The sequence below is a fragment of the Bacillus sp. EE-W1 genome (assembly GCF_009760835.1).
GTDB lineage: Bacteria > Bacillota > Bacilli > Bacillales > Bacillaceae_G > Bacillus_A > Bacillus_A wiedmannii.
The window spans coordinates 71,817-121,770 of the sequence record NZ_WIPE01000069.1 but is presented as its reverse complement, the minus strand read 5'-3'; the positions used below and the strand labels follow the sequence as shown (position 1 = coordinate 121,770).

Sequence of the window (49,954 nt, the reverse complement as noted above, 5' to 3'; positions counted from 1 at the left end):
AATTGTTATAGGAATACTTACTGTTCTAGCAAGTATTAAGTCATTATTCTAATTCTCTATTGTTCGTTCGGATGCAAAAATAGTAGGATATGAAAAGAGAATAAAAGACTTTTAGCGGAACTGAATTATATATTGTTAAACCATAGAGTTTATGGTTTTGGACAAACTATTCACCTTGGATAGTTTGTCCTTTTTTGATTATATGTATAACTTCTATTGCAGCATTTTTTTTAAGCTGTTTGTAATGATTTTAATCCAAGCATTTGAGGGCGCCTAACCATGTGCATCAAGCTAATATTTTAAAGTATCTCACATCTGTTTTCTTAGGTTAATGGGAATGGGCCGGTACCCCATGTATGGCGAACAACTAAACTGGCTTCCTTATATCCTATGTCCGAAGCCAGTTCATCTCTCACATACTCATTTCGCGTTCCTTGAGGAAGTACTCTTCTTGGCTAGATTTATAAACTTAACTTATTGAGCTTAGGGTGATACTCCCGTTACAATTTTGATAGTTCATTGACCACACTTTCTAAAAATTGCTCTACCTTTTCTTTTGTAGTATCTGGCGAATGATAACCAATTGTAAATGTAAGTCTCCCATTATAAGAGCTTGCCCCCATTGTAAAGAATGGTGCATACATAATTGGTGATGTTATATACCCGTCCTGAGCTTGAACTTCACCAAACTTAATAGGTTCATCAGCTATCGATCCGAAATTAGTAAGTAACGGTAAAGCCATTCCCATTTGTAAAGCCCATTCATATTGCTGTTTATACATTTCCTTAACTTCAGATAGCTTTTTACTTGCCAGTAACTCCATTCCTGCGGCTGAAGAAAGACCTGGATTTTGAGATTTTATTGTATCCATTGATTCTTTGACTCGAACTAGAGTTTGATTAAATGAGTCATCATTTTCCATTTTAATCACTGGCATTTCCATCCCGGATAAGTTGCAAATTGAACCAGTTGTATGATTAGGGAGATATCGGCGTAAATCAATTGTTAAACCAACCATTTTTTCTGCGGTACGAGGTTCTGCATACACAGCGAAATGTGATAAAGAGCGGAAGTATGCAGTCAGGATTGCATCATTTAAGGTAGCTTGTTGTGCCTTTGTCCATAGGGTTAAACGTAGAGTTTGCTCACGGCTTAACCGTCGCACGGCCATTTTTGGATAAGTATTTTTGTTAGGTTGAGATGGAAAAGACCATAATGCTGCTTGTTGTTCTTGGCTGGGACGATACGCACTTTTTATGTCTGTTATTCCAGTATATTTGAATACAGGTGATTGATCGCGAAAACCCTCATTTTTTGCATTAAATCTCTTTATAATTTCATCCTTAGACTGTCCCAGAGAAAGGTGAGTATAAATTGCTCCCAGCAAATTAATATATTCCTTGACTCCAGCACCATCTGAACAAAGATGAGATAATTTAACAACTAATATATTTGTTGAAGTGCCTCGTAATAATTTTGTCTGAACCATAGGCCCTTGAATAGGATCTCCAGATTCCTTTATAAAATCTATTGCCATCACTTCAAGATTTTGATCATCTCCTTCTGCAAAAAAACAAATTGGTGAGTTAGTACTAGATGAATGTTCCTCCCAGTAAGGCATATCACTTTCTACAAAACGGCTGTTTAAAACGGGCTGTAATTGTAACGTTATTCTTACTGATTGTTCAAGTACTTTTTTTGATATACCTATAGGAAAATAAAGAACGGCATTAATTTGTTGATTTGCGGAATAAAGACCAAGTATATAATTCATTCGATCTTGAGGTGTTACTGAATATTTCCTTTGTTCCATAATTTTCTCCCTCTTTTCAAGCTATTTTTGGTTACAATCTTGTTTTTCATAGGGTTGTAACTTTTTTAAAGGATCCATATTGTTTTATTTTCACTTTTTTAGTATTTCACTTATGAAAGTATGATTTCTGTATTGGTTCATGTTGTTATTGGTATTAATAATATTCATCAATTTTGTTTGGTTTTTGCATAAAAAGTAGATAAATCGTATTTTCGTTTGATTATATATAAACATTTTACATAAATGTTTGTGTATAATCTACAAAAAATAATCGAGTCATTTTTATCTTTTTTCGACAGTATCTCCCATCTATTTACTAACGCTATCCCAACATCAAACAAATTAAGGAGGGGGTCTTCTAACATAAAATATACACGTTGTAACTTCTAATCTTACAATATTGTAAGATTAGAAGTTAGATAGTTAGATAGAAGTCATTAACTTATGAAAAAATCACATCTATAATCCAGATATAAATCATTAATTAAAGGAGTATTCTAGTGAAAAAAATTATAAGTTATGTGGTGGTTATTGCTATTTTTATAGGAGTAGGATTAGGAGTAAAACGTTATGTGCAAGGTCCAGGACAACCAGTCGATGGGATTCTAGTTAGTGGTACTGCAGCTGATATAGAAAAAGTCAAACAAGAATTTAAAGATGATATTAAACAATCTAATGAAGTAAATATAAAAGTAATACAAACAAAAAGCGAATATAGATAAAAATTTATTTATATAAAAAATTAGATGTGGTTAGGTTATCAGAAAAAATCCAATAACTTCAATTTTAAAAAGATAAAAAAGGAGCGGAAATACGCTCCTTTTTTATTTATCTTACTATTTTTAGGAGGTTAGTATGAATAAGATATGGATAAAGGGTGAATAGCATTTTTATTGATGAAATTTCACTAAATATTCTTGTGGAATATATGTGAAACATTGTATAGAATAAGCAAGAATGCCAAAAATTATAGGGGGAAAGTTGTGAAGAAAAATAAGAGTTTAATAAGTTTTTTAGGAGTGTTTATTATGTTGTTTTCTTTTTGTTTTCAAGGAAATGTACAGGCTGATGTAAATACTGTTCAATCTGGAAAAATCAAATCAGGAAATGTAACGGTATGGGAAGTTGGAAATGTGGCGAAAGTGTTAGCTGATGTAGAGCGCTTAAATTTAAATACAGTAAATGTACCGATTCAGGTAGATATTCCGAATGTGACTTCTACGAACATGGTAATTAATCAAGCGCAAAAGCAACAGGCTATTCTTTTAATTCAAGAATTATTAAAGCGTAATATTCAAGTTATTGTGGAACCGTTCCCATATATTCAGCAAGGAAATGTTGGGGAAACGGAATGGAATCCGAGTAATATTAATGATTTCTTCTGGAATTGGAAAACGGTTATTCTACAAGATATTTTTAATTCGATTACAAGTAAATACAATGTGTACGGGCTCAAGATTGCCTCTAATTTCGTGAATATGGAATATGCAGAAGGATATTGGAGCGATACGATTGATTTCGTCCGTCAGCAATATAAAGGAAATGTTTTGTATCAAATGAATTGGTGGTTAACAGCAAGCTTTGATCCATCTTATGAAGCGAAGTTTATAGAAAAAATAAATCGTCCATATTTAAAAAAGGTGGATATTGTTAGTATTGATAGTTGGTTTGAAGTTTCAGGAAAAAGAAATCCATCATACGAAGAAGTGAAGCAAAGTTTATTTGCCACAACAGTATATAATCGTGGGCAAAATGTTGTGCAGCAGTTAGAACAATTACATAATGCAACAGGAAAACCGGTTTATTTTGGTGGATTTAACGTTCCAGCACGTGAACTTGGACTACAAAATCCGTGGAATCCAGATGTATCTAATGTGTTTTCAAAGGACGTACAATTAAACGGATGGCGTGCTTACCGAGATATATTAGAAACGAAACCGTATTTTAAAGGCTTTTCAATTTGGTTTATTGGCTCTCATAATAGTACGCATGCGTATCAAATACATAGTAAAGAAGCAGAGGCAGTTATTAACGGCTGGTACCGAAAATAATTTTTATTAAATAGGTAAGTTTTGAATTTTACCACATATATTTCTAGTGAAAGGCTTTTCACCATCTTATCACCTAGGGGGCAATCATAATGAAATTTTTGTCTTACCTTACAGTAATTTTGGTGATTCTTGGCGGTTTGAATTGGTTGTTTGTAGCGTTAGATTACAATGTAGTTGAGAAATGGTTTGGTTCTATGCCGGCGCTTGTGGACACTATTTATTGGCTCATTGGTCTTTCTGCTATTTATCAAATTTTTGATCGGTTCTTCACGGACAATTAGCAATTATACTTTATTACTAGAGTGTTAAGTACGATTATGTACTTAACACTTTTTTGTATGTTTATAAAAAGTAGTTTGCACATGCAAGCGATTCCATTGCGTCTTACGCCGTAATAATAGAAAACAAATTGACCACGTATTATATTTCAGGTTATAATTCAGAAAGTTTAAAAATTAATAAAAATAAGAAATAGGGAGGTTATCAGGGTGATGGAGAGAGTATATAATTTTTCAGCTGGACCATCAATACTCCCTTTGCCAGTTTTAGAGAAAGTGCAAAAGGAGCTTGTAAATTATAACGGGACAGGCATGTCTATTATGGAAATGAGTCATCGATCTTCTTATTTTCAAAGTATTATAGATGAAGCAAGTAGCCTAATTCGTGAATTAATGAACATTCCTGATGAGTATGAAGTACTGTTTTTACAAGGCGGTGCGTCATTACAATTCTCTATGATACCGTTAAATGTAATGAATACGTACAAAAAAGCAGGGTACGTATTAACTGGCTCATGGTCTAAAAAGGCGATGCAAGAAGCTGAAAAAATAGGGGAAGTACAAGTGCTTGCTTCTTCTGAAAAAGAGAAGTTTACTACAATTCCTAAACTGGATGGTTTACCAAATGATGAAAAACTAGATTATGTACATATTACAACGAACAATACAATTGAGGGTACGAAATATGTGGACATTCCACGTTTAGATAGAGTACCGCTCGTTGCAGATATGTCCTCAAATATTTTATCAGAACAATATGATGTTACGAAGTTCGGCCTTATATATGCGGGAGCGCAAAAGAATTTAGGACCAGCGGGCTTAACGATTGCAATTATAAAAAGAGATTTAATTGGGGGAGCAGATCGCTCTTGTCCTACAATGTTAAACTATGAAACTTACAGCAAAAATAACTCCTTATATAATACACCGCCATCCTTTAGTATTTACGTAACGAAACTTGTACTAGAGTGGTTGAAAGAGCAAGGCGGGGTATCTGCGATTGAAGAACAGAATAGAATGAAATCTTCACTTCTTTACAATTTCTTAGATGAATCAAAATTGTTTACTTCACCAGTTGATCCTACGTATCGATCACTTATGAACATTCCGTTTACAACACCGTCAGAAGAGCTGAACAATGAGTTTTTACAAAAAGCGAAAGAACGCGGCCTTGTTACGTTAAAAGGGCATCGCTCAGTCGGTGGTATGCGTGCAAGTATTTACAATGCGATGCCAGTACACGGTGTACAGCAATTAGTAAATTATATGAAGGAATTTGAGCTTGAGAATAGATAGGGAGATGGGGATATGTTTCGTGTTCAAACGTTAAATCAAATTGCGGAAAAGGGTTTGCAAGTACTTAGCGGAGAGCGTTATGAAGTAGGGGATAGAATGGACCACCCAGATGGTATTTTACTTCGCAGCTATTCTTTACACCAAGAAGAATTTTCAAAAGACTTAAAGGCGATTGCAAGAGCTGGTGCTGGTGTAAATAATATTCCTGTCGAGCGATGTACAGAAAAAGGGATTGTAGTATTTAATACACCAGGAGCGAATGCCAATGCAGTAAAGGAACTTATTATCGCCAGCCTTATTATGTCTTCACGTAACATTATTAACGGTGTAAGCTGGACGAAAAATTTAGAGGGTGAAGAAGTACCGCAGCTTGTTGAATCAGGAAAAAAACAATTCGTTGGATCAGAAATTGCAGGGAAACGTCTAGGTGTAATTGGCCTCGGCGCAATCGGTGCTTTAGTTGCGAACGATGCGTTAGCTTTAGGGATGGACGTTGTCGGATATGATCCTTACATTTCAGTTGAAACAGCATGGCGCCTTTCTACACATGTACAAAGAGCATTTAGTTTAGATGAAATTTTCGCAACATGTGATTATATTACACTTCATATTCCTCTTACGAATCAAACGAAGGGGATTATTGGTGAACACGCTGTAGAGAAGATGAAAAAAGGTATGCGTTTATTCAATTTCTCTAGAGGAGAACTTGTAGATGAAAATGTTCTTCAAAAAGCGTTAGAAGAAGATGTTATTACGCATTACGTAACAGACTTCCCGAATGAAAATGTGATAAAGATGAAAAATGTAACAGCGACGCCTCACCTTGGTGCATCTACATCTGAATCAGAAGAAAATTGTGCAATCATGGCAGCGCGCCAATTACGTGAATATTTAGAGACAGGAAATATTCGTAATTCAGTAAACTATCCAAACGTCGAACTCCCTTATATCGGAAAGAAACGTATTACAATCATGCATCAAAACGTCCCGAACATGGTAGGACAAATTACAGGATGTTTAGCAGAACATCATATTAATATTGCGGATATGATTAATCGTAGTAAACATTCTTGGGCGTATACAATGATTGATATTGATAACGGAATTGATGATATAATAAAAGAGAACATTGTGGAAAATATAAGCAAAATTACAGGTGTTGTAGCCGTTCGAATGATTGTGTAAAGGAGAGAGGAAAACTTGGCAAAAATCCGACCGTTTCGGGCCATTCGTCCAGTAGAAGAAAAAGCAGCGGAAGTTGCAGCTTTACCGTATGACGTATTAAATAGTAAAGAGGCAAGAGAGGTTGTAAAAGGGAATCCGTATTCTTTCTTACACGTTGATAAAGCAGAAATTGATTTAGACCCGGCACTTTCACCGTACGATGATCGTGTATATGAAAAAGCGGGTGAAAATTTAAATCGATTTATACGAGAAGAAGTATTCATACAAGATGAAGAGCCATCACTGTACATTTATGAACTGACGATGGAAGGAAGAACGCAGTCAGGTCTTGTCGTTTGTACATCTATTGATGAGTATGAAGATGATACAATTAAAAAACATGAAAGAACGCGTCACGAAAAAGAATTAGATCGTATTCGCCATGTAGATGTGTGTGATGCAAATACGGGGCCTATCTTTTTAACGTATCGTACGAAAGAAGATGTGAAACGTATCATTGCAAGCTGGAAAGAAGAGCATGCGCCAATCTATACATTTACAGCAGAAGATGGCGTGGAGCATGTTGCCTGGAAAATAGTTGATGAGGATGTAATTGCTACTTTAGTAAACTTATTTGAAGATATTTCTAATCTTTATATTGCAGATGGGCATCATCGCTCAGCATCAGCAGCAAAAGTAGGGCTCATGCGAAGAGAACAATATCCGAATTACACAGGAGAAGAAGAGTTTAATTTCTTCCTATCTGTATTATTCCCTCACGATGAATTATCCATTTGGGACTATAACCGAGTTGTGAAAGATTTAAACGGCTTATCAGAAGAACAGTTTTTAAAGCAAATTGCACAATACTTTTATGTAGAAGAAGCAGCTGTTTCTCCGTATAAACCAAATGAGCCAAAAACATTTGGTATGTATGTAAACGAGAAATGGTATAGACTCACAGTGAAAGAGGAAACGTTTGATGCGAATGATCTCGTTAAAGGTTTAGATGTATCTATTCTGCAAGATCATTTATTAAGCCAAGTACTTGAAATACACGACCCGCGATCTGATTCACGCATTGACTTTGTCGGAGGAATCCGCGGATTAGAAGAACTAGAACGCCTTGTAAATAGCGGTGAATATAAAGCAGCGTTTTCATTATATCCGACATCAATGGAAGCTTTACTATCAATCGCAGACGCTGGAGAAATTATGCCGCCGAAGTCAACGTGGTTTGAACCGAAACTGCGTAGTGGGTTGTTTGTACATTCTTTAAAGTAAATATAGACTTCTTTAGATTGAAAAACCGAAATGATTATAGTTTCGGTTTTTCTTATTTATAAAGTGTTTTTGAGGAGGGGTATAGATGAAATTGCAAGTAGGGGAAAAAATCACCTTTGAGCGAACTTTTACGAAAGAGGATGTTGTTTTATTTACGGAAGTATCGAAAGATGAAGGTGTTCATCATGTTACACCAGATGAGCAGGGGAGATTTGTTGTACAAGGACTGTTAACATCAACGTTGCCTACAAAAATTGGCGGTGATTATAACGTACTAGCTCGCAAGATGGATTTTGAATTTGTACGTCCTGTTTTTAGCGGTGATACGATTCGTTGTGACGTAACTATTGAACAATTTGAGCCCGATGAAAAAAATCGTACAAAAATTATTGCGATGTTTATATGTAGGAATCAACTTGAAAAAGAAGTTATGCAGGGGAGTTTTTCTGGGATTATTCTTTAGTTAGTAGGAAAAGTAATGAATAGGTGGGGGGCACATGCCTCTCGGGCTTAGATTTTTAATTCCCCCCATAACGAAAATTTTATGCATTGCTGGATACTGATAATAAGACGTTATGTAATATACTCTGTTCTTTTCTTAACTAATAGAAGAATAGTTGAATAAGCTTGTCAATAAAAAGGACATTCCTAGTATTACAAGAAATGTCCTTTCCACTAAATTATAGGATATTTTGCTGGAATTCAAACTCTAAAATTAGTTTACTGGTTTGACCTGTAAACTGATAATTATAGGACCCTCTTAGTTTTTCTAAGTTACCGGTAGCTTTAATAATTGTTCCTGGGGAATCTAGATTTCCTTTATCAAATATTCCTTGCTCTATAGCTGTAAATGTCCCTTGTTGCCCCTTATAAATTCCTTCGAAGTGTAAAAATCCAGAAATTTTAGCAGTAGCCAAGTGACCATCATTTATATTTGAGTCTAAATAATATAATAAGTATTCAACAAAAGCTTTTCCTTTTAATTCACCATCAATATCATATTCAACATGGGCAATATTAATAGGGAAATCTTTTCTAGTATCATCAATTAGTTTTTCATCCCATTTACTTACTGTAAATGTTGCTTCCATACACGTAAATCCCCCTTTATCATTAGATAAGTAATCTCCCTAAAATGAAAAAATACGCTATTCTTCCTGTAGGATCAGGAAAACATAATTATAAAACTTATGGCTATACTTATTTAAAGTTTTCCTTTATTCCACGCCACTCTCTAAAATAGAGAAAGACCCATTTTCACAATCAATTTCTGCCATCGCACCGTAAGGTAAAATAAACTTCGGCTCGGTATGACCAAAATTTAAATTATAAAGAATCGGCAAATCTTCTAAGTTATGTTCTTTCATAACTTGCAGTATTTCATGTTTATATTCTTCATAATACATTTCGTCTTTTGGTTTACCAAAGATGATACCCTTCGCTTTTTGGAGAATGCCTTGCGCTGCGTAATTTCGTAACCAATACTTTATATAGCTTGGTTCTGGATGGTCTTCAGAAGTTTCAAAGAAAAGGATACTATTTTCCCAATGTTTTTTCTCAGGCCAAAGCTCCGTTCCTTTTGCAAATTCCAAGACTTCTATACAACCACCAATTAAGCGTCCTTGTACGGTAGTAGAGCCTTGAAGTAGTTCATAGCCATTGTTTTGTTGCATCGTACGCCTTGTATCTTTATTTACCTCTATCCATTCTAAACGCTCACTCGTCCATTCATGAGCTGGTTGAATCTCGCCAATTGTCTCATTTGAAAAGAGAGTCCGATTTACCATTTCAACTGTATATGGATCCATCTCTACATTTTCGGCAAAATCAGTTAAAATTGCTGGACCGTAAAAAGAGGAAATTCCTGCTTTATGACAAAACAAGTGTGAAATGGTAACGTCAGAGTACCCCATAAAAATTTTCGGATTTTCACGTATTACATTAAAATCTATATAGGGAAGTAAGCGAATGCTATCTTCACCGCCAATATTCGAAATAATTGCTTTCACGCGCGTATCCTTAAAAGCTGTCATTAAATCTTCCGCACGAGCCTGTGGATTGTTATAAATGAATTCGCTACCTTTTAAACTATTTGGCATTGGGACAACCGTAAGACCGAAAACTTCTTCTAATCTCTTTACTCCTTGTTCATAACGTCATCTTATCTCAGAATCACCTGCGCCTCCCCATGAAGGACTTACTGTTGCTACGATATCACCTGGCTGTAATCTGTTTGGTTTCTTTAACATATTAACTCCGCTCCTACATAATGTAATGGACTACGATTATACAAACTGTAGTATTGAAAAAATATGATGCATCACATTAGTTTCTTCATCATCAATCCGTTTACCTGCTGTTATGCAAGAATTTAGCAGTAGTATTGAATATAGGGAAAAACGCTTTGTATTTAAAAAGTACAGTATGCAACATTGCATAAGAAAGATGGTTGCTATTTCGTACAACCTGTAACTATAATAGTTACAGGTTGGTCGTATCCAATCAAAAAATAAAATCATCATGAATGGAGATGTTTCATAATGGGTATGAAAAAATTAATTTTAGCAGGTGCTTTAGGAATCGCAGCATTATCAGGAACGAATTTACCAGGATTAGAAGTAACAAAAGCGAGTGCAGCTTCTATTGAATCGAATTTCTCGACGTTAGAAGGGCGAGTGGTAGAAGTAGATAACGGTGTAATTGTCGTAAAATCTAAGCAATATGAGGAGCCTGTTAGTGTATACATGGATACTTTCTCAAATGTGAAAGTAGGAGATGAGGTTAAAGCTACTGGGTCTATGATGCGTAATTTTACAGAATATATGGTTGCAACTGCAATTGAAAATACAACAAACAAGTTAGGCATGCACATGAAAGAAGATGGCTCACCTGATTATGTAATTGGGGAAGTATCAAAAGTTGGAATGATGGAAGAGGGGGGAGAAGGTTTTACAAAATATGTCGTAGTTGAGTATCCATCACTAAACGGTAAGAAAGTCATTATTGATGTTTTCTTAACGAAGGGACAAGTATTTAATACGGGTGAGAAAGTAAAAATTGATATGAAGTATGTGGGCTGGGGCGGAAGTTCTATTAACTGGAACACAACGGACAATATTGAAAAAGTTTATGAGGTAAAGAGCAACGTTGAAAATAATGATGATGTTTGGATTTGGTCTTAATTAAACTTCTGTAAATAACAAATGTATCATGCAGTACCCAGCAAATGGTCATACACATGACTATTTGCTGGGTACTTTTTGTTTGTTTTTACATCATTGTATCTATAATAATTTTTAAAATGCGGGTATACAGTTGAATCGAATAAACCCATATAAACAAGTGTTTTATCCTATTGCTTATGCATTGATTTTATTCAAAATTGAGACTCTATTGGTCGTAAATAATAGATAATTTTGTTTTACTGTTCTGATTAAAATCCGGTCTGTTGTAGCGTATGCTGTTCCAATTCGGATTACGTTTTCTTCTTCTACACCAGCATAGGTTTCATCTTCTGCAACTTCAATAATTTCACTTAATGGAATTTGAATCTTAGCTAGTTGCCATGAAATAATTAATTCTCCATCTGTTTTTTTGACATCGATACCTAGCATGTTACCAAAACCTTTCTGTATTAAAATATCGCTGTTAATTTTATTATACAGATTTAAAGGTTTTATTTCTATTGTGAAATTTGATTTTTCAATTTTTTTACAAGGTATCGTACTACGAACAAAAAAGGTATCCACTAGTACCTGCAATCTTCCTGAAATGAAGACGATCTTTTTTATTTTTTGAATTTTTGAGAATAAGAGATTTTTGATTAGAATATGATGTTTAAATCGCAGCGAATTTAAAAAATAAAATGATGAAAGAGGTGTTTATATATGGAGCGAGATGAGGTTTATTTACGAGCTAAAAAAAGGGTGGAGAATTTAAAAGCTTTTTACATTCATTTAACGGTTTATATTCTAGTGAACTTAATGCTTTTTATTATAAATATAATCTCTGATTCAAGTAAATTATGGTTTTTATATCCACTTGCAGGTTGGGGGATAGGTATCGTTATACACGGTTTGACAACATTTCCAGTTGGGATATTCGGAAAAGAGTGGGAAGAACGAAAGATTAAAGAATATATGGAGAAAGGTAAGTAAATTTATTTCTGGGATGTACGAATATAAAATTTCATATAAATTTCTATGGTCAAATATTTGATGCGAAGTCTATTCTATAGCTTCGCCTATTTGCTTTGTATTCGAAGTTAGTGCGAGTGAGTATTGATATTCATTTTTTTAGCATCAATTGCATGTGAAATCAAAACTTTATTTGCAGCACATAATAAATACAGTTGTTGTACTTTTTTTATGACATGTGGATATAGGATAAAGTTGATTTATCATCCTATATTAAAATAAAAATAAACCACTGTTCGATTTGAATATTCCACGATATAATGGTGAGAGTTTATGACAGAATAAATATTTACATAAGAAGTGAGGTACTGTATGAAAAAAAGAACGACAGACATTATTTTTATTATTATCGGTGCATTTCTTTTTGCGTTAGGTGTCAATTTGTTTGTTATCCCGAACGAGTTTGGTGAGGGTGGGGTAACAGGTATCACGATTATTACGTACTATTTATTTGAATGGTCACCGGGCTTAGTTAACTTAATTTTAAATGCAATTTTGTTAATAGCCGGTTATAAATTTTTAAATAAGATCACAACAATTTATACGATTATCGCTGTAGTTACGAACTCGCTATTTCTTCATTTGACAGAAGGGTGGACGATTGCTTCGGATGAAATGCTCGTAAATGCCATTTTCGGAGGAATATTTATTGGATGCGGGATTGGTCTTATTATTCGCGTTGGCGGAACAACTGCAGGTACTACCATCTTAGCAAGAATGACGCATAAGTATTTAGGATGGAGCATTAGCTACGGTCTACTGTTCTTCGATTTAATCGTTGCGTTTTCATCTTATTTCATCATTGGTGCAGAAAAACTGATGATAACAATTATTATGCTATATGTAGCAACGAAAGTGATGGAATTTGTAATTGAAGGTTTAAATCCGAAGAAGGCTATTACGATTATTTCTGATAACCCAAATGAAATTGCCGGGAAGGTAACTACGTTAATGGGCAGAGGGGTTACCGTGTATTCAGGTCATGGCTATTACACGAAAACTCCGAAGGAAATTCTTTATGTTGTTATTAATAAGCAAGAAGTAGTAAAACTAAAACGGATTGTTCAAACTACAGATCCAGCCGCGTTTATCGCTATACACGATGTTCGGGACGTATTTGGAGAAGGATTCGTTGATATTTCTAAAGCTTAGAACTTATTTTTCATTAAAATAATCTTAAAACTAAAACGTAAGAATCTATTTTGAATAATCTTTTTTCAAAATAGATTCTTTTTCTTTTTCTTGCAAAAAATCCAATTGTTTCTTAAGGTAAGGATGTAGAAGGATGAACAAGAGAGGGTTTAATGAAGATGATACATATTTTATTAGCTGATGATGATAAGCATATTAGAGAGTTGTTACATTACCATTTACAAAAAGAGGGGTTTAAAGTTTTCGAAGCGGAAGATGGAAAAGTAGCGCAAGACATTTTAGAGAAAGAAAATATTCACCTTGCGATAGTAGACATTATGATGCCATTTGTTGATGGCTATACGTTATGTGAAGAAATCCGGAAGTATCATGATATACCGGTTATTTTATTAACTGCGAAAGATCAGTTAGTTGATAAAGAAAAAGGATTCATTTCTGGTACGGACGATTATATTGTAAAACCGTTTGAACCAGCTGAAGTTATTTTCCGTATGAAAGCATTATTGCGTCGTTATCAAATGCTTAATGCTGATATGATTACGCTGCACGGTACGACTATTGATCGAAAAGGGTTTGAAGTGAAGTGTAACGGTCAAACAATTTTACTACCGCTAAAGGAATTTGAATTGTTATCGCAACTGGCTAGTTATCCTGGAAGAACATTTTCAAGGGAAGAATTAATTGAATTAGTATGGGGAATGGATTTTGAAGGGGATGAACGAACGGTTGACGTTCATGTGAAACGACTGAGAGATCGCTTCTCAAAACGAACAGATGATTTTCAAATTACGACAGTACGCGGACTCGGTTATAAGTTGGAGTTGAAATAAAATGAAATCATTATACTCTAGATTTGTTTTTATGACGGTTGGGATCATGCTACTTAGCAGTATTATCGGTTTTTTATTAACAAATGTGTACTATCAAGTGAAGTTAAAACCGTACAACAGTGAAAAGATTTTAATGTATGCGGAAGAAGTAAAATCGTTATATGAAAAGCAAAGTGAAGAAAATCAAGAGGCATACTTACAGTCTATTGCGAAGTTAGGATATGAAATTTATATTGTCGATGATAAAAAGAATGGAAAACGTATCGGCAACGCGTTTCGTAAGACAACAATAAGTGATGATACCGTTCATAAAGTATTGAATGGCGAAACGTTTAATGGTGTTTCTACGTATCCAACACGTCTCTTTATTACAGGTTTTTTCGATAATGAATTAATAAATAGTGTCGGTGTACCAGTGCGACACGGTGATAAACAGTACGCTTTATTTATTCGTCCTGACATTCAGAACCAATTTGGCGAGATGCGAATTTTCTTAGCGGTATTACTTGGGTTTATCGTATTATTAAGTATTATCTTTATAGCGATTGCAGCAGGTTATATCGTTCGTCCCATTCGAACATTTACGAAAGCGACTCAAAAGATTGCAAGTGGTGAATATGATATCGAATTAGATGAAAATCGAAAAGATGAAATTGGTACATTAGCAACTAATTTTCAAAAGATGACGAAAAGTATTAAAGAATTAGATGAGATGAGACAAGAATTCGTTTCGAATGTTTCACATGAATTTCAATCGCCACTTTCTTCTATACAAGGGTTTTCGAAAACATTGCAAACAGAAAAGATGAGCGTGGAAGAAAGAAACCATTACTTACAAATTATTGAGGGCGAAAGTAAGCGAATGTCTAGTTTATGTAAACAGTTACTTACGCTAGCTTCACTAGATAAAGAAGAAAAAGTATTACAAATAAAAGAACTCAATTTGCAGAAGCAAATTAAAGACGTTATTTTTATGCTCGAATGGAAATGGCGTGAAAAAGATATCGCCGTTGAATTTGATGTGCCGGATATTACAATACAAGGTGATGAAAACTTACTTCATCAAGTATGGAGTAATATTTTTACGAATAGCATTAAGTTTTCAAACGACGGCGGAACGATTGAATTTGTTGTAGAAGAACTAGAGTCGAGCGTGATGATCTCTATATCAGACAACGGAATCGGTATGGAAAAAGAAGAAATGGATCGTATATTTGATCGTTTTTACAAAGTAGATACTGCAAGGGCAAGAAACGTAGAAGGTAGTGGTTTAGGATTATCGATTGTGCAGAAAATTGTTGAACTGCATAACGGAAACGTTTCAGTATATAGTACGAAAGGGGAAGGGACTACTGTTCAGGTGGAGCTTCCGAAATAGATGGAAGAGGCTGCTTCGGAACAGCCTCTTCTTTTTGTCATTTTTTGTCGATAAATCGATATAATCGGAAAATCGCTGATATAATTTGAGTTGCGCCGATATATTATGAAAATCGCTGATATAATCCGAGTTGCGCTGATATATTTGAAAAATCGCCGATATAAATTTCACGTACTGCCACTTCTGCTATAAAGCTGTACTTTTCCCGCGCTCTACTTTAAACCGAACCCCAAAAGTATCCGCTGTAATCTCATCAGCTTTCGGCAATGCTCGTAATTTTGGATGAAGTAGCCATACGAGAGAAATAAATAAAATACCGATGCTAGCGAGCGCGAAAATGAGTTGGCTACTAAATAGATTTGCGGCGTATCCACCAATTAAAGAACCGAACGGCATAGCAATTGTGCCCATACTTCGCATGACTGAGTTTATGCGTCCAATATACTGATTTGGAATTACAATTTGACTAATTGTCGCAAATAATATGTTGGTTGCACCAATTGGAATCCAGGCTAGACCGAATAAGAGAATAGACAACCACTGAAACGGTACGATTGTAGAGAGAAACCAAAAGATAGCACCAGTTGCAAAGCCAATAATAGAGACACGGCCAACATTACGTTTACCAACCCATGAACTGCATAATGCTCCAATTAAACTGCCGGCTGATATAGCGGCTAAGAAGAAGCCATATGATTTCACGCCTCCTAAAGAATCAGCGAAAGAAGGGAGTATTGCCATCGTCATACCGATTGAAAAATTAGCGACTACTGAACCGATTAAGAATACGCCCATTAATGAACGGAAGACGATCGAAAAACCTTCTTTTAAATCAGTGAAATATTGTTTAGTTGAAAGTGATGTATTGGTTTCTGCTTGCTTTGGCATTTTCAATGAAAAGAACAAAAGGGCAGTAATCGCGAATGTAATAGAGTCAATTACATATAAAGTGATTGCGCCAAGTAGTGCTACTAATATGCCAGAAAGCGTCGTGCAAATTAAATCAATGCCTTGATACGCAAATGAAAAGAGAGAATTTCCTTTTAATAGTTGTGTTTTATGAAGTAGAAGTGGTAAAGCTTTTGACTGTGCGGGATAGGCGAATTGTTCGATAAAGGCTACGATGGGCATGATGATGAGTAGTAGTTGAACTGTTAATAGATCGAAGTAGTGTGTAATAGGAATGATTAAAATAAGCATGCATTGCAAAACTTGTGTAATGACGAGAGTGTTTTTTATTGACCATCTATCAACGAATGGACCAGTAAGAAATTGTAATGCAGAAGGTAATAATGTAAGGAAACCAGCCAATCCAGAATAAAAAGGATTACCACTCAGCTTGTATACGAGCCACATCGCGGCTACATAATACAAACTATCTCCTATGTTTGTAAAAATTCTCCCTAAAAACAATAAGAGGAAATTCCGGTTTTTTAATAAGTCCATTTAATCTACTCCTTTATAAAAAATTTATTCGGTAAAATAAATTTGACCGTTACTGTAAAAAAAATCGTATTACGATTTTTTTTCTTTTTTCACAAATCGCTGCATTGCTTTTTCATCGATTTGTAGTGCAGTAGTAGAGATGTAATAAGATTTACTATTTGGATCTTTATCTGCGTCTTTTGCGATATCATTTAATTCAGCCATTAATTCATGAAATTTTTTCACCCACACTTGAAATTGTTCTGGCGTGGCATCAAACTCCCAGCAAGATGAAACGTAATTCCACTCAGCTGGATCTTCGCTTACTTTTCGTAATGTAAAAGCTTCTTCTGGTGCAGCGAGAATATGACTTTTCGTTCTTTCCGTCATTTGTAAAAAGATTTGGCGACCTGATTCGCTTAATATTTCTAAATGAGGTAATAGGTCCGCGGCAGGGGTGAAGCCTCTAGCGACAGATTGATAAAACTTTTGAATGATGCCATTCTTTTCTTCTGTATAAACAATTTCTATAAAACCATTCTTTTCTAATTCTTTTAAATGATAATGAATTTTAGCCCTTGGAATGCCGAATTTATCAGATAGTAGTTGTCCTGTATAAGGACGTTCACATAGACGCATCATCATTTCGACACGAAGTGGATCGCTTATTGCTTTTAGTTGGCTATAAGTAGTTAGTGTTAACATGGGCTTCAACAAGATCAACTCCTCAAATAAAATTACTCGGTCAAGATTATTTGACTGAATTGTATCAAGGATTCTGGTTATTTTCAATACTTTCCGAAAATTAAATCTTCTCCTCTGTAATCTTCTGTTCATATTCCGTTCATATTTCTTTTTTATGATAAGTGCATAGAAAGAAAGAGGAAGGAGCGAGCGAAATGTTTTTAGCTCTGCGTGAATTAAAACAATCAAAATTAAGATACGGATTAATCGGACTGATTATGGTGTTATTATCATTTTTAGTTCTTGTTATTTCAGGATTAGCAAATGGACTATCATATGATAATGCTTCATCGATTCAAAATATGGAGGCAAATAAGTTCGTTTTAGCAGATGATGCGGAAAATAAATTACTTCGTTCACAAATTAAGAAAGACGATGTAGATAACGTAGTCAATCAAGTAGGCGACAAAGAGGCCGTTCCGTTTCGTGTGAAAGTTTCAACGTATGAAAAGAAAGATAGTTCGAAAAAAGTAGATGTTGCTATTTTCGCAAGTGAACGTGATTCATTTTTAGAACCGAACATTGTAAAAGGTGAGAAATTAGGTACAGCAAATAACGAAATGGTTGCTGATGAATCAATTAAAGAAAAAGGAGTCGATATTGGCGATACAATTATTGATCCTGTTTCAAAGAAAGAATTTAAAATTGTTGGATTTACGAAAGATCAAATGTTTAGCCATACACCAGTCGTTTATGTAAATGAAGATGTATGGGGATCTATTTCACAACCAAACCAAAAAGATTATAGTGCAATTGCACTGAATACAGATAAAGAAATTAAAAATGCACATGTTATCGACAAAAAAGAAGTACTGCAAAGTATTCCAGGATTTAAAGAAGAGCAAGGAACATTAACGATGATCATTGCGTTCTTACTAGTTATCGCTGCGTTACTAATCGGTGTATTCTTCTACGTCATTACATTGCAAAAAACACAGCAATTAGGTGTATTAAAAGCAATTGGTACGAAGAATTCTTATTTAGCAAATAGTTTAGTCGTGCAGGCGTTATTCTTATCAGTCGTTGCGATGGTAATTAGTATTGTTCTTGTACAAGGATTAGAACAAATTTTACCAGCAGGTATGCCGTTCTTATTAACAACACCGATGATTGCACAATATGCAGCAATCTTCATCGTAATTAGTATTTTAGGAACACTTATTTCGTTATACCAAGTATTAAAAGTTGATGCATTAGAAGCAATTGGAGGCGGGATGTAATGACTTCATTATTAAAATTAGACAAAGTAAGTAAAGTGTACGGAGAAGGGAATACGGAAGTAACAGCCCTTCATCCGATGTCGCTTAATGTGAAAGCTGGAGAATTTATCGGAATCGTCGGTCCTTCTGGATCAGGGAAAAGTACGTTATTATCAATCGCGGGTGCGTTATTATCACCGTCAAAAGGGGATATTTACATTCGTGAGCAAAATATTACGAAGCTATCAGAAAAGGAAATGACAGACATTCGTTTGAAAAAAATCGGCTTCATTTTCCAGTTTGCAAATCTTGTTCCATATCTAAATGTAAAAGAACAATTGCTTTACATTGCAAAGCTTAAAAAAGAAAACAAACAAGACTCAGAAAAGCGTGCGGATCATTTATTAGCGGCATTTGGATTAGGAGAAAGAAAAAGTCATTATCCAAATCAACTATCTGGCGGGGAAAAACAAAGGGTAGCAATCGCTCGCGCGTTCATGAACAACCCAGATTTAATATTAGCGGATGAACCAACTGCAAGCTTAGACTCAAAACGCGCACGTGAAGTTGTAGAAATGATGAAACGTGAAGTGAAAGAGAGCCAAAAAGCAGCAATTATGATTACGCATGATGAAAGAATGCTTGATGTATGTGATCGTATATTGACGCTAAGAGATGGGAAGTTAATATAAAGAAAAAAGACAATCGCACAAGTGTGCGGTTGTCTTTTTTATAATTGCTTTATTTTGAGAATAACGCTTTAATTTTATTTCGTGTAATTAATAAAACGCCGCCTAAGACAGATAACATACCTAAAGCCATAGTGTTTGATTGCTCACTACCAGCGTTAGGAAGTTCTTTAGCGTTATTGTTTGTGTTTGTAGTACCAGTCTTTGTTTCTGTTTGTTTCGATTGAGATACTTCATTAATTTTGTTATCTACATTTTGCTTCGTTGTATGTACCTCAGCTAATTTGTCCTCAATTTTTTTCTCAGTATGTTTAAAGTCGTTGATTTTAATATCTAAGTCTTGTTTTTTCTTTGTTAAATCATCTGAAACGGTTTGTTTCGCTTGTTTTATTTCGTTAATTTTATTTAGTAATTCTTCTCTAGCTTTTTGTAATTCAGCAAGTTTGTTTTTTACATCTTGTTTAGCTAGTTCTAAGTTAGCGGAAAGACTATCTAAATTACCTTTAATTTTCTTAAGTTCCTCTAACGTGTTCCCAGTATGCGGCTTATTTTCTTTTAGCTCAGCAAGTTTGTCCTCAGCAGTTTGTTTCGCTTTCTTTAACTCAGCTAATTTTTCATCTACCTGTTTTTTAACTTCCTTAAGTTCATTAACCTTTTGATCAATGTTCTCTTTATGTTGCTTAATTTCATTCACTTTTTCATCGACAGTTTGTTTATGTTCTTTAATCTCATTCACTTTGTTATCGATATTTTGCTTATGTTCTTTCACTTCAGCAACTTTATCTTCTACTTGCTTTTTATGCTCTTTAATTTCAGCGATTTTATCTTCGGCGATTTGCTTGTCCTGCTGAAGTTTTGCATCTAGCTCTTCTTTACGTTGTTTTATTTCGTTAATTTTTTCATCAGCAACTTGTTTACGCTCATGTAGTTCATTAACCTTCGTGTCAACATTTTCCTTAACTTGGTTAAGTTCATTCAACTTTTGATCCACGTTTTCTTTGTGCTGCTGTAATTTCGCATCTAATTCTTGTCTATGTTGCTTAATTTCAGCTAATCGATCTCCTGTACTTTGCTGAGGAGTAGCATCAGTTACTTCCGCATGAGCAGAATTTGCGCCAGCAATCATTGCTAAAGCTAGTGTAGACGCAGCGATAGTTTGTTTTGTTTTCATATTTTTGTACCTCTTTTCTTTCATATGCATGAGCTGTTTTGTGTAAAATTGAGCATATAGAAGTAGATTATCTTATCATTATATACCATGTAGGATGTCTAGAGGAAGTATTTGCATAATAATCTATCATTATGTAATTATGAAATTCTCTTATTTTGGAGTAGGGGACAAATCTTTAGCAAGGTGAACAATTTCTTCTATAGTAGAGTTTACATCATTACTATTACGAATAACAAACAAATAATCAGCCTCGTTTTCTATAGGATTTACCACATCTTCGTGAAGTGATTCAGACTGTTGTCGATCGAGTACTTCTTTGAAACTACAATAATCACCTCTAAAAATATTGGTACTTCGCGTGCTTCGAGCTACTCTTTCGTAAAGTGCATCATTTGGAATGTCAAAATGAACGAGTATACGTACATATTCCTCTTTCTGAAACAATTCATTTAGCAAATACATCCGGCCGTTTTGGTTTCTATTTGAGTTGCAAATAATAAGATGTAAACTTGTATGTTCTTTTGCATAATCAACAATGAATTTCGAAAGACCGTGTTTAAATGTATTTGGGCCTTCGTCCGGCTGTAATTTTTCATAATGCGTGTTAATGAATTCAGCTTAGTTATCTTGATCCATAACGAAAGAGTGGGGTAACTTTTTTTCTAGTTCTTTAGCAAATGTAGTTTTTCCGCTGTGTGTTTTACCTACTGTAATGATCACTAATCGTTTCATATTGTCCTCCATATGTATTGTTATCATTTGGGACATTCGATGTGAATTGACAATTTTCCTGCTAGAGAATATACAAAATGTCGGAGTAGCAGGCTGAAAACTTGACAAAAAAACTTATTTATGCTATAATTTACCAATATGAAAATGAAGTGTATAATAGGGTTCTCCTGGCCAGGGGAACCCTATTTTTGTTGTGAAAATGAAGGAGTGTATGTGCGTGAAAAAAGGTGAAGCGAGTGTAACGTCGCTAGTATCAGCTTTCGGAAGGGCGTACCATAGTGAATTTGATAGTCCTAAAATCTTTGATGATTATGTAGCTAAAGATTTCATTTCAAAAAAAGAACGTAACGATATTGAAACAAATATGGTCCAAGGAATCCATTTTTTCAATACAGACATTGCACAAAAGTTTCAAGACAATACACAAGAAATATTAAAATGGATTACACAAGTTCAATTATCACCAACACCTTTGGCACGTGCGGCATATTGTGAAAGAGTATTGCTACATGAAATTACATTAGGCGCAAAACAATACGTCATACTCGGTGCAGGCTTAGACACATTTAGTTTTAGACACCGAGAGTTAGAAAATAAAATAGAAATATTTGAAGTGGATCATCCTTCTACGCAAGCGTTTAAAATACAAAGAGTGAAAGAAGCAGAGTATGAAATGCCAAGCAATCTTCATTTTGTTTCGATGGATTTCACTACAGATTTCTCGAGGCAAACATTAGTAAATGAAGGATTTGAAAATAAAAAGACGTTCTTTAGCCTATTAGGTGTTACGTACTATTTAACGAAAGAGGAGCTTTCTAGTTTAATAGTAAATTTATTCGAGATGGTTCCAGTGGGGAGCTCTATCGTATTCGATTATCCGGATGAAAACTTATTTACGGAAAAAGGATTGTCCAATCGAGTTGAAAATATGGTGAAAATGGCTGCAGTAGGCGGAGAACCGATGAAATCGTGTTTTTCTTATGCTGAAATGGAAGCACTGTTAGAGAAGGTAGGCTTACTCATTTATGAGCACTTATCACCAGAGGATATTCATACATTATATTTTGAAGGACGAAACGATTATTTAAAAGCTTTTGAGACGGTGCATTATGTGCATGCGGTGAAGAAGTAAGGAATTAGTAGGCATGGGGAGAAATCTCTGTGTCTTTTTTTATGAAAAAAGGAGATGGGGTGCAGTGGTGGAAAGTATTAAATACATTGCTATTGGAAGGCGGGGAATGATGAAAAATTATATAGGGGTAGCCGCTGCTATAAGTATTTTTATCCTTACAATTGTTTTTCTATATTTCAACCCATATAGCAATCAAGAGCTTGATAAGGAAGTATATATCACTGTATTTTTCATGTTCTTACTTCCTTCTTTTCTAGCAGTAATTGCGGTAGTTGCTAGGAAAAAGACTTTTATGATCGTTTGCTGCATTTGGATGTTGCCAGGAACTCTTTATTTAGGTGTAGTGGCGATACCTAGTTTATGGAATACATACGTTATATTTTTCATAATGTATTGTTTAGCTATTGTTTGGACGAGGAGGAGAAATGCTTAAAGAAAGTAGTTCTCTTTTTTATTCATGTATTGAAATGGTAGTGAAGGGACGAAGGTGTAATGAAGCGAAAACTATCGAAATTAGCAGATATACTAGTCAATCATTCTACAAAAGTACAGCCTGGTGATCAAGTGTTGATCCAAAGTGTTACAGAAATAGATCCCGCAGTCGTTCGTGAAATTATTAAGTCCGTAGAAAAAGCAGGTGGATATGCGCATGTATCAATGCGCGATGTGTCTGTAACGAGGCAATTAATTTTTTCGGGATCTGAAGAACAATTTAAGTTGTTAGCAGATTGGGAGTGTTACCGATTAAGTAAGATGCAAGTGTATATTAATCTCCGAAGCCCTAGAAATGCATATGAATTAGCAGATGTACTAGCAGAAAAAATGAAATTATATCAAAAGGTATTTGGAAAAGCGCATAGTGAAGCAGTGTATAAAACGAGATGGGTGACAACGCGAATTCCGAATGCAGCATCTGCACAAGAAGCGAATATGAGTACTGAGGCTTATGAAAAATTTTATTTTGATGTATGTACGCTAGATTATAATAAAATGTCCAAAGCAATGGAGCCATTAAAAGAATTAATGGAAAAGACAAAACGAGTGAGGATTATTGGAGAAGGAACGGATTTGGAGTTTTCCATTGAAGGAATAGGCGTTTTAAAGGGGGATGGCACGGATAACATTCCGGATGGCGAAATATATACAGCACCTGCCAAAGGTTCTGTAAATGGAGTAATAACATGTAACACAGTATCTGTTCAACAAGGTTGTGCATTTCGAAATATAAAGTTACATATGAAGCATGGGAAAATAATAGAGGCATATGCAAATGATACAGAACGAATAAATCGAATTCTTGATACGGATGAGGGAGCAAGATATATTGGAGAATTTGCACTGGCGTTTAATCCCTATATATTACACCCGATGAATAATACGTTATTTGATGAAAAAATAAACGGTAGTTATCATATAGCAATTGGAGATTCGCTACAAGGTGCAGACAACGGAAATAAATCAGCGATACATTGGGATTTAGTAAACATTCAAAGGCCAGAGTATGGCGGCGGTGAAATTTGGTTTGATGATGTACTGATAAGAAAAGATGGACGGTTTATTTTACAAGAGTTGTTCGGATTAAATGAAGAAAATTTGAAAAGATAAAAACTACGTTTATTTAAGTAGGCTACATAAAATAATCAATCTTTTTCATAAAAATTTAAGGAAGCCAAAAGAACCCCACACATTTTAATCAAAATGTGTGGGGTTCTTCTTTTTATAGAATAAATATTTGCAGCAATACTTTGGTCAAATTCTAATTAAAACTAAAATCCACCTTTTCTATTATAAATTTTTGTAGTTTGGAATATATCTATTTGATTAACCAAACTAGTATTTTAGGGGCCTTAACTCAAACAATAGATATAACTTCATATCAATCTTGTTAATGAATTTCATTGCCCTCAGATAAAGGACAATAGTAGATCTTTGATTTTTATTACAATTTTGTAAGGTTAAGTAATAAAAATCGATAGAACAGGATATTAGAATGGGATACTCTGATTAACGGATAGAATATTCTGAAAAAAGGTGGAGCAAATGAAGAATAGACAAAAAGCATCGATAATATGCAAAAGTATTTTATGTTTAATGATTTGTATATTCATTACGAATGAAGCATGGTTTACAAATGTGGTGAGGGCAGAATCGGGCATGTTGACTGATAGGTGTATAGAGAATTTCAAAAAAAAGCTGGATGAACAGGTACCAAAATGGCAGGAGAATTATGAGGCACCAGGGGTTGCAATAGGGATTGTACATGAGGGGCATATTGCTTATACACTTAACTACGGTTATGTAGACAAAAAGACAAAAAAAGCGGTGAGTGACGATACATTGTTTCAAGCTGGTTCCATATCTAAAAACCTTACAGCGTGGGGAATCCTACATCTTGTAGATGAAGGTCGTTTATCACTAGATGATCCCGTTGAAAAATATCTGACCAAATGGAAATTACCAAATTCAGAGTTTAATAATAATGAAGTCACAATAAGAAGATTGCTAAGCCATACAGCAGGGTTGTCTGCACATAAAGGATACCTCGGCGTTGCACCAGGGAAAAATCTTAATTCTATCGAGGAGTCTTTGTCTGGAAAAGGATGGATTAATGAACCAGTGGAGGTTACCAATAAACCAGGTTCAAAAACAATTTACTCTGGTGGCGGATATACAATTTTACAACTTGTAATTGAAGAGGTTACCGGAATACCGTTTGATCGTTATATGGAAGAACAAATTATGAAACCTTTAGGAATGAAATCTAGTTCATTCTTACAACGTCCTGAAAACCATAACCTTTCGAAAGCTTATGGATATTTTGGAGAGGAGCTCCCTAGTTACCAATTTACCGAGCAGGCTGCTGCAGGTCTTAAGACAAATGTTACGGATATGATGACATTGATACTTGCAAGCATGGATGCACATAATAAAGGGAATGGTGTCATCAAAAGTGAACGTGTTACGGAAATGCAAAAGCCAGTATTAGGGGAGAATGGTTTAGGTATATTTGAAAAAAACCTATCTAATCAATGGAAATTAATTTATCATTCTGGTGACAATCGAGGGTGGCATTCTTTTTATGGTTTCATTCCTAATACAAAGGATGGATTGGTAATCCTCACGAATAGTGAGGGTGGTATAGACTTACGACAGGATATTTACCACGCATGGATTCAATATGAAACTGGAAAATTACCTGAAAGTTACTTCTCTCTAGCTGAGCAGAGAAAAAACAACTCTATTACATCCATTGTTATTGGAGCCACACTTGGTTTATATTTGCTGCTATTTGTGATTAGATTGTACAAAGGTAGAAGAACTTTCATTTTTAAGCAAGAGAAGAGATCCTACATCGGATTAGTAGTTAGGACATTTTTACTTATTATTACTGCTATCCTCGTTTTTTGTGCTGCCTATTTTTGGAGAGTTTTCAGCTTGAATTCCGGTAATACAATAAATTTTATTCTAATAATGGTATGGATTATAACATTATTAATTAGTGGATTTTTCCCGAAAATTAGAAGTAATAAAAAACAACGTATGAAACGAAAAGATTTAACATCAAAATTTACATGTATGTAATGTTAAAAGCTAGAAAGCTAGATTGGCGTAAATCGCTAATTGTGGAGTGCGAAAAACGACAAAATCTCTTAAAAAACACTTAACTTTTAACTCCATCTATCTTTACAATCCCTCCTTATAATGTGAATTGGACAAGCACCTAAGAGAAAGCAGAATATGTCAGTTTGTACATTCTATAATTAGGGGGAGAATTTGTATGAAAAAGACAGTTGCTTCGTTAGCAGTTATGGCGGCATTATTGCCGACGTTTTCAGTGTATGCAGAAGGGAAAGAGCAAGTTCGAAAATCAGCTACAACTTTTAATGTTATTAGTGACATTCAAGGGGATTTAGGAGACTTTGATCATGTGTTAAAAGATATGAACAAAGTGACGCCACTTTCTAGAGCGCTTATTATGAATGGGGATATAACGCCAACTGGACAACAGTCACAATATGATGATGTGAAGCGTGTGTTAAACAAAAATAAGCATTCCGAGAATGTATGGTCAACTGTTGGGAATCATGAGTTTTATGCTGGTAAATGGACAGCTGATGGAAAGCTCTCTCAAAGTACATGGCCAAATGGTGTAACGGAAGAAACGCTATTTAACCGCTACTTACAATTTAGCGGGCAAGAAAAGGTATATCATAAAAAAGAATTAGACGGTTATCCGCTTTTATTTTTAGGAACTGAAAAATATATGAAATACCACGATTCAAAAATGTGGGATGAAGTATTTATGAGTGATGAGCAATTAGGTTGGTTAAAACAAAATTTAGAAGAATATAGCCAAAAAGATAAAAATAAGCCCATTTTCATTTTCTCTCATCACGTTTTACCGGATACAGTATCTGGATCAAGACAATCACCGTATTTAAATGACTATTTAAACGTGGATAAATTGTACGATATATTAAAAGATTACCCGCAAGTTGTTTTCTTCACGAGTCACACGCATTGGGATTTAAACTTACCGGACTGGGCTGGAAAAAAGAAAATTGCAGGCGGAGATGAAAAAGGATTTACAGTTGTAAATACGGGCGGTATTGAAACTGGATGGATGTCGGCTGGACCAAATGGCGGAGAGAAGACTGCTCCTGATGGCTATTCATTTAAACAAGGATTACAAGTGAAAGCATATGGTAACGATGTAATGGTAACAGCTTACGATTATAAACGTGATAAGGATATAAAGAAGCTATTAATTAGTGATGCGAAAGTCGCACAAATGGCACCAAATGTAACAGCTGACGATAGTAAAAATGTAATTGTCGGTGCAACGGAATATATGGAGTACTCTGTAGAAGGAACGAACGAATGGTTGACGTATAATCCAGGGAATGCTCCGAAATTTGATGGGAACAAGGTTGTACACGTACGTCATAAAGGCGAAATGAATTTAGAGCCAGGATTAACACAGCTTCTTCGATTTTCGGCAAATAAGTGATTAGTAAGGGCCTACTTTTTAATAAGTGGGCTCTTTTGTGTTGTCGTTTTTTATCGGTAAGTCGATATATTTCAAGTTATGGACGATATATTTGAAAAAATCGTTCATATAAACTTCATGTACCGAAATAAAGTGAAAGTTATTAATGTAATTTCACGTACGTATTGGAGTTAAAATTATTAATACAATTCCATTCACAAAAACCGAATTCCAACACATTTTTCACCCAGAAAGATGACTTCATCATTTTTACATGTAATAATAGTATCGTTACATACATTGTGAAAGAAGTACAAAAGGAGCGTTATTAATGAATTTAGCTAAATTCCCGAGAAAAAAATATACAGAGTCATATACTCCAATTGAAAAATTAAACAATTTTTCTGAAGCACTTGGTGGGCCTACTATTTATTTTAAACGAGATGATTTACTTGGTTTAACAGCTGGTGGTAATAAGACGAGAAAGTTAGAGTTTCTAGTTGCAGATGCACAGGCAAAAGGTGCAGATACGTTAATTACAGCTGGTGGTATTCAGTCAAATCATTGCCGTCTAACACTGGCAGCTGCGGTAAAAGAAAAAATGAAATGTATCCTTGTATTAGAAGAAGGGCTTGAGCCAGAAGAGAAGCCAGACTTTAACGGAAACTATTTCTTATATCATTTACTAGGTGCTGAAAATGTAATTGTTGTACCAAACGGAGCAGATCTTATGGAAGAGATGCATAAAGTAGCGAAAGAAGTAAGTGAAAAAGGTAATACACCATATGTAATACCAGTTGGTGGATCAAATCCTACTGGTGCAATGGGATACGTTGCTTGTGCGCAAGAAATTATGGCACAATCATTTGACCAAGGAATTGATTTCAGTACAGTTGTTTGCGTAAGTGGTAGTGCTGGTATGCACGCTGGTTTAATTACTGGTTTTGCTGGAACACAAAGTCACATTCCTGTAATCGGAATCAACGTAAGTAGAGGAAAAGCAGAACAAGAAGAGAAAGTAGCAAAACTTGTAGAGGAAACGTCAGCTCACGTTGGTATTCCGAACTTTATCCCGCGCGAAGCTGTTACATGCTTTGATGAATATGTAGGACCAGGTTACGCGTTACCAACACCAGAAATGGTGGAAGCAGTTCAATTACTTGCGAAAACTGAAGGTATTTTACTCGATCCAGTATATACAGGTAAAGCAGTAGCGGGACTAATCGACTTAATTAAAAAAGGTACATTTAATAAAGAAGACAACATTTTATTCGTACATTCAGGTGGTTCACCAGCGTTATATGCGAATACATCTTTATTTGCGTAAGTGTAAAAAAGCATTGGGTATCCAATGCTTTTTTGTTATATAATGGAATTATTCTGGAATGAGAAGGGAGTTTATATGAGTACAAGTGTAAAATGGACCATATATACGGGTACTTAGCATTTCTATGTTACTAATTTTATTTGTGGCTTATGGAGTTTATTTATATTTCAATTAAGTGAAATGGTAACCAAACCAAAGGAAAAATAAAATAATCGCTGTGTTAAATAGAGTAAAACATAACCCGATAATGGCTAAAATTTTTTCTCAGCTCGGCTACAAAAAGAGATGACCGCTAATAGGATTGCTATAACAGCGGAAGCTAATATGAAGTAGGCGAAAGGTACGACATATTCTACTCCAACTCTGTCTAAAATAGGTGAGAAGAGAAAGAGATTAATAGTAACGAATATACTTACAATGAGAAACGTATAACTTTTCCAAGTGTATGTTTTTAACTGCATGGAACGATACTCCTTTCTCTTTATTATGTATATTTTTAAGTTTAAATTAATTACCTTTATTTTACAAATTAAAATATTTTGTATTGAAAAGAGGGTATTAATATGAAATTTAGAAATTGGTCTCTAGTTATTATTAGTATCTGTATATTCATAATAACCGGCTGTTCAAATGTACTAGAAAATGAAGATCAAAGAATCGAAGTGCAAAAACGTATTGGTGATAATGACTATGAAGATCTTAAGGTAGTGACAGATAATAATGAAGTGTTGCAAGTAAAGAAAATATTAAATGATACTACTTTTGAAAATAAAAAAGTGGAAATGTCTCGTCCAGCTGATTATCACTTCGTTTTTCAATTTAAAAACCCGAAAATAGAGGCGAAAGCTGTGTCGTATCAAATTTGGGTAAGCCCTAATAAGGATAAAATAGAAATCAAGACGGGGGATAATCGGTACGCTCAATTAGAAGGGAAACATGCAGCCACGTTTTTTCAGATCGTTACAGGGGAGAAGTTAGCTAAGTAAACATATATGGTTATAGGAATGCAGTGCGTATTTTGCATTTTGAGAGATACTTAGTTTTCAATAACAATAGTTATCTTTTGATATTGGAATAAATATTGAGAATCGGATAAAATGGAAATTGGACATTGACTTGATGAGCATGAGGTTCTACGCTTATAAGCGGATTCATGCACCTTAAGGTGTGCAGTAATCCGCTAATGAATAATAAAACTAGGAAATATATTGTTTTTACAAAGATTCGATGTTATGTTTAATTTTCTTAATATAATATTTCCCTTATATAGGAGTGGCTATTTGAAGAAGTTAATATTATTAGTTTTATTGGCTACATGCTGTCTCACCATTGCAGGATGTTCTAATAATAGGATTACACCAAAGGATGAGTCTAAAACTTCAACACCTGTAAAGGTTAAACGTATCAATAAAGCGTGGTACAAACATATATAATAGTTCAAAGAAACTTGAAATTGTTGATGAAAAAGATTATAAGGTGAAATTAGTTAGGCCGATAGTAATGTTGTGAAACCTGGCGAAAAGCAGGGAGCATGGTTTGCATTTAAATGTATAAAATATGCGACATTAAAATATTCACAAAAAAGAGTCTACATGTAGTCCCTTTTTTGTGGATATTTTTCATAAATAATAGACATTCTATGGTGCCTTCCCCTGATTTGAACCATCCGGAAATTATTTTACCAAGTTAAGTAGTGTCGCCCTTCAAAATTCGGCGAATGCGAGGGACCCGTAGTAGCTCGATTGATATGGTCCTTTTTTCACTTTATCTACCATCTTAATGTATCTGTCTATTAAAAAATCTAACTTTAATCGATTAAATGAGATGAAATCTGTTAAAAATAATGAAATTTCAGGAAAAATAAGGTACACTATTCAATGGTTTTGGTTTAAAATCGATTGACGTTAATGTATACGGGGGAAAGATTAATGAACAACAATACAGTAAATGAATCTGTTGAAGAAGTTGAGAAAAAACGGGTAAGATCAAAAAAACGCTTTACAAATTGGAAGCTTATCGCAGCGGGTGGCGGTTTAATTGCACTTCTTATTGGAGGAATGAGTTATTATCAAGCAACTCACTTCAATTCGAATGTTACGATTAACGATACAAAAGTCGGTGGTTTGAGCGCTGATCAGGCAATACAGAAATTAAAAACATCTGGACTAGCAAACAAGGTCTATATTGATCAACAACAAATTTTAGATGAACAAGATACAAAAACGGAACTGACGGAAAAAGACTTGCCACAAGTTAAGAAACTATTAAAAAGCCAGTGGACATTTTTCCCTTCTACAAAGGAAAAAGATTATTCATTGCTACCGGAAAAAGCGGATCAGTATCGTAGTGAAACGATGAAAAAACTTGTAGAAGAAAAGCTTGTTTCTATGAATGAAAAATTAAAAGCGCCTCAAGATGCTATGGCGAAGCTTGAACAAGGGAAAGTTGTAATTTCGAAGAGCGTTGATGGAAAACAGTATGACGTTACAAATCTACTAAAAGATTACGACAAGCAGAAGCATAAAAGCGAAATTTATCTGAAGTCTGCATACATACAGCCTATTAAAGAAGACGATCCAATCATCAAAAAAGAAGAGAAAGCATTACAAAATCTTCTTACGCAGTCTGTTGATTATAAAGTGCAGGATGAAGTGTATTCATTAAAAGCGAAAGATCTAATTCAAAATGCTACTATGTCAAAGGATATGAAAGTAAAAATCGATGCGAGCGACATTAAGAATAAGGTTGCTGAAATTAATAAGGCTAAATCTACATTACATAAAGACTTTGCTTTTAAAACACATTCTGGCTCGGTTATTTCAGTAAAGGGACAAGGATACGGCTGGGCACTAGATGTGGAAAAAGAAACAAAACAAGTTCAACAAGCCTTTGAGAAAGGCGAGAAATCGCTTTCTGCTTCTAATATTCACGGGAATGGTTGGGAGAAGGAAGGGATCGGCTATAAAACAACATCGAATAATGGCATTGGAGACACATATGCAGAAGTTTCTATTGCAGATCAACAAATTTGGATTTATAAAGATGGGAAATTAGTTGTCACAACCAATGTAGTAACGGGTAAACATAGCACGAGTGAAGATACATCACCAGGTGTGTGGTACGTTCTATATAAACGAACACCATACACGCTTAAAGGAAGCGCAGTAGGTAAAGCTGATTATGCAGTGAAAGTAGATTACTGGGTTCCATTCACAAATAGCGGTCAAGGATTCCATGATGCAGGCTGGCGAAAAGACTGGGGAAATAATGCTTATTTAACAGGAGGATCAGGCGGGTGTGTAAACCTTCTTCCTAACGTTGCAAAAACTGTATATGATAGTTTGAACACGTATGATCCAGTTATTGTGTACTAGAAAATAGTTACATATTAAGAAATAAATAAAGCGGGAAATCTTACTTGATGGTATATGAAAAAACACCTCTTGAATTCGCATGCGAATTCAAGAGGTGTTTTTTGTTTGAAAACAAGAGTTCATTGCTTCTAAGAAACAAAGTAGAAAGAGATTAAGATGAAGAAACAAGTATTCAAATAGTCAATAAAATTGACATTGAATATCATTTTCACTTATTATAGAATCATTGCATTTAATTAGACATGACTTTTTTATTAATATAATAGATTTTTAATAAGGTGTCCCATTAAAGAATTTAAATGTAGGAAAGGGTAATATAAAAATGAACTGGAAAAAAGGCGGATTATGGATTATTATTTTTTTCATTGTAAAAGGTACGATTTCTACACTGTTAATCGTTACAGGTGCTAAATATTTTAATTTATCATTTATGCAACTTTTCGCACTAGTACTGATCTTATTACTGATTTCTCTCATAAGCCGAAAATTGCTGTATAAACATAAACAAAACAAAAAGCAAAAAGAGCTAAATATATAATGAAGCCCCAGAGACCTTTGGATTTCTGGGGTTTTATTTCGATAGTTTTTTCTACATGTATATCAACTTAACAGAAAAGGTTGTCCAAAATGATAAAATCGATGTTGTTTAAAATGTGTCAATTATTTTTACATAAGGATTGAAGAGAGCTTTTGAATCAATCTTTATTTGGAAGCTACAGATGCGCATAAATTATGCTTGTTTTTCCATTGGTAGTTTAAATGTAAACGTACTGCCTTCTCCTAATTTACTTTCAACTGTAATTTCTCCTCCGTGTAGTTCGACAATCCATTTTACCATCGACAATCCTAAACCTGTGTTTCCGGTGCTTGAAGATGTTCGTGCTGCGTCAACTCGATAGAAGCGGTCCCATATTTTCGTAATATGTTGCTCGCTGATGCCTATGCCATTATCGGAGACTTTACCTATTATGTTGGTTTCATCACGGAACAGTTGCATATGCACAGTGCCGTTCGCTTTGCTATAAGCAATCGCATTCGTTAGTAAATTCATTAATAAACGCATCATCAATGTTTGATCTGCTTTCATAAACAGGTCTTCCTCTATATGAGTTGTGATATCAATCGAAGCTTCTTGAACCATTAATGAAAGCTCTTCTACAACGATTTCCGTTAATTCACTCATATTGATACATTCAAATTGGAAAGTATTATGGTTTTCTTGGTCAGCTCTTGCTAATAATAAGAGTTGTGAGATTAGCGCGGACATTTTACGTGATTGCTTTAAAATTACTTCTAACGATTCTTCCATTTCTTTCGGATTATTTCTCAGTGATAAAGCGTATTCGCATTGTGAAATAATAACAGATGTGGGTGTTCTTAATTCATGAGATGCGTCAGATGTAAATTGTTTTTCACTTTCGAATGATGTCTCCAATCGCTCAAACATTTTGTCAAAGGTTTGTGCTAAATGATACATTTCGTCTTTCGGTGAACCTTGTAAATTAATTCTCTTCGAAAGGTCTTTACCATCACCAATTTTACTAGCGGAATCACTCATTTGTTGCACAGGTCGAAACGCTCTTTGCGTAATAAAATATCCTCCCACTGCGGAAATGAGAATAAGTAATGGGAATGAGATGAGTGTTACCACAATAAGCGTATTCATCGTTGATGATAATTGGTTCATGGTCATAATTCCACGAACCCAGACTTGCTCATCGCCGCCTGCATTATGGAGAAAATCATATACAATCCATTCTTTATTACCGTCTTTAATGGTTTGTATTTCATCGGATTTAAGCGATATCTTTTTATTAAAGCTTGTTGGACTATTTCCTGCCAGCAGCTCACCTTGTTTATTATAAATAATGATATTTACTCCATCTTCTAAGGGTTCAAAATCATCGTCCATCTTTAATTGTCCATGCTTATATTCAATATCTTCCATGCTTTCTTTTACTGTGCTCTTCAATTGATCTTTCATATTAAAAAGCAAAACTTTATCTGAAGAAGTTAAAATAAAAGCTAACACGAGTGCCATAATAATTACAATTAGCCCTGTATACCACAGGGTTACTTTCATTTTAATTGATAGTCTTTTCATGATTCTACTCGCAATACATAACCAGTTCCTCGTATTGTATGAATTAACTTCGTTTCAAACTGGCTATCAATTTTTTTACGAAGATAGCGGACGTAAACATCAATAATATTCGAGCCACCTTCATAGTCGTAATTCCACACATGTTGTTCAATTTTATCTCGTGTCAGCACAACGTCTTTATTACGAATCATATATTCTAAAATAGCAAATTCTTTACTGGAAAGAGTGATAACTTGGCCTCCTCTTGTTACTTTATGCATATTGCAGTCTACCACTAGGTCAGCGATTTCAAACACATTAGATGTGCTTCCTGTATTTCTTCGCATTAACACTCGAATTCTTGCTAGCAGTTCGTCAAAAGCAAACGGCTTTACTAAATAATCGTCTGCACCTAAGTCGAGTCCTGTTACGCGATCATCAATTGTATCTTTAGCTGTAAGAAGCAAGACAGGGGTTGTATGATTGTCCGCGCGTAATCTTTGTAATACTTGTAAGCCATCTATTCCGGGAATCATAATGTCAAGTACAATCAAATCGTAGGTAGCCATGTTTATATAATCTAAGGCATCTTCTCCATTCCCACATGCATCGACACTATAATGTTCAGCATTTAATCGTTTTACTAATATATTTTGTAAGTCTTGTTCATCTTCGACAATAAGAACTCGCATTACCATTCTCCTTTTCTTCTTATTAATATGTATCACTATAATTCAAAAACATTAAAGAAAGATTAGAAACTATTTAATTATATCATTTTATTTTTTTGTACATTAATCTTCCTTTAATGTTTGTTCAGTAATATAAAGGCAAGGATAAGGTGCACATGTAAAGGGAGGAAACAGAATGAGAAAGTGGATGTTGATTGGAGCATTCTCTTCTGTATTGTTAACAGCTTGTTCTACTCAAGCTGATAACAATACAGAAGTACAACAACTGAAAGTGGAAAATGATACATTGCAAAAAGAAAGTGCTCAACTACAAAAAGAATCAATCAAAACACAAGCTGCTGCGAATGATACGAAGCAAATACAAGATTTCAAAAACGAAGTCACATCTATCGTTGAAAAGGCAAATAACACGAAACCAGTTGGAGCAAAGGAAGAAAACTTAAATACGTACTTAGCAGCAAAAAAAGAAATTGATCAATTAGATGACAAAATAGATCTATCTGATAATCAGCTAGAAGCAGATTATCATGCTGGAACGATAACTATTGAACAATATAAAGCGCAAGAAAGAGAACACGATATACTGGAAGATCAATTAGAGCAAGCAGAAAATGCGCTTGAAGCAAGATTTGGAATAGATGATTAATCATGAAGGAGTGGATGAAAATGTTAAAACATAAAAAGAAAATAATGATAAGTGTAATTGCTATTTTAGTAAGTGGTATTGCTATTGTTGGGGGATATTATGGTATGGGTTACAATTATGCAAAAAAGAATGAAAACTACACAGAGAAACAAGTTCGTGAAATTTCTTTATCTCATACAAAAGGAGAAATTATTAATGTGAAAAAAGAATTCGAATTAGAAGATGACAACTTAGCACAATCTACATTTGAATATGAAGTGGAAATTAAGACACCTGATAATCTGTTAAATAGTTTAAAAGTTAGTGCTAGAACAGGTACAATAGAAATCAATAGTGAAGATTAAAAAAATATCGCATATTTGAAAAAACTCCTAACAAAATTTGTTAGGAGTTTTTTCATGTTTTGTGTTTGGATATTCGCTTTTCTTAGCATGATGGCAATGTAGTTCTACCCCTTATAAATGTTACAAAAATCTTTCAAATAGTTCTAACTTGCACAATGCTTCCCGTTAATATAATACGCTGATTCTGTGAAAACCGTAAATACAACCTCTACTTCTGGAAGGCCAAAATCCATTACATATGTAGTAATGGCCTTGGCAAATCGATCACGAATTTCCTGTCCACGCTCGAACCATTTCACTTCAATAAGAGGAAACGCTTCTATTTCTTCTCCATTGAATACAAACGTAGAACTTGGTAGTTCCAACGTAAAATTATCCGTACCACACTCACAAATCTCTGCGAGCTCTTCTATTAATGGCTTGCTTATGCATTTTAATTGTTCAGTAGTAATTCCACGAAACACAACATGCGGCATGTGAATCCCTCCGTTAGATAGCTTTATATTTGCTCACATCATAACACAATTTATTTTGCTGCACTAACATCTATTGGTACATTTCAATGACATTCTTAAGAATGTCATATGTTATTGAAGCAATACATGTATTGTAACTATTTAAAACATTTGAGAGCTCGGTAATTGGGTAAATAAAAAAAGCCTTATCATTCTCCTTGTAAGGAGGTATGAGGGGGAGGCCTCTATTATGAAAGGGATGGTGCGCTTATATATTTTAAAAAGAAAAGACACCCTAAGGTGCCTTCCTCCGACTTGATAACCACTTTAATTTTAATAACATTGGATTCCCATCCGAATACTATTTTACCACGTTAAATAATGTTGGTCATTGAGAAAGTCAAATACGTAGCGTTCATATATAGTGACCCCTAGGAGTATGCAAAATTTAATACAATTTTTTTGTTGATCCAACAACAAAAAAGAACCCTAAAACCGTGCCAGGATAGGAATGTATAAAAAAATGCATAGGTCGATAGAACAAAGAAAGGAGGTTCCCTTGTAAGGGGAAGATTCCTCCTTGTCCTTGCTACTGATAATGATGCGTTATGTTAACTCCATATGTATAGAGTATACAGTCAAAAAAGTACAATACATCGCTTCTTCTAAATGGTACAATTAGGGAAAAGGGGTGGAAGAATATGTATGATTACAAATTTGTGAAAGTCGAAATTGATGGAAAGGGCAACCCAAAGAAGATTATAAGCGTATTATTATAGAACATGCTGAGGATGGTTGGGAATTTGTTCAAGTCCTTACGCTAACACTCGCAGGATATACGACTTCTTTGGAGATTATCTTTAAACGAACCATTTGACAAGTATTTAGAGGGGATAAGTGATGTGAACGATATATATTTAAAAGAGATTGAAGACGTTGCTGAAACAATAGGAAAATAGGTAAAATAAACGATATTTGTAGTGCCAAATAAAATGGAAACAAATATAAAAGTGGAAAGAATAGAAAAAGCATTTTAAAACAAAGGGGTATATGTCAATGAAACGTAAGATTTTATCTTTTTTAGTAGTTCCAATGTTAATGTTAACTGGGGTTGGATGTGAGACAAAGGTTAAGAAAGATGAAGCAATGGAAGCTTCTGTTAAACAGAATAAAAAAGAAGACTTCAGTAAAAACCTAGAATATTTAATGAAAGATTTCTCCGAACAATCTAAGGAAATAGACGGTATTGTAAAAAGTAGCAAGTCAATGAAGAAAAAGTCAGAAGAGTTAAAAGAAGTATCTAAACCTTATTTAGAGTTAGTGGAAAAAATAAGTAAGTTAGAGTATAAAGAAAAAGATCACCCAGTACAACATAATGTAGGTGTAGCGATGATTCATGTAAAAGATGGAGTGGCAATCATACAAGAAGGTTTAGATAAGGGTAAAGAAAATGAAGTTGATGCTGGGGTTGAAAGATTAGAGACTGCTTCTAAGTTAATAGATAAAGCAAACAAAGAATTAAAAAAATCTAAGTAACCTAACTATAGGGGAATGTGTTATATCTACAGGCCATCCTATAATTAATGAATCCTAAAGCTTAATACCATTTAAAATACCGGTTCTAATAAGAACCGGTATTTTAAATGGTATTATTTTGAAGTACACACTAAATGAAAATTCTCTTTCTCTACAATTAGTTATTTTGAGAATTCAACTCATTTTTTTCTTTTTGGGGGTATTTACTTTTCTTAGCTTGATTGCGATGAGCGGTACCCCATAAAGGCCCCTGATACATAATTGATGTTCTGCCATTTGTAGAAAACAATCCACTTATACCATTTTAACAAGAAGAAATATCTCGTCCATGTTGTAATATTGGCTTACGTTAAGCTTGTGAAAAAAACATATTCATGTATAATGCAATTGATGTATGATACATTAGTTGTAGGAGGGTGACCTTTTTGAAAAGAGAAGATGCTTTAAAACTAAGAACAGATATTAAGAAAATGATTATAATAACTGGGGTTTTTGAATCTCAAAATTTGCCCAATGGACCATTTGAAAAACCTTTACCAACTTCTCAAATGATGGCGTTAGAGGAACTAGAGGTGGAAAAATTAACTGTTTGGCAACTATCCAATAAACTTAGATTAGAGACTTCAACTGTAAGTAGATTGGTAGATAAGTTAGTAAAAAAGGGGCTTATTTATCGTGAAGTAAATGAAAAAAATAGAAGAGAACTTTTTCTGCACCTCACAGAAAAAGGTCACATAACTGTTAATTGCTTAAGAGAGCAATCCATTACATTTTATCAAAGTATTCTCAATAATTTATCAGAATCAGAACAAAAAATAGTTGTGGATGGTTTTGAATTATTTATTGATTCTATTTCTAAGCCTTTTGATTAGAGTGAGGTAAGTCATAACATTTGGAGGATAAAATGAGTTTGCATTTTGAACGTCCTATTATTGAATTAAAAGAGAAATTTGATGAATTAAAGAAAATTATGAAAGAAAATAATGTAGATTTATCGTCAGAAATTCATGAATTAGAAAAACGTTTAAATAAAATGCAAGATAAAATTTATTCTAATATTACACCTTTTCAACGAGTTCAAATTGCAAGGCTACGTAACAGACCCACGACATTGGACTATATACCTTTATTGTTTACAAACTTTCTCGAACTTCATGGTGATCGATTATATGGTGATGATAAAGCAATGATAGGTGGTATTGCAAAATTTAAAGGAATGCCCGTTACGGTTATTGGTCATCAAAGAGGTAGAAATACAAAGGAAAGTATAGAAAGAAATTTTGGAATGGCACATCCAGAAGGTTATAGAAAAGCGCTAAGACTTATGAAACAAGCTGATAAATTTAATCGCCCTATTATTACATTTATTGATACAATAGGCGCCTATCCAGGGATAGGGTCTGAAGAACGTGGAATTTCTGAAGCGATAGCTCGAAATCTATTTGAAATGACTACACTTAAAGTGCCAATTGTTTGTATTGTAATTGGAGAGGCATCAAGTGGTGGAGCTCTTGGCATTAGTGTCGGTAACCATATCCATATGTTAGAGTATTCATGGTACTCGGTAATTTCGCCAGAAGGAGCAGCATCTATCCTATGGAAGGACGCTAAGTATGCTCCAGAAGCTGCTGAACATATGAAAATTTCAGCAAAAGATTTAAAACATTTAGGAATTATTGATGAAATCATTCCTGAAATTAAAGGTGGAGCACAAAATGATATAAAATCACAGGCAAAAATGATTGAATCTGTAATCGAATCATCTCTAAAAAAATTGATACTATCATCCTCGGAAGAGCTTATACAACAGCGATATGAAAAGTATAGACAAATAGAGAATTATAAATGAAAGTATTTAAAGTCCGTATTACATTTCGGAGGATTATCACAAAAAATTCTAAATATTTTGTAAGTAACCTCTTGAACTGGGATATGCTGATACTATTACTCTACAAAAGATGTGTGATCGATATGGAAAAGGAAAATTTGTTCAAATGGAAGCATTATCACATACCCATCAACTTAAGAAATTGATTGTTCCCCAAAACGAAAAAATGAGCTGAATTCTCATAAATAACTGTAAAAAGGTGAAAATTTCGTTATGGGGGGGGTATCTCAAAAGCTTAGGTTGATGGCAATGGGGTGGGCCCCCTTTTAGCAAAACCGGAGTGGAAATGATGAGTATAAACAGTTTTGTGAGATTGATAAAGGACGAATTATTAAAAGAGGTAAGCATTAGAAGTGAGGATGAATTCGAGCCTGTAATAGTTAAAGATATTCCTAGACTTTGGCAGTGTTTAGGAATAGGTAATTATGCCGCAGTATTTTTGCATAAAGAGTACAAAGATTGGGTAGTGAAAGTTTACGCACGAGAAGGAGAAGGAATTGAAAAAGAGTCGGAAGTATACCGAAGAATCGGAAACCATCCTTCTTATTCGAAGCTTATATATAAAGGAGAAAATTTCATAGTATTGAAACGTTTAAAAGAAATTACCTTATACGATGCTATTCATAAGGGGATTAAAATTCCTAAGCAGGTGATCCTTGATATCAATGAAGCTTTAGAGTATGCAAGGGAACAAGGATTAACTCCTTGTGACGTTCACGGAAAAAATGTGATGATGGAAAACGGAAGGGGATATGTAGTCGATGTATCTGATTTCTTAAAAACAAAAGAAGATAGTAAGTGGAGAGACCTAGAAAAGGCATATTTTATATTTTATTTGCCTTTCATTTATAAATTTCCTTTCCCTGTTAAAGTACCGTATTTTATGTTAAACATTGTTAGACGTTCGTATAGAAAATATAAGAAGTTTAAAAAGAAATTCAAATTGTAAAAGGACCACATACTTATCTTTAGGCTAGGTAAGTGAACCACTAGTAAACAAAAGGACCTTACATTTTAGATATGTCTAATATGTAAGGTCCTAATTTTATAACTTTATGAAGTAAGCTTTACATTTCCTTTTTTCACGCAATTACTTATTTTCTTCCTCAAACCCTCTATTCTTTTTCTTGTTTATTTCGCAAGAATTGATGCGTTATTTGAGCTCTGTTTGGTTATACAGTGTGGTTTTACTACTCCAGATTCTATTTGCCACACTCTTGAAGTTAATTATATTTTTCGACGTACTAAATAAAAAGCTAAGGACCCCATAATTACAGGTGCAACGAAATCAAAGAAATGGGAAAAATTAAAAGGAAAAAGCAAAAGAAATGGTATAAGTGTATAGAGAACTGCTTGTCCTATAAATACAGGGATTCCAAATTGAAATTCTCTACATCGCTTGATTTTCCTGTATAACACTTCCCCGATTAGACAAGCTATAAGAGCTGGTATACTACCATAAGTGAAGATCGTTTTAATGAATCCTAATACAACGTTCGGGTGAATAAAGCTAGGATGAGAAATATATGAAATCAAGAACCATCCAAAAATAAAAGCAAACAGACTTGCAACATAACTAATTACAAATTTTGTCAACGTAATCATCCTCACAGTTTTCTAATATTAACTCCATTGTATGACATGAAATCCTATTATTGGTAGCGAGAAAAAAGCGAATCCCTACTCTAAAAAGTATCCACTCATCCTTCTATACTTGTTTTATTTTCTTTGCTCTAGCAAACTTCCAAAAAGCTGCAAGTAGTATGAGCAGCGGTATTCCCTGAATAAAGAGAAATCCTCCCAAAAAATAAAGTGCACGACTAACTAGAGGAGGAGCTGTTGCCGACTCACCCGCGAAATAAGCCCCATAATTAGCCGCTACACCTGCATAATCAGCTATCCCACCTATAAGAAAAGCCGCTGGAATTATGATTAAATTTATCCCTAAACAGATCATTATTGAAGATAGGTTTTTAGCCTTAATTTTTGGTGAAACAGACAAGAAAAATAAGAATATTGCAGTGCCGTTTATAAGAAGTAGTGTTATTACAAAATAAATTCCCATAATATCCCTCCATGATTTTAATTGTACCATCAGCAAGGATAACTTTGTATAAATTTGGATGGATAAGGTCTTCATGTGAGGTTAACGTAACGTCTCATTAACAGTAGTCAATGATGCATATAATTTTCGTTTCTGCTTTCTTGTCTGATCTAGATAGCGGTGGGGTGAGTCAGAAATTGTGAAACACACTCTTAAGTTATTTAATATGAAAAATTGAAATTCTCCTTCTGTAATTTATTCAAATGACTCAATCTCCGCATCTTTTGAATGCCCTGAAAGTGCTAAACATATGCAAAATAATTAACTATCCCATGCAAGAAAGTTAGGCTAGTTAATCGCATATGTTTTATGGAAGGGGTGTGATTGAACTATGGAACGACCGAATTGGGGAATTGGAGGATTAGTATTTGTTGGCTGTATGTTTCTTGGTGGAGGAGTGGGATCTATGTTAGGTAATGCTCAAACTGGATGGCTCATAGGAATGGGTGTTGGATTTCTTGGGATGGCTTTAACGAGACTGATCAGAAAGTAATATAACGGAGATTCTTAATACCATAAGAGCTCGATACATTACAGTTAGAAGCTTTTTTTATATAGGTCTCCATACATAGATAGGATTTTCAAGTCGCAGGATGGCACCTTAGGGTGTATTTTTTATGCTTTCTAAAAATATATTACCATATAATGGAATTCGTTAGGTTCTGATAATCTTTTTTGTAATAGAATAGATTCATTACCGTTTCAGACCTTTGTATTCATTCATAACCTAATAGTAAAAGGGGGGGATGATGGAAGGTATGGCGTGTAATGATGAATTAATTTGTCAACAGTTTGCAAGAATTATTGGTGGTCAAGAAGGATTTGCCGGTGGAAAATGCGTGGCAACGATAAACCGGGATGAAATAAAGGCAACAATCTTAGGGAAACGTTTTAGGGTAACAAGTTCTTTCTCATTCGAATCAAGAGATCAAAAAACTGGACGGGCATTATGTTTAGGACGGGTAGCGCTCTTACAAAAAGAAGTCAATGGATTTGTTGCTACAATTATTAAACAAGGAATAATCGTTTCGTCTATACACAATGAGTGGTTATGTGATGATCCAAATTTAATCTACGTTAATATTGAAGACGTTGATGATCCGCTAAGCTTCGCAAGGAAAGTTAGAATAGCGTTATGTAATTAATTAACAAGTTTCTTTCGTTAAATGAGATGCTATTACATGCGGATTTTCAGTCGACTTTGGATGAACAGGAAAAAGATTCTATAAAGATTTGAATACTTTTCAAATAAATTAAAATTAAAAACCCGGTTCTTTTGTAAAGGAACCGGGTTTTTGCGTTTTGTTGGTGCTACCACACCTCTATAAAGTTATTAGATACAAGATAATAGATGTTTTTATAATTTGAAAGACGAGGAAACGAATTTGGAGGGAGTATTGAAAGCATGTTTAAGAAGATGGAATCAATGGAGAAAAGGAACTGGTTTTTAAGTCGGGGCTATGGACCTATCCTCTCGTTCTAATCCACTAAAAGAAGAACTTCCCCATACCCATTAGACTACTAAGCATTCCAATTCCATTCATAGTGCCTTTTCCTACTGTAAGTAAGTTTCCAAGCATTCCTGGCTGGCCGTAACCTCCGTTATTCCCCCATCCCATGGGACTTATCTGTCCTCCCCATCCTGGAGGGTTTCCCAAAATACCCCAGTTATTATTGGTATTAAAATTAAAAGCTTTAGCTGGTGGCGATAGTAAAGCGGCGAGATGACCTTGTGCGAACATCCCTGTATGATTGAATGGTTGAGCCCAGGGTAAGGGAGGTTTTGGGAAATTACCTGCATGGCCTGGTAATGGAGTCCAATTAGCAGGATGTCCTTGGGGCATCATCCCTGCATAATGGATTGGCTGACCTAAAGAGAAGGGAAGGGGCTCGGGATTGAAACCCGTATAGTTGGCTGGTGAATCCCAACCAAATGGATAGACTCGACAACTCCAATTCTCAGGAATCTTCACATCATTCATTCCCTCAGCTTTAGCTATTTGGGGCTGTAAATATAATGATGACATTGCAATTTGGTTATTATATTGCTCTCCATTTCCCTCTGAATTCAAATACCAATATTGGTGCATAAGTTTATTCCCCTCACTTTAAAAATGTAATGTTAGACTTAGCCTATGTAATATTCCTTTTTATGGATGGTTACATAACTAGATTTACAAGCCTGTATTTAAAGGAATAGGTGTATTGACTTGTTGATGTATCCCGCAATTTGTGGGCAATAAGACAACTCCACCTCAAAATTCAGTGAAAGCGGCTGCCTGTAAAAGCACCACTGATTAAAGTTTCACTTTATTTTAAGGGTATTTTCAATTGCTCCTTTTGTTTAATTCAGCCTAATTTAATTTCGGTTAACAAACGTGTTTATAAAGGTTTAATCAGTAAAAAAATTTTAACATTTTATGTCGAGCAAGTAGAATTGCTAAAAAGAGAATATCCATTCGAAGAGTTTGGCAAAATACTGCAAGGGTAATATATTCTCGTGCAAATATGCAAACGAGTTAAATTAATCAATGGAATTGATAATGAAGGGGCAAATAAATATATGAGTGAAACGTTACATAAAAGAAAACCACCATATGTAATGCTTGTAATCCTTTTTATTGGGGCATTTGTTTCATTTCTAAATAACTCACTTTTAAATGTAGCCTTGCCATCAATAATGAAGGATTTAGACATTAAAGATTATTCAACGATTCAGTGGCTTTCTACAGGGTATATGCTTGTAAGTGGTATATTAATTCCGGCATCAGCATTTTTAATAACCCGATTTTCCAATAGGAGCTTATTTATTACATCTATGATGATTTTTATTCTTGGTACGGCCTTAGCGGCTGTAGCACCGAACTTCGATTTATTACTTACTGGCCGGATGGTTCAAGCAGCAGGTTCTTCAGTCATGGGGCCTTTGTTAATGAATATTATGCTAGTAAGCTTTCCAAGAGAAAAAAGGGGAACAGCAATGGGGATTTTTGGATTAGTTATGATTACAGCCCCAGCAATTGGACCGACACTATCGGGGTATATTGTAGAGTATTATGACTGGCGTTTGCTGTTTGAAATGATATTACCGTTAGCAATCATTAGCTTACTGTTAGGGATTTGGAAATCGGAGAATGTCATGAGGCAAAATAAAAATGCAAAACTTGATTATCTCTCATTATTATTATCTTCTGTCGGTTTTGGCGGTCTGTTGTATGGATTCAGTTCTGCAAGTTCCGATGGTTGGACGAATAAAGTGGTCTTAACAACCTTAATCATAGGCGCTATTGCCTTAATTGCTTTCATTATCCGTCAATTAAAAATGAATGAACCTTTATTGGATTTACGTGTTTACAAGTACCCAATGTTTGCACTTGCGTCTGTAATTGCAATTGTCAATGCAGTGGCCATGTTTTCGGGTATGATTTTAACACCAGCTTATGTACAAAATGTCCGCGGTATTTCACCGCTGAGCTCTGGGCTGATGATGCTTCCAGGTGCGGTAATAATGGGAGTTATGTCACCAATTACAGGTAAACTATTTGATAAATATGGCCCTCGGATTCTTGGTATAGTAGGACTTTCTATTACAGCCGTTTCAACTTATATGCTGGCAAACCTGCAAATTGACTCTAGTCACACACATATTATTCTTATTTATACACTGCGGATGTTTGGGATGGCGATGGTGATGATGCCACTTATGACAAATGGCCTTAATCAATTGCCAACTCGCTTAAATCCGCACGGTACAGCTGTTAATAATACAGCTCAACAAGTGTCCGGTTCAATTGGTACTGCTATTCTTGTTACGATTATGAATTCTGTAACAAAAACAAAAGCTGAAAGTCTAATGTCTGAATTAGATCCAACAACCTTCACAGAAGCTACGAAGGCAATGTTAACTCAGAAGGCTTTATTATCCGGAATTCAATATTCATTCTATGTAGCGCTTGGCATGAACATTGTTGCACTACTATTAGTTTTTTTCGTGAAACGTGTAGATACAAGTGTGGAAGCTGTCGAGAGGTTAAATCGGTAGAGCAAAATAAAACTTTAGATTATAATTTCTACAAGTTTTTAATGTTTAGTTAGACTATGAAGAAATGCAAATTTCTGCTGCTAAGGCGCTGGTATTTAAATTTGGAAAAGAACCAGTGAAATAATTATATATAGTAAAAAGGATCTGATATTCATATCAGATCCTTTTTCATTAGCAACACAGTATACTTACTTATCGTATTTGTTTGAATTGACATTAGAAACTACTGGTTTTCCTAATACTACAATCTTTAGCTCTCAAATTCTGATAAACATTATAATAATACGCTTCATTTTCATTTAGTATTTTTTCTGCAAGTTATACATGTAATAGCGACAAACAACTTAGATTAACAACCTTATAAGCAATATCATAATCGTGAATAGTTAGGGAAAAGATAAAATAAGGTAATCAATTACATATCTTTATCCCAGGCGATTCATTGTTTATTGAATGGGATATTTTATTTTATGTTTTTTTGAAAGGGTGTTTTTAATGGATAAAAAAGTATCTGCCATTCCTCAACCGAAAACATATGGATTGCTGGGGAATCTCCCATTAATCGATAAAGATAAACCCACCTTATCTTTTATCAAGATAGCGGAAGAGTATGGTCCTATTTTTCAAATTCAAACTTTAAGTGATACCATCATTGTCGTTTCTGGGCATGAACTGGTAGCAGAAGTCTGTGACGAAACAAGATTTGATAAAAGTATAGAGGGTGCTTTAGCGAAAGTTCGCGCCTTTGCTGGAGACGGATTATTTACAAGTGAGACTCATGAGCCTAACTGGAAAAAAGCTCATAATATTTTGATGCCTACATTCAGCCAACGAGCAATGAAAGATTATCATGCTATGATGGTCGATCTTGCCGTACAACTCGTTCAAAAATGGGCACGGCTTAATCCGAATGAAAGCGTAGATGTACCGGAGGATATGACTCGCCTTACATTGGATACAATTGGTCTATGTGGTTTTAATTATCGATTTAATAGCTTTTATCGTGAGACCCCTCATCCTTTTATTACTAGCATGAGCCGTGCTCTAGATGAGGCGATGCACCAATTACAGCGGCTGGATATAGAAGACAAAATCATGTGGAGAACGAAACGTCAATTTCAGCATGATATTCAATCTATGTTTTCCTTAGTGGATAATATTATTGCTGAACGTAAAAGTAGTGGAAATCAGGAAGAAAATGATTTACTTTCCCGTATGTTAAATGTGCAGGATCCGGAAACTGGTGAAAAATTAGATGATGAAAATATTCGTTTCCAAATTATCACTTTTTTAATAGCTGGGCATGAAACAACAAGTGGATTATTATCTTTTGCAATCTATTTTTTATTAAAGAATCCGGATAAATTGAAAAAAGCCTATGAAGAAGTAGATCGGGTTTTGACAGATCCTACTCCAACATACCAACAAGTTATGAAACTTAAGTATATACGGATGATTTTAAATGAATCGCTACGTCTATGGCCTACTGCTCCAGCATTCAGTCTCTATGCAAAAGAAGATACAGTGATTGGTGGGAAATATCCAATTAAGAAAGGAGAAGATCGTATTTCTGTTCTTATTCCACAGTTACATAGGGATAAAAACGCGTGGGGAGACAATGTGGAAGAATTCCAACCTGAACGATTTGAAGATCTGGATAAGGTTCCTCATCATGCTTATAAGCCATTTGGAAATGGTCAACGGGCATGTATCGGTATGCAGTTTGCACTTCATGAAGCTACACTCGTAATGGGAATGCTTCTTCAACATTTTGAATTCATTGATTATCAAGACTATCAGCTGGATGTAAAACAAACATTAACGTTAAAGCCTGGTGATTTTAAAATTAGGATTCTACCCCGAAATCAAACTATTAGCCATACTACTGTTCTTGCGCCTATAGAAGAGAAACTGAAAAACCATGAAACCAAGCAGCAAGTTCAGAAGACTCCTTCTATTATTGGGGCCGATAATCTTTCGCTTCTTGTTCTATATGGATCGGATACAGGGGTAGCAGAAGGTATTGCCAGAGAACTAGCAGATACAGCTAGTTTAGAAGGTGTTCAAACGGAAGTGGTAGCTCTTAACGATCGAATTGGAAGTCTGCCAAAAGAAGGGGCGGTTCTTATTGTAACTTCTTCTTATAATGGAAAACCGCCAAGTAATGCAGGGCAGTTTGTGCAATGGTTGGAAGAATTAAAACCGGATGAGCTAAAAGGTGTTCAATACGCAGTTTTTGGTTGTGGAGATCATAATTGGGCTAGTACTTATCAGCGAATTCCAAGATACATTGATGAGCAAATGGCTCAAAAAGGAGCAACAAGATTTTCTACACGTGGAGAAGCGGATGCAAGTGGTGATTTCGAGGAACAGCTCGAGCAATGGAAACAAAGCATGTGGTCTGATGCGATGAAGGCATTTGGATTGGAACTTAACAAAAACATTGAGAGAGAACGCAGTACATTAAGTTTACAATTTGTTAGTCGTCTTGGAGGATCTCCTCTGGCGCGAACATATGAAGCAGTTTATGCGTCTATACTAGAAAATCGTGAACTTCAATCATCTAGCAGTGAAAGAAGCACGCGACATATTGAGATATCCTTGCCAGAAGGCGCTACGTATCAAGAAGGTGACCACCTTGGTGTGCTGCCAATTAATAGTGAGAAAAATGTCAACCGAATTTTAAAACGCTTTGGATTAAATGGGAAGGATCAAGTCATACTGAGTGCAAGTGGACGAAGTGTAAATCACATACCTTTAGACAGTCCTGTTAGTTTATTTGACCTTCTTAGTTATAGTGTAGAAGTGCAAGAAGCAGCCACTCGAGCACAAATACGAGAAATGGTGACATTCACAGCATGCCCTCCTCATAAAAAGGAATTGGAATCATTATTGGAAGAGGGAGTTTATCATGAACAAATATTAAAGAAACGTATGTCAATGTTGGATCTTCTTGAAAAGTATGAGGCTTGTGAAATCCGATTTGAACGCTTTTTAGAACTTCTTCCTGCGCTCAAACCGCGTTACTATTCTATTTCAAGCTCTCCACTCGTTGCACAGGATCGTCTGAGCATTACGGTTGGGGTTGTTAATGCACCTGCATGGAGTGGGGTAGGGACATATGAAGGAGTCGCTTCTAATTATTTAGCTCAGCGTCATAATAAAGATGAGATTATCTGTTTCATTCGAACGCCACAATCGAACTTTCAATTACCTGAAAATCCAGAAACACCAATTATCATGGTTGGACCAGGTACTGGAATTGCACCATTCCGTGGATTCTTGCAAGCGCGTCGTGTTCAAAAGCAAAAAGGTATGAACTTAGGACAAGCACATCTATATTTTGGTTGCCGTCATCCTGAAAAAGATTATCTCTATCGTACAGAACTAGAAAATGATGAAAGAGATGGATTAATCTCGTTACACACAGCTTTTTCTCGCCTGGAAGGACATCCTAAAACATATGTACAGCATTTAATAAAACAAGATAGAAGCAATTTAATTTCGCTATTAGATAATGGAGCTCATCTTTATATATGTGGTGATGGAAGTAAAATGGCTCCTGACGTAGAAGACACCCTTTGTCAAGCATATCAAGAAATTCATGAAGTAAGGGAACAAGAGGCAAGGGATTGGTTGGATTCTTTGCAAGATGAAGGGCGATATGGAAAAGATGTTTGGGCTGGAATCTAAATTCTTCTTAATTAGATAAGTACTATTTCATTCACGAACTTCTTTCGACTAAGTATAATTTTAAACAAAATAAACTGATTTATAAAAACCCTGTATTTTTTATTGAATATGGGGTTTTCTTATTTTTAAATAAAAGGGACGTATATGTTGATTCAAAATCCAATAATCTTTATGCTTTATATACACAACATGGTAGATTTGACTTAATAAAAAGAGGAAACATCAGGGAGAAGTAGACTTTAATT

46 protein-coding genes and 3 pseudogenes are annotated in these 49,954 nt (G+C 34.8%); 34 read left to right on the top strand and 15 right to left on the bottom strand.

The genetic code is table 11. From position 1 onward, the window contains the following. Positions 1-500: 500 nt before the first annotated feature. Positions 501-1,814, bottom strand: coding sequence for a condensation protein (locus GFJ36_RS17225; RefSeq protein WP_088063990.1), 1,314 nt, complete (start codon positions 1,812-1,814; stop codon positions 501-503). A 500-nt stretch (positions 1,815-2,314) separates the two neighbouring features. Here GFJ36_RS17225 and GFJ36_RS17220 point away from each other — a divergent pair, with 500 nt between their 5' ends. The 7 genes from GFJ36_RS17220 to GFJ36_RS17190 all read left to right on the top strand — a co-directional run bounded on the left by GFJ36_RS17220 (position 2,315) and on the right by GFJ36_RS17190 (position 8,350). Continuing rightward, entirely contained in the window at positions 2,315-2,536 is a 222-nt protein-coding gene (locus tag GFJ36_RS17220) for a hypothetical protein (protein WP_088609327.1), read from the top strand. A 261-nt stretch (positions 2,537-2,797) separates the two neighbouring features. Further along, complete coding sequence (locus tag GFJ36_RS17215; RefSeq protein ID WP_097889850.1) at positions 2,798-3,865, top strand: glycoside hydrolase family 113; 1,068 nt, start codon at positions 2,798-2,800, stop codon at positions 3,863-3,865. An 89-nt stretch (positions 3,866-3,954) separates the two neighbouring features. Then, on the top strand, positions 3,955-4,146 hold the full coding sequence (locus GFJ36_RS17210; RefSeq protein ID WP_000670803.1) for a DUF378 domain-containing protein: 192 nt from the start codon (positions 3,955-3,957) through the stop codon (positions 4,144-4,146). Positions 4,147-4,356: 210 nt separating this feature from the next. Beyond that, a complete protein-coding gene (serC, locus tag GFJ36_RS17205; RefSeq protein WP_087984264.1) occupies positions 4,357-5,439 on the top strand; it encodes a 3-phosphoserine/phosphohydroxythreonine transaminase in 1,083 nt (360 codons plus the stop codon). 12 nt (positions 5,440-5,451) lie between these two features. Beyond that, entirely contained in the window at positions 5,452-6,624 is a 1,173-nt protein-coding gene (locus GFJ36_RS17200; protein WP_087984206.1) for a 3-phosphoglycerate dehydrogenase family protein, read from the top strand. A 15-nt stretch (positions 6,625-6,639) separates the two neighbouring features. Continuing rightward, entirely contained in the window at positions 6,640-7,887 is a 1,248-nt protein-coding gene (locus GFJ36_RS17195; protein ID WP_088609329.1) for a DUF1015 domain-containing protein, read from the top strand. An 85-nt stretch (positions 7,888-7,972) separates the two neighbouring features. Then, positions 7,973-8,350 carry a hotdog family protein gene (locus GFJ36_RS17190; protein WP_048544764.1) on the top strand — a complete coding sequence of 126 codons (378 nt, stop codon included), beginning with the start codon at positions 7,973-7,975 and terminating at the stop codon, positions 8,348-8,350. Positions 8,351-8,567: 217 nt separating this feature from the next. Here GFJ36_RS17190 and GFJ36_RS17185 read toward each other — a convergent pair whose 3' ends face one another. After that, positions 8,568-8,978: a DUF3224 domain-containing protein gene (locus tag GFJ36_RS17185; protein WP_088609330.1), complete on the bottom strand. Its 411-nt coding sequence runs from the start codon at positions 8,976-8,978 to the stop codon at positions 8,568-8,570. A gap of 126 nt (positions 8,979-9,104) precedes the next feature. Then, positions 9,105-10,136, bottom strand: a pseudogene (locus GFJ36_RS17180) (S66 family peptidase). Between the two features lie 291 nt (positions 10,137-10,427). On the opposite strand from GFJ36_RS17180, the gene GFJ36_RS17175 reads away from it, so the two are divergent. Next, positions 10,428-11,069 carry an ATP F0F1 synthase subunit alpha gene (locus GFJ36_RS17175; RefSeq protein ID WP_087984211.1) on the top strand — a complete coding sequence of 214 codons (642 nt, stop codon included), beginning with the start codon at positions 10,428-10,430 and terminating at the stop codon, positions 11,067-11,069. Between the two features lie 177 nt (positions 11,070-11,246). Here the strand turns inward: GFJ36_RS17175 and GFJ36_RS17170 are convergent, their stop codons facing one another. Then, complete coding sequence (locus GFJ36_RS17170; protein ID WP_087984265.1) at positions 11,247-11,501, bottom strand: SunI/YnzG family protein; 255 nt, start codon at positions 11,499-11,501, stop codon at positions 11,247-11,249. Between the two features lie 273 nt (positions 11,502-11,774). Between GFJ36_RS17170 and GFJ36_RS17165 the strand changes: the two genes are divergently transcribed. From GFJ36_RS17165 to GFJ36_RS17150, 4 genes are all read left to right on the top strand, one after another. After that, positions 11,775-12,044: a 2TM domain-containing protein gene (locus GFJ36_RS17165; RefSeq protein ID WP_087984212.1), complete on the top strand. Its 270-nt coding sequence runs from the start codon at positions 11,775-11,777 to the stop codon at positions 12,042-12,044. A 351-nt stretch (positions 12,045-12,395) separates the two neighbouring features. Beyond that, entirely contained in the window at positions 12,396-13,235 is an 840-nt protein-coding gene (locus GFJ36_RS17160) for a YitT family protein (protein WP_000747488.1), read from the top strand. Between the two features lie 152 nt (positions 13,236-13,387). Continuing rightward, positions 13,388-14,065 carry a response regulator transcription factor gene (locus tag GFJ36_RS17155; RefSeq protein ID WP_097889851.1) on the top strand — a complete coding sequence of 226 codons (678 nt, stop codon included), beginning with the start codon at positions 13,388-13,390 and terminating at the stop codon, positions 14,063-14,065. 1 nt (position 14,066) lies between these two features. Then, complete coding sequence (locus GFJ36_RS17150; RefSeq protein ID WP_087984215.1) at positions 14,067-15,443, top strand: sensor histidine kinase; 1,377 nt, start codon at positions 14,067-14,069, stop codon at positions 15,441-15,443. Between the two features lie 186 nt (positions 15,444-15,629). Here the strand turns inward: GFJ36_RS17150 and GFJ36_RS17145 are convergent, their stop codons facing one another. Then, a complete protein-coding gene (locus GFJ36_RS17145; protein WP_097889852.1) occupies positions 15,630-16,889 on the bottom strand; it encodes an MFS transporter in 1,260 nt (419 codons plus the stop codon). Positions 16,890-16,958: 69 nt separating this feature from the next. Further along, on the bottom strand, positions 16,959-17,582 hold the full coding sequence (locus GFJ36_RS17140) for an ArsR/SmtB family transcription factor (RefSeq protein WP_087984217.1): 624 nt from the start codon (positions 17,580-17,582) through the stop codon (positions 16,959-16,961). Positions 17,583-17,767: 185 nt separating this feature from the next. Between GFJ36_RS17140 and GFJ36_RS17135 the strand changes: the two genes are divergently transcribed. Both GFJ36_RS17135 and GFJ36_RS17130 read left to right on the top strand, forming a co-directional pair. Further along, positions 17,768-18,832, top strand: coding sequence for an ABC transporter permease (locus GFJ36_RS17135; RefSeq protein WP_087984218.1), 1,065 nt, complete (start codon positions 17,768-17,770; stop codon positions 18,830-18,832). Further along, on the top strand, positions 18,832-19,503 hold the full coding sequence (locus GFJ36_RS17130) for an ABC transporter ATP-binding protein (RefSeq protein ID WP_087984219.1): 672 nt from the start codon (positions 18,832-18,834) through the stop codon (positions 19,501-19,503). The genes GFJ36_RS17135 and GFJ36_RS17130 overlap by 1 nt, the downstream gene beginning before the upstream one ends. Positions 19,504-19,552: 49 nt before the next feature. Here the strand turns inward: GFJ36_RS17130 and GFJ36_RS17125 are convergent, their stop codons facing one another. Further along, positions 19,553-20,671 carry an LPXTG cell wall anchor domain-containing protein gene (locus GFJ36_RS17125; protein WP_097889853.1) on the bottom strand — a complete coding sequence of 373 codons (1,119 nt, stop codon included), beginning with the start codon at positions 20,669-20,671 and terminating at the stop codon, positions 19,553-19,555. A gap of 150 nt (positions 20,672-20,821) precedes the next feature. Continuing rightward, a complete protein-coding gene (locus GFJ36_RS17120; protein ID WP_227557293.1) occupies positions 20,822-21,280 on the bottom strand; it encodes an ATP-binding protein in 459 nt (152 codons plus the stop codon). A 340-nt stretch (positions 21,281-21,620) separates the two neighbouring features. On the opposite strand from GFJ36_RS17120, the gene GFJ36_RS17115 reads away from it, so the two are divergent. From GFJ36_RS17115 to cuyA, 6 genes are all read left to right on the top strand, one after another. Beyond that, a complete protein-coding gene (locus GFJ36_RS17115) occupies positions 21,621-22,535 on the top strand; it encodes a class I SAM-dependent methyltransferase (RefSeq protein WP_141542795.1) in 915 nt (304 codons plus the stop codon). Positions 22,536-22,644: 109 nt separating this feature from the next. Further along, a complete protein-coding gene (locus GFJ36_RS17110) occupies positions 22,645-22,968 on the top strand; it encodes a hypothetical protein (RefSeq protein ID WP_087984266.1) in 324 nt (107 codons plus the stop codon). A gap of 59 nt (positions 22,969-23,027) precedes the next feature. Further along, positions 23,028-24,140 carry an aminopeptidase gene (locus tag GFJ36_RS17105; RefSeq protein ID WP_087984222.1) on the top strand — a complete coding sequence of 371 codons (1,113 nt, stop codon included), beginning with the start codon at positions 23,028-23,030 and terminating at the stop codon, positions 24,138-24,140. Positions 24,141-24,575: 435 nt separating this feature from the next. After that, the gene (locus GFJ36_RS17100; protein ID WP_087984223.1) at positions 24,576-26,117 is read left to right on the top strand and encodes a serine hydrolase domain-containing protein; all 1,542 of its coding nucleotides are present in this window, start codon (positions 24,576-24,578) and stop codon (positions 26,115-26,117) included. A gap of 196 nt (positions 26,118-26,313) precedes the next feature. Then, positions 26,314-27,546 carry a DUF4073 domain-containing protein gene (locus GFJ36_RS17095; protein WP_087984224.1) on the top strand — a complete coding sequence of 411 codons (1,233 nt, stop codon included), beginning with the start codon at positions 26,314-26,316 and terminating at the stop codon, positions 27,544-27,546. Positions 27,547-27,856: 310 nt separating this feature from the next. After that, positions 27,857-28,852 (top strand): D-cysteate sulfo-lyase, encoded by a 996-nt coding sequence (gene cuyA / locus GFJ36_RS17090; protein ID WP_001046585.1) that lies wholly within the window; start codon positions 27,857-27,859, stop codon positions 28,850-28,852. 171 nt (positions 28,853-29,023) lie between these two features. Here cuyA and GFJ36_RS17085 read toward each other — a convergent pair. Next, positions 29,024-29,313: pseudogene (locus tag GFJ36_RS17085) on the bottom strand (hypothetical protein). A 102-nt stretch (positions 29,314-29,415) separates the two neighbouring features. Here GFJ36_RS17085 and GFJ36_RS17080 point away from each other — a divergent pair. The 3 genes from GFJ36_RS17080 (at position 29,416) to GFJ36_RS17070 (ending at position 32,764) form a co-directional block, all read left to right on the top strand. Beyond that, on the top strand, positions 29,416-29,838 hold the full coding sequence (locus tag GFJ36_RS17080) for a YhfM domain-containing protein (RefSeq protein ID WP_087984227.1): 423 nt from the start codon (positions 29,416-29,418) through the stop codon (positions 29,836-29,838). A 942-nt stretch (positions 29,839-30,780) separates the two neighbouring features. Further along, a complete protein-coding gene (locus tag GFJ36_RS17075; protein WP_087984228.1) occupies positions 30,781-32,226 on the top strand; it encodes a L,D-transpeptidase family protein in 1,446 nt (481 codons plus the stop codon). Positions 32,227-32,548: 322 nt separating this feature from the next. Further along, complete coding sequence (locus GFJ36_RS17070) at positions 32,549-32,764, top strand: hypothetical protein (protein ID WP_001104093.1); 216 nt, start codon at positions 32,549-32,551, stop codon at positions 32,762-32,764. Positions 32,765-32,956: 192 nt separating this feature from the next. On the opposite strand, the gene GFJ36_RS17065 is transcribed toward GFJ36_RS17070, so the two are convergent. Then, on the bottom strand, positions 32,957-34,330 hold the full coding sequence (locus GFJ36_RS17065) for a sensor histidine kinase (RefSeq protein WP_060486473.1): 1,374 nt from the start codon (positions 34,328-34,330) through the stop codon (positions 32,957-32,959). Continuing rightward, positions 34,327-35,001 carry a response regulator transcription factor gene (locus GFJ36_RS17060; protein ID WP_087984229.1) on the bottom strand — a complete coding sequence of 225 codons (675 nt, stop codon included), beginning with the start codon at positions 34,999-35,001 and terminating at the stop codon, positions 34,327-34,329. Before GFJ36_RS17060 ends, GFJ36_RS17065 begins: the two co-directional genes overlap by 4 nt. Before the next feature lie 175 nt (positions 35,002-35,176). Here GFJ36_RS17060 and GFJ36_RS17055 point away from each other — a divergent pair, with 175 nt between their 5' ends. Together GFJ36_RS17055 and GFJ36_RS17050 are read left to right on the top strand one after the other, a co-directional pair. Then, a complete protein-coding gene (locus GFJ36_RS17055) occupies positions 35,177-35,647 on the top strand; it encodes a putative periplasmic lipoprotein (RefSeq protein ID WP_097889855.1) in 471 nt (156 codons plus the stop codon). A 20-nt stretch (positions 35,648-35,667) separates the two neighbouring features. Next, positions 35,668-35,991, top strand: a complete 324-nt coding sequence (locus GFJ36_RS17050) for a PepSY domain-containing protein (RefSeq protein WP_141542796.1) — start codon at positions 35,668-35,670, stop codon at positions 35,989-35,991. A gap of 143 nt (positions 35,992-36,134) precedes the next feature. Here the strand turns inward: GFJ36_RS17050 and GFJ36_RS17045 are convergent, their stop codons facing one another. Further along, complete coding sequence (locus GFJ36_RS17045; RefSeq protein ID WP_097858685.1) at positions 36,135-36,467, bottom strand: DUF1904 family protein; 333 nt, start codon at positions 36,465-36,467, stop codon at positions 36,135-36,137. Positions 36,468-37,147: 680 nt separating this feature from the next. Between GFJ36_RS17045 and GFJ36_RS17040 the strand changes: the two are divergent. From GFJ36_RS17040 to GFJ36_RS17020, 5 genes and pseudogenes are all read left to right on the top strand, one after another. Beyond that, a pseudogene (locus GFJ36_RS17040) lies at positions 37,148-37,323 on the top strand (DUF4177 domain-containing protein). Positions 37,324-37,496: 173 nt separating this feature from the next. After that, entirely contained in the window at positions 37,497-37,982 is a 486-nt protein-coding gene (locus GFJ36_RS17035) for a hypothetical protein (protein ID WP_060486478.1), read from the top strand. A gap of 425 nt (positions 37,983-38,407) precedes the next feature. Next, positions 38,408-38,854, top strand: a complete 447-nt coding sequence (locus tag GFJ36_RS17030; protein ID WP_000817662.1) for a MarR family winged helix-turn-helix transcriptional regulator — start codon at positions 38,408-38,410, stop codon at positions 38,852-38,854. A 32-nt stretch (positions 38,855-38,886) separates the two neighbouring features. Continuing rightward, positions 38,887-39,831, top strand: a complete 945-nt coding sequence (locus GFJ36_RS17025; protein WP_097889856.1) for an acetyl-CoA carboxylase carboxyltransferase subunit alpha — start codon at positions 38,887-38,889, stop codon at positions 39,829-39,831. 328 nt (positions 39,832-40,159) lie between these two features. Further along, positions 40,160-40,819: a serine/threonine-protein kinase gene (locus tag GFJ36_RS17020; RefSeq protein ID WP_046958052.1), complete on the top strand. Its 660-nt coding sequence runs from the start codon at positions 40,160-40,162 to the stop codon at positions 40,817-40,819. A 278-nt stretch (positions 40,820-41,097) separates the two neighbouring features. On the opposite strand, the gene GFJ36_RS17015 is transcribed toward GFJ36_RS17020, so the two are convergent. Together GFJ36_RS17015 and GFJ36_RS17010 are read right to left on the bottom strand one after the other, a co-directional pair. Continuing rightward, a complete protein-coding gene (locus GFJ36_RS17015) occupies positions 41,098-41,475 on the bottom strand; it encodes a hypothetical protein (protein ID WP_097889857.1) in 378 nt (125 codons plus the stop codon). 103 nt (positions 41,476-41,578) lie between these two features. Further along, positions 41,579-41,935 (bottom strand): hypothetical protein, encoded by a 357-nt coding sequence (locus GFJ36_RS17010; RefSeq protein WP_097858688.1) that lies wholly within the window; start codon positions 41,933-41,935, stop codon positions 41,579-41,581. A 370-nt stretch (positions 41,936-42,305) separates the two neighbouring features. Between GFJ36_RS17010 and GFJ36_RS29185 the strand changes: the two genes are divergently transcribed. After that, positions 42,306-42,467: a hypothetical protein gene (locus tag GFJ36_RS29185; RefSeq protein WP_033691926.1), complete on the top strand. Its 162-nt coding sequence runs from the start codon at positions 42,306-42,308 to the stop codon at positions 42,465-42,467. 265 nt (positions 42,468-42,732) lie between these two features. After that, positions 42,733-43,119 (top strand): DUF1259 domain-containing protein, encoded by a 387-nt coding sequence (locus GFJ36_RS17005; protein ID WP_097858734.1) that lies wholly within the window; start codon positions 42,733-42,735, stop codon positions 43,117-43,119. A 342-nt stretch (positions 43,120-43,461) separates the two neighbouring features. On the opposite strand, the gene GFJ36_RS17000 is transcribed toward GFJ36_RS17005, so the two are convergent. Continuing rightward, positions 43,462-44,064, bottom strand: a complete 603-nt coding sequence (locus GFJ36_RS17000; protein ID WP_097889858.1) for a hypothetical protein — start codon at positions 44,062-44,064, stop codon at positions 43,462-43,464. Positions 44,065-44,537: 473 nt separating this feature from the next. Here GFJ36_RS17000 and GFJ36_RS16995 point away from each other — a divergent pair, with 473 nt between their 5' ends. Continuing rightward, positions 44,538-46,016: a DHA2 family efflux MFS transporter permease subunit gene (locus GFJ36_RS16995; protein ID WP_097889859.1), complete on the top strand. Its 1,479-nt coding sequence runs from the start codon at positions 44,538-44,540 to the stop codon at positions 46,014-46,016. Positions 46,017-46,511: 495 nt separating this feature from the next. Beyond that, a complete protein-coding gene (gene cypD, locus GFJ36_RS16990; RefSeq protein WP_097889860.1) occupies positions 46,512-49,709 on the top strand; it encodes a bifunctional P-450/NADPH--P450 reductase in 3,198 nt (1,065 codons plus the stop codon). Positions 49,710-49,954: the final 245 nt, after the last annotated feature.

Bases quoted from the DNA above. Each gene is read 5' to 3' on its own strand.
- GFJ36_RS17110 (WP_087984266.1), top strand. From the start codon at position 22,645: ATGAAAAATTATATAGGGGTAGCCGCTGCTATAAGTATTTTTATCCTT.
- GFJ36_RS17095 (WP_087984224.1), top strand. From the start codon at position 26,314: ATGAAAAAGACAGTTGCTTCGTTAGCAGTTATGGCGGCATTATTGCCG.
- cypD (WP_097889860.1), top strand. From the start codon at position 46,512: ATGGATAAAAAAGTATCTGCCATTCCTCAACCGAAAACATATGGATTG.
- GFJ36_RS17005 (WP_097858734.1), top strand. From the start codon at position 42,733: ATGGCGTGTAATGATGAATTAATTTGTCAACAGTTTGCAAGAATTATT.
- GFJ36_RS17100 (WP_087984223.1), top strand. From the start codon at position 24,576: ATGAAGAATAGACAAAAAGCATCGATAATATGCAAAAGTATTTTATGT.
- GFJ36_RS17185 (WP_088609330.1), bottom strand. From the start codon at position 8,978: ATGGAAGCAACATTTACAGTAAGTAAATGGGATGAAAAACTAATTGAT.
- GFJ36_RS17075 (WP_087984228.1), top strand. From the start codon at position 30,781: ATGAACAACAATACAGTAAATGAATCTGTTGAAGAAGTTGAGAAAAAA.
- GFJ36_RS17210 (WP_000670803.1), top strand. From the start codon at position 3,955: ATGAAATTTTTGTCTTACCTTACAGTAATTTTGGTGATTCTTGGCGGT.
- GFJ36_RS17025 (WP_097889856.1), top strand. From the start codon at position 38,887: ATGAGTTTGCATTTTGAACGTCCTATTATTGAATTAAAAGAGAAATTT.
- GFJ36_RS17065 (WP_060486473.1), bottom strand. From the start codon at position 34,330: ATGAAAAGACTATCAATTAAAATGAAAGTAACCCTGTGGTATACAGGG.
- GFJ36_RS16995 (WP_097889859.1), top strand. From the start codon at position 44,538: ATGAGTGAAACGTTACATAAAAGAAAACCACCATATGTAATGCTTGTA.
- GFJ36_RS17145 (WP_097889852.1), bottom strand. From the start codon at position 16,889: ATGGACTTATTAAAAAACCGGAATTTCCTCTTATTGTTTTTAGGGAGA.
- GFJ36_RS17015 (WP_097889857.1), bottom strand. From the start codon at position 41,475: ATGATTACGTTGACAAAATTTGTAATTAGTTATGTTGCAAGTCTGTTT.
- GFJ36_RS17160 (WP_000747488.1), top strand. From the start codon at position 12,396: ATGAAAAAAAGAACGACAGACATTATTTTTATTATTATCGGTGCATTT.
- GFJ36_RS17200 (WP_087984206.1), top strand. From the start codon at position 5,452: ATGTTTCGTGTTCAAACGTTAAATCAAATTGCGGAAAAGGGTTTGCAA.
- cuyA (WP_001046585.1), top strand. From the start codon at position 27,857: ATGAATTTAGCTAAATTCCCGAGAAAAAAATATACAGAGTCATATACT.
- serC (WP_087984264.1), top strand. From the start codon at position 4,357: ATGGAGAGAGTATATAATTTTTCAGCTGGACCATCAATACTCCCTTTG.
- GFJ36_RS17175 (WP_087984211.1), top strand. From the start codon at position 10,428: ATGGGTATGAAAAAATTAATTTTAGCAGGTGCTTTAGGAATCGCAGCA.
- GFJ36_RS17020 (WP_046958052.1), top strand. From the start codon at position 40,160: ATGAGTATAAACAGTTTTGTGAGATTGATAAAGGACGAATTATTAAAA.
- GFJ36_RS17010 (WP_097858688.1), bottom strand. From the start codon at position 41,935: ATGGGAATTTATTTTGTAATAACACTACTTCTTATAAACGGCACTGCA.
- GFJ36_RS29185 (WP_033691926.1), top strand. From the start codon at position 42,306: ATGGAACGACCGAATTGGGGAATTGGAGGATTAGTATTTGTTGGCTGT.
- GFJ36_RS17155 (WP_097889851.1), top strand. From the start codon at position 13,388: ATGAAGATGATACATATTTTATTAGCTGATGATGATAAGCATATTAGA.
- GFJ36_RS17070 (WP_001104093.1), top strand. From the start codon at position 32,549: ATGAACTGGAAAAAAGGCGGATTATGGATTATTATTTTTTTCATTGTA.
- GFJ36_RS17000 (WP_097889858.1), bottom strand. From the start codon at position 44,064: ATGCACCAATATTGGTATTTGAATTCAGAGGGAAATGGAGAGCAATAT.
- GFJ36_RS17105 (WP_087984222.1), top strand. From the start codon at position 23,028: ATGAAGCGAAAACTATCGAAATTAGCAGATATACTAGTCAATCATTCT.
- GFJ36_RS17135 (WP_087984218.1), top strand. From the start codon at position 17,768: ATGTTTTTAGCTCTGCGTGAATTAAAACAATCAAAATTAAGATACGGA.
- GFJ36_RS17080 (WP_087984227.1), top strand. From the start codon at position 29,416: ATGAAATTTAGAAATTGGTCTCTAGTTATTATTAGTATCTGTATATTC.
- GFJ36_RS17050 (WP_141542796.1), top strand. From the start codon at position 35,668: ATGTTAAAACATAAAAAGAAAATAATGATAAGTGTAATTGCTATTTTA.
- GFJ36_RS17045 (WP_097858685.1), bottom strand. From the start codon at position 36,467: ATGCCGCATGTTGTGTTTCGTGGAATTACTACTGAACAATTAAAATGC.
- GFJ36_RS17170 (WP_087984265.1), bottom strand. From the start codon at position 11,501: ATGCTAGGTATCGATGTCAAAAAAACAGATGGAGAATTAATTATTTCA.
- GFJ36_RS17150 (WP_087984215.1), top strand. From the start codon at position 14,067: ATGAAATCATTATACTCTAGATTTGTTTTTATGACGGTTGGGATCATG.
- GFJ36_RS17165 (WP_087984212.1), top strand. From the start codon at position 11,775: ATGGAGCGAGATGAGGTTTATTTACGAGCTAAAAAAAGGGTGGAGAAT.
- GFJ36_RS17225 (WP_088063990.1), bottom strand. From the start codon at position 1,814: ATGGAACAAAGGAAATATTCAGTAACACCTCAAGATCGAATGAATTAT.
- GFJ36_RS17125 (WP_097889853.1), bottom strand. From the start codon at position 20,671: ATGAAAACAAAACAAACTATCGCTGCGTCTACACTAGCTTTAGCAATG.
- GFJ36_RS17035 (WP_060486478.1), top strand. From the start codon at position 37,497: ATGTCAATGAAACGTAAGATTTTATCTTTTTTAGTAGTTCCAATGTTA.
- GFJ36_RS17060 (WP_087984229.1), bottom strand. From the start codon at position 35,001: ATGCGAGTTCTTATTGTCGAAGATGAACAAGACTTACAAAATATATTA.
- GFJ36_RS17055 (WP_097889855.1), top strand. From the start codon at position 35,177: ATGAGAAAGTGGATGTTGATTGGAGCATTCTCTTCTGTATTGTTAACA.
- GFJ36_RS17130 (WP_087984219.1), top strand. From the start codon at position 18,832: ATGACTTCATTATTAAAATTAGACAAAGTAAGTAAAGTGTACGGAGAA.
- GFJ36_RS17190 (WP_048544764.1), top strand. From the start codon at position 7,973: ATGAAATTGCAAGTAGGGGAAAAAATCACCTTTGAGCGAACTTTTACG.